The organism is Streptomyces sp. NPDC046985, from assembly GCF_040644415.1.
Classification (GTDB): domain Bacteria; phylum Actinomycetota; class Actinomycetes; order Streptomycetales; family Streptomycetaceae; genus Streptomyces.
On the sequence record NZ_JBEYWK010000030.1, the window covers coordinates 1 to 57,671 of the forward strand.

General features: G+C 72.1%; 42 protein-coding genes, 1 tRNA gene and 4 pseudogenes (1 of these 47 running past the window's edge). 34 read left to right on the top strand and 13 right to left on the bottom strand.

The window, feature by feature from the left end:
* From ABZ861_RS29200 to ABZ861_RS29210, 3 genes and pseudogenes are all read left to right on the top strand, one after another.
* Positions 1-156 (top strand): annotated as a pseudogene (locus ABZ861_RS29200) (4-hydroxy-3-methylbut-2-en-1-yl diphosphate synthase); the annotation flags it as partial.
* A 237-nt stretch (positions 157-393) separates the two neighbouring features.
* The gene (locus ABZ861_RS29205; RefSeq protein WP_361636391.1) at positions 394-528 is read left to right on the top strand and encodes a hypothetical protein; all 135 of its coding nucleotides are present in this window, start codon (positions 394-396) and stop codon (positions 526-528) included.
* The gene (locus ABZ861_RS29210) at positions 525-1,907 is read left to right on the top strand and encodes an aspartate aminotransferase family protein (RefSeq protein ID WP_361636273.1); all 1,383 of its coding nucleotides are present in this window, start codon (positions 525-527) and stop codon (positions 1,905-1,907) included. Before ABZ861_RS29205 ends, ABZ861_RS29210 begins: the two co-directional genes overlap by 4 nt.
* Positions 1,908-1,977: 70 nt before the next feature.
* On the opposite strand, the gene ABZ861_RS29215 is transcribed toward ABZ861_RS29210, so the two are convergent.
* Positions 1,978-2,775, bottom strand: a complete 798-nt coding sequence (locus ABZ861_RS29215; RefSeq protein WP_361636276.1) for a tyrosine-protein phosphatase — start codon at positions 2,773-2,775, stop codon at positions 1,978-1,980.
* Positions 2,776-3,117: 342 nt separating this feature from the next.
* On the opposite strand from ABZ861_RS29215, the gene ABZ861_RS29220 reads away from it, so the two are divergent.
* Positions 3,118-3,903 carry an SGNH/GDSL hydrolase family protein gene (locus tag ABZ861_RS29220; protein WP_361636384.1) on the top strand — a complete coding sequence of 262 codons (786 nt, stop codon included), beginning with the start codon at positions 3,118-3,120 and terminating at the stop codon, positions 3,901-3,903.
* A 280-nt stretch (positions 3,904-4,183) separates the two neighbouring features.
* Positions 4,184-5,422, top strand: a complete 1,239-nt coding sequence (locus tag ABZ861_RS29225; protein ID WP_361636279.1) for an MBL fold metallo-hydrolase — start codon at positions 4,184-4,186, stop codon at positions 5,420-5,422.
* Positions 5,423-5,493: 71 nt separating this feature from the next.
* Here the strand turns inward: ABZ861_RS29225 and ABZ861_RS29230 are convergent, their stop codons facing one another.
* The 4 genes from ABZ861_RS29230 to ABZ861_RS29245 form a co-directional block, all read right to left on the bottom strand.
* A complete protein-coding gene (locus tag ABZ861_RS29230; protein WP_361636386.1) occupies positions 5,494-7,026 on the bottom strand; it encodes an MFS transporter in 1,533 nt (510 codons plus the stop codon).
* A 187-nt stretch (positions 7,027-7,213) separates the two neighbouring features.
* On the bottom strand, positions 7,214-7,384 hold the full coding sequence (locus ABZ861_RS29235) for a hypothetical protein (protein WP_361636282.1): 171 nt from the start codon (positions 7,382-7,384) through the stop codon (positions 7,214-7,216).
* Positions 7,385-7,408: 24 nt separating this feature from the next.
* Positions 7,409-7,765 carry a PRC-barrel domain-containing protein gene (locus tag ABZ861_RS29240; protein ID WP_361636285.1) on the bottom strand — a complete coding sequence of 119 codons (357 nt, stop codon included), beginning with the start codon at positions 7,763-7,765 and terminating at the stop codon, positions 7,409-7,411.
* Positions 7,766-7,971: 206 nt separating this feature from the next.
* Positions 7,972-9,177 (bottom strand): chitinase, encoded by a 1,206-nt coding sequence (locus ABZ861_RS29245; RefSeq protein ID WP_361636288.1) that lies wholly within the window; start codon positions 9,175-9,177, stop codon positions 7,972-7,974.
* A gap of 505 nt (positions 9,178-9,682) precedes the next feature.
* On the opposite strand from ABZ861_RS29245, the pseudogene ABZ861_RS29250 reads away from it, so the two are divergent.
* The 14 genes and pseudogenes from ABZ861_RS29250 (at position 9,683) to ABZ861_RS29315 (ending at position 26,931) form a co-directional block, all read left to right on the top strand.
* Positions 9,683-12,091: pseudogene (locus ABZ861_RS29250) on the top strand (ATP-binding protein).
* 77 nt (positions 12,092-12,168) lie between these two features.
* Positions 12,169-12,603 (top strand): roadblock/LC7 domain-containing protein, encoded by a 435-nt coding sequence (locus ABZ861_RS29255; protein WP_361636291.1) that lies wholly within the window; start codon positions 12,169-12,171, stop codon positions 12,601-12,603.
* A complete protein-coding gene (locus ABZ861_RS29260; protein ID WP_361636294.1) occupies positions 12,600-12,977 on the top strand; it encodes a DUF742 domain-containing protein in 378 nt (125 codons plus the stop codon). Before ABZ861_RS29255 ends, ABZ861_RS29260 begins: the two co-directional genes overlap by 4 nt.
* The gene (locus tag ABZ861_RS29265; RefSeq protein WP_361636296.1) at positions 12,955-13,590 is read left to right on the top strand and encodes an ATP/GTP-binding protein; all 636 of its coding nucleotides are present in this window, start codon (positions 12,955-12,957) and stop codon (positions 13,588-13,590) included. Before ABZ861_RS29260 ends, ABZ861_RS29265 begins: the two co-directional genes overlap by 23 nt.
* Entirely contained in the window at positions 13,587-14,294 is a 708-nt protein-coding gene (locus ABZ861_RS29270) for a GAF domain-containing protein (RefSeq protein ID WP_361636298.1), read from the top strand. Before ABZ861_RS29265 ends, ABZ861_RS29270 begins: the two co-directional genes overlap by 4 nt.
* Positions 14,295-14,547: 253 nt before the next feature.
* Entirely contained in the window at positions 14,548-15,576 is a 1,029-nt protein-coding gene (tdh, locus tag ABZ861_RS29275) for an L-threonine 3-dehydrogenase (protein WP_361636301.1), read from the top strand.
* A 121-nt stretch (positions 15,577-15,697) separates the two neighbouring features.
* Entirely contained in the window at positions 15,698-16,897 is a 1,200-nt protein-coding gene (locus ABZ861_RS29280) for a glycine C-acetyltransferase (RefSeq protein WP_361636304.1), read from the top strand.
* Between the two features lie 80 nt (positions 16,898-16,977).
* Entirely contained in the window at positions 16,978-17,880 is a 903-nt protein-coding gene (locus ABZ861_RS29285; RefSeq protein ID WP_361636307.1) for a LysR family transcriptional regulator, read from the top strand.
* Between the two features lie 443 nt (positions 17,881-18,323).
* Entirely contained in the window at positions 18,324-19,691 is a 1,368-nt protein-coding gene (locus ABZ861_RS29290; protein ID WP_361636309.1) for a hypothetical protein, read from the top strand.
* Positions 19,692-19,861: 170 nt separating this feature from the next.
* Positions 19,862-20,926, top strand: coding sequence for a LacI family DNA-binding transcriptional regulator (locus ABZ861_RS29295; RefSeq protein WP_361636312.1), 1,065 nt, complete (start codon positions 19,862-19,864; stop codon positions 20,924-20,926).
* A 609-nt stretch (positions 20,927-21,535) separates the two neighbouring features.
* A complete protein-coding gene (locus ABZ861_RS29300; RefSeq protein WP_361636314.1) occupies positions 21,536-22,798 on the top strand; it encodes an RICIN domain-containing protein in 1,263 nt (420 codons plus the stop codon).
* On the top strand, positions 22,795-25,050 hold the full coding sequence (locus tag ABZ861_RS29305) for a CBM35 domain-containing protein (protein WP_361636317.1): 2,256 nt from the start codon (positions 22,795-22,797) through the stop codon (positions 25,048-25,050). Before ABZ861_RS29300 ends, ABZ861_RS29305 begins: the two co-directional genes overlap by 4 nt.
* A gap of 103 nt (positions 25,051-25,153) precedes the next feature.
* Positions 25,154-26,365 carry an RICIN domain-containing protein gene (locus ABZ861_RS29310; protein WP_361636320.1) on the top strand — a complete coding sequence of 404 codons (1,212 nt, stop codon included), beginning with the start codon at positions 25,154-25,156 and terminating at the stop codon, positions 26,363-26,365.
* Positions 26,366-26,571: 206 nt separating this feature from the next.
* Positions 26,572-26,931 (top strand): MmcQ/YjbR family DNA-binding protein, encoded by a 360-nt coding sequence (locus tag ABZ861_RS29315; RefSeq protein ID WP_361636323.1) that lies wholly within the window; start codon positions 26,572-26,574, stop codon positions 26,929-26,931.
* A gap of 28 nt (positions 26,932-26,959) precedes the next feature.
* Here ABZ861_RS29315 and ABZ861_RS29320 read toward each other — a convergent pair.
* Positions 26,960-27,190: pseudogene (locus tag ABZ861_RS29320) on the bottom strand (transketolase); the annotation flags it as partial.
* A pseudogene (locus ABZ861_RS29325) lies at positions 27,136-27,884 on the bottom strand (transketolase). The pseudogenes ABZ861_RS29320 and ABZ861_RS29325, both read right to left, overlap by 55 nt.
* 159 nt (positions 27,885-28,043) lie before the next feature.
* Here ABZ861_RS29325 and ABZ861_RS29330 point away from each other — a divergent pair.
* From ABZ861_RS29330 to ABZ861_RS29340, 3 genes are all read left to right on the top strand, one after another.
* Positions 28,044-28,117: transfer RNA gene (locus tag ABZ861_RS29330), tRNA-Pro, on the top strand.
* Positions 28,118-28,431: 314 nt separating this feature from the next.
* On the top strand, positions 28,432-33,099 hold the full coding sequence (locus ABZ861_RS29335) for a DUF6531 domain-containing protein (RefSeq protein WP_361636326.1): 4,668 nt from the start codon (positions 28,432-28,434) through the stop codon (positions 33,097-33,099).
* A complete protein-coding gene (locus ABZ861_RS29340; RefSeq protein ID WP_361636329.1) occupies positions 33,096-33,686 on the top strand; it encodes a hypothetical protein in 591 nt (196 codons plus the stop codon). The genes ABZ861_RS29335 and ABZ861_RS29340 overlap by 4 nt, the downstream gene beginning before the upstream one ends.
* A 295-nt stretch (positions 33,687-33,981) precedes the next feature.
* On the opposite strand, the gene ABZ861_RS29345 is transcribed toward ABZ861_RS29340, so the two are convergent.
* On the bottom strand, positions 33,982-34,758 hold the full coding sequence (locus ABZ861_RS29345; protein ID WP_361636388.1) for a bacterial transcriptional activator domain-containing protein: 777 nt from the start codon (positions 34,756-34,758) through the stop codon (positions 33,982-33,984).
* Positions 34,759-35,144: 386 nt separating this feature from the next.
* Here ABZ861_RS29345 and ABZ861_RS29350 point away from each other — a divergent pair, with 386 nt between their 5' ends.
* The 7 genes from ABZ861_RS29350 (at position 35,145) to ABZ861_RS29380 (ending at position 46,512) form a co-directional block, all read left to right on the top strand.
* A complete protein-coding gene (locus ABZ861_RS29350) occupies positions 35,145-35,423 on the top strand; it encodes a hypothetical protein (protein ID WP_361636331.1) in 279 nt (92 codons plus the stop codon).
* Entirely contained in the window at positions 35,420-36,727 is a 1,308-nt protein-coding gene (locus ABZ861_RS29355) for an Nramp family divalent metal transporter (protein ID WP_361636332.1), read from the top strand. The genes ABZ861_RS29350 and ABZ861_RS29355 overlap by 4 nt, the downstream gene beginning before the upstream one ends.
* Positions 36,728-36,880: 153 nt before the next feature.
* A complete protein-coding gene (locus tag ABZ861_RS29360) occupies positions 36,881-38,032 on the top strand; it encodes an oxalate decarboxylase family bicupin (protein WP_361636335.1) in 1,152 nt (383 codons plus the stop codon).
* A 209-nt stretch (positions 38,033-38,241) separates the two neighbouring features.
* The gene (locus ABZ861_RS29365; RefSeq protein WP_361636338.1) at positions 38,242-39,972 is read left to right on the top strand and encodes an N-6 DNA methylase; all 1,731 of its coding nucleotides are present in this window, start codon (positions 38,242-38,244) and stop codon (positions 39,970-39,972) included.
* Positions 39,969-41,999 (top strand): class I SAM-dependent DNA methyltransferase, encoded by a 2,031-nt coding sequence (locus ABZ861_RS29370; RefSeq protein ID WP_361636341.1) that lies wholly within the window; start codon positions 39,969-39,971, stop codon positions 41,997-41,999. The genes ABZ861_RS29365 and ABZ861_RS29370 overlap by 4 nt, the downstream gene beginning before the upstream one ends.
* The gene (locus ABZ861_RS29375) at positions 41,996-43,261 is read left to right on the top strand and encodes a restriction endonuclease subunit S (RefSeq protein WP_361636343.1); all 1,266 of its coding nucleotides are present in this window, start codon (positions 41,996-41,998) and stop codon (positions 43,259-43,261) included. The genes ABZ861_RS29370 and ABZ861_RS29375 overlap by 4 nt, the downstream gene beginning before the upstream one ends.
* A gap of 11 nt (positions 43,262-43,272) precedes the next feature.
* Positions 43,273-46,512, top strand: a complete 3,240-nt coding sequence (locus ABZ861_RS29380) for a DEAD/DEAH box helicase family protein (RefSeq protein ID WP_361636346.1) — start codon at positions 43,273-43,275, stop codon at positions 46,510-46,512.
* A 106-nt stretch (positions 46,513-46,618) separates the two neighbouring features.
* Here the strand turns inward: ABZ861_RS29380 and ABZ861_RS29385 are convergent, their stop codons facing one another.
* Positions 46,619-47,593, bottom strand: coding sequence for a Dyp-type peroxidase (locus ABZ861_RS29385; protein WP_361636348.1), 975 nt, complete (start codon positions 47,591-47,593; stop codon positions 46,619-46,621).
* 227 nt (positions 47,594-47,820) lie between these two features.
* On the opposite strand from ABZ861_RS29385, the gene ABZ861_RS29390 reads away from it, so the two are divergent.
* Entirely contained in the window at positions 47,821-50,478 is a 2,658-nt protein-coding gene (locus ABZ861_RS29390; protein WP_361636351.1) for an excinuclease ABC subunit UvrA, read from the top strand.
* A gap of 222 nt (positions 50,479-50,700) precedes the next feature.
* Here ABZ861_RS29390 and ABZ861_RS29395 read toward each other — a convergent pair whose 3' ends face one another.
* Positions 50,701-51,237 carry an NUDIX hydrolase family protein gene (locus ABZ861_RS29395; protein WP_361636354.1) on the bottom strand — a complete coding sequence of 179 codons (537 nt, stop codon included), beginning with the start codon at positions 51,235-51,237 and terminating at the stop codon, positions 50,701-50,703.
* Positions 51,238-51,540: 303 nt separating this feature from the next.
* The gene (locus ABZ861_RS29400) at positions 51,541-52,062 is read right to left on the bottom strand and encodes an endonuclease (protein ID WP_361636357.1); all 522 of its coding nucleotides are present in this window, start codon (positions 52,060-52,062) and stop codon (positions 51,541-51,543) included.
* A gap of 229 nt (positions 52,063-52,291) precedes the next feature.
* Between ABZ861_RS29400 and ABZ861_RS29405 the strand changes: the two genes are divergently transcribed.
* Positions 52,292-53,479, top strand: coding sequence for a thiolase family protein (locus ABZ861_RS29405; RefSeq protein ID WP_361636360.1), 1,188 nt, complete (start codon positions 52,292-52,294; stop codon positions 53,477-53,479).
* Positions 53,480-53,567: 88 nt separating this feature from the next.
* Here the strand turns inward: ABZ861_RS29405 and ABZ861_RS29410 are convergent, their stop codons facing one another.
* Complete coding sequence (locus ABZ861_RS29410) at positions 53,568-53,723, bottom strand: hypothetical protein (protein ID WP_361636363.1); 156 nt, start codon at positions 53,721-53,723, stop codon at positions 53,568-53,570.
* Positions 53,724-53,936: 213 nt separating this feature from the next.
* Between ABZ861_RS29410 and ABZ861_RS29415 the strand changes: the two genes are divergently transcribed.
* A complete protein-coding gene (locus ABZ861_RS29415; RefSeq protein WP_361636366.1) occupies positions 53,937-55,004 on the top strand; it encodes a serine/threonine-protein kinase in 1,068 nt (355 codons plus the stop codon).
* Positions 55,005-55,182: 178 nt separating this feature from the next.
* Here ABZ861_RS29415 and ABZ861_RS29420 read toward each other — a convergent pair whose 3' ends face one another.
* Positions 55,183-56,250: a galactosyldiacylglycerol synthase gene (locus ABZ861_RS29420; protein WP_361636369.1), complete on the bottom strand. Its 1,068-nt coding sequence runs from the start codon at positions 56,248-56,250 to the stop codon at positions 55,183-55,185.
* A gap of 293 nt (positions 56,251-56,543) precedes the next feature.
* Between ABZ861_RS29420 and ABZ861_RS29425 the strand changes: the two genes are divergently transcribed.
* Positions 56,544-57,398: an SDR family NAD(P)-dependent oxidoreductase gene (locus ABZ861_RS29425; protein ID WP_361636372.1), complete on the top strand. Its 855-nt coding sequence runs from the start codon at positions 56,544-56,546 to the stop codon at positions 57,396-57,398.
* A gap of 204 nt (positions 57,399-57,602) precedes the next feature.
* Positions 57,603-57,671: the 5' portion of a polysaccharide deacetylase family protein gene (locus tag ABZ861_RS29430; protein ID WP_361636375.1), read on the top strand. The gene runs 723 nt beyond the window's last position; only the first 69 of its 792 coding nucleotides appear in the window; the start codon lies at positions 57,603-57,605; its stop codon lies off the right edge, out of view.

The window sequence follows — 57,671 nt, forward strand, 5'->3', positions numbered from 1 at the left end:
GGCAAGGGGCAGATCTTCGTGAAGGGCGAGGTGATCAAGACGGTGCCCGAGTCGAAGATCGTGGAGACCCTGATCGAGGAGGCGATGAAGCTCGCGGAGAGGATGGAGGCCGAGGGCGTGGCCTCCGGCGAGCCGGAGGTCTCGGTCGCGGGCTGAACCCCCGCCCACGCCGCATCGCCCGCGCTTTGCCGCCCCCCTGCCCCGGCCGCCCCCCCTGCCCCCGCCGCACCGCTCCGCGGGCCTCCCCTCCCCGGGGCGGCCTGCGGCCCTCCGTGCTTCCCGGCCTCGCGGCCACGCCGAGGCGCCGCCGCCGTCCGAACGGGGCGAGTACAGTGCGGAGATCAGCGCAGACCCCGGCGTGAGGCCCCGTAGCGCGTCGACATAGACCACCTCTTGACACAGACCACCTCGCGGGTGCTCGCCCCGAGCGACCTGGACGCCGCGCTCGCCGTCCTCGACCGCGAGCCGGTCGCCGCGGCGGACGGCGCCGCCGCGCACGTGACGGCACTCAAGGAGGAGACCGGATGACCCCGGAGTTCGATCTCGGCGCCCTGCTGGCCGAGCGCGGCGCCGAGCGCTACGAGCTGCACGCCAGGTACCTGAACCACCAACTGCCGCGCATGCTGCACACGATCGGCTTCGACAAGGTCTACGAGCGGGCCGAGGGCGCGCACTTCTGGGACGCCGACGGCAACGACTACCTGGACATGCTCTCCGGGTTCGGCGTGATGGGCCTCGGGCGGCACCACCCGGTCGTCCGCAAGGCCCTGCACGACGTGCTGGACGCCCAGCTCGCCGACCTGACCCGCTTCGACTGCCAGCCGCTGCCCGGCCTGCTGGCGGAGCGGCTGCTGGCCCACAGCCCGCACCTGGACCGGGTGTTCTTCGGCAACAGCGGCACCGAGGCGGTGGAGACCGCGCTGAAGTTCGCCCGCCGGGCCACCGGCAGACCGCGCGTCCTGTACTGCGCGCACTCCTTCCACGGGCTGACCGCCGCCTCGCTCTCCGTGAACGGCGAGGACGGCTTCCGGGACGGCTTCGGCCCGCTGCTGCCCGACACCGCCGTGCCGCTCGGTGATCTCGACGCGCTGGAGAGGGAGTTGAAGAAGGGCGACGTGGCCGCCCTGATCGTCGAACCGATCCAGGGCAAGGGCGTGCACGAGGCGCCGCCCGGCTATCTGCGCGCCGCGCAGGAACTGCTGCGCCGGCACAAGGCGCTGCTCATCGCCGACGAGGTGCAGACCGGCCTCGGCCGCACCGGCGACTTCTACGCCTACCAGCACGAGGACGGCGTGGAACCGGACCTGGTGTGCGTGGCCAAGGCCCTGTCCGGCGGGTATGTGCCGGTCGGCGCGACCCTCGGCAAGGACTGGATCTTCAAGAAGGTCTACTCCTCCATCGACCGGGTGCTGGTCCACTCGGCGAGCTTCGGCGCCAACGCCCAGGCCATGGCGGCGGGCCTGGCCGTGCTGTCGGTGATGGAGAACGACCAGATCGTCGCCAACGCACGCGCCATGGGCGAGTCGCTGAAGTCCCGGCTGACCGCGCTGGTCGACCGCTACGAACTGCTGGCCGACGTCCGCGGCCGGGGCCTGATGCTCGGCATCGAGTTCGGCCGCCCCGCGTCGCTCAAGCTGCGCGGCCGCTGGACCATGCTCCAGGCGGCCCGCAAGGGCCTGTTCGCGCAGATGGTGGTCGTCCCCCTGCTCCAGCGCCACCGCATCCTCACCCAGGTCTCCGGCGACCGGCTGGAGGTCATCAAACTGATCCCGCCGCTGGTCGTCGGCGAGCAGGACGTGGACCGGTTCGTGGACGCCTTCACCGCGGTGATGGACGACGCCCACGGCGGCGGTCTGATGTGGGACTTCGGCAAGACCCTGGTGAAGCAGGCGGTCGCCAACCGCTGAGGGCGGACGGGGAGATGACGACCGTTCCAGTGCTGTGGCCCGCCGACCCGGGCCGTCGGACTGGGGCGGATCAGTCCAGCAGGCGGGCCCGCAGCCGCTCGCGGCGCTCCGGGCCGAACCGCAGTCCTCGTTCCAGATAGGCGTCGACGCCGCCCCACGTCTCCTCGATGGTCTCCAGGGCCGCCGCCAGATACTCGGCGCGGGCGTCGAAGAGGGGGCTGAGCAGTTCCATGACCTCGGGCGAGTAGGCCGAGGACGAGGCGCCGCTGCGGTGCACCTTGTAACGGCGGTGCTTGGCGTTGGACTTCAGGTAGTCCGCGAGGATCGCGTCCCGCTCCACGCCGAGGGCGAGCAGGGTCACGGCGATCGACAGACCGGCGCGGTCCTTCCCCGCGGCGCAGTGCATCAGGGCCGGGACGCTGTCCTCGGCGAGCGCGTGCAGCACCTGGGAGTGCTCGGCGGTGCGCTTCGTGACGATGGTGCGGTACGAGGCGATCATCCGGTCGGCGCCCTTGCCGCCGTCCAGGATCGACCGCAGTTGGTCGAGGTCGCCGTCGCGGACCATCTTCCAGAACTCCGCGCCGTCCGCCGGATCGCTCAGCGGGAGGTTCACGTTGCGCACGCCGGGCAGCTCGACGTCCGGCCCCTCCAGCTTCCGGTCCGCCGCGTTGCGGAAGTCGAAGACGGTGTGCAGGCCCAGCGAGGCGAGGAACGCCGCGTCCTCCTCGGTGGCGTGCGCCAGGTGCCCGCTGCGGAACAGCACCCCGTCCCGTACCCGCCGCCCGTCCACCGTCGGCAGCCCGCCCACGTCGCGGAAGTTGCGCACGGCGGCCAGCTCGGGTTCGGTGGACGGGACCTGCTGCGTCACGGGGGGCTCCTCCTGGCTCGTGCCCGCCTTCACGGTTCGTCGGCGGGCGCGGCTTCGACGATACGACATGGTCGCCGGGCCGGCCGCGACCGCCGATCCGCCCCCGCTCACCAGGCGACGCCGCCCGCCCGGGAGCGGCGGACACGGCGCCGCGCGGACGGCGAGCGCGGCCGCGCCCGCGGGGCCGATCTCGGGCGTGTCGCCGCGTATTCCCAGGTGGGAGCGGGAACCGACGTGGTCTATCTCACCGTCCGTCAACCCTTGCCTACGGTCGCGTAGGTCACATTCGAAGGTGAATCATGGGCCGACGTGGCAGACGATTCGAAGAGTGACAGCACATCAGTGATCGGGTCGTACGCGGCGGTGGGGGACAGCTTCACCGAGGGCGTCGGAGACCCCGGACCCGACGGCTCGTTCGTCGGCTGGGCCGATCGGTTCGCGGTCCTGCTCGCCGACCGGCGGCCCGTAGACGAGTTCCGGTACACCAACCTCGCGGTACGCGGGAAGCTGCTGGAGCAGATCATCGAGGACCAGGTTCCGAGGGCCGCCGAACTCGCCCCCGACCTCGTCTCGTTCTCCGCGGGCGGCAACGACATCCTCCGTCCCGGCACCGACCCGGACGACGTGGCCGAGCGGTTCGAGGAGGCGGTCGCCCGACTCACCGGGGCGGCCGGGGCGGTCCTGATCACCACCGGGTTCGACACCCGCGGCGTGCCCGTGCTCAAGCACCTGCGCGGCAAGATCGCCACCTATAACGGGCACGTGCGGGCCGTCGCCGACCGCTACGGCTGCGCGGTGCTCGACCTGTGGTCCCTGAAGACCATCCAGGACCGCCGGGCCTGGGACCACGACCGGCTGCACCTCTCGCCCGAGGGGCACACCCGTGTCGCGCTGCGCGCCGGGCAGGTCATGGGCTTCGACGTCCCGGCCGACCCGGAGCAGCCCTGGCCTCCGCTGCCGCCCCGGGGCGCCCTGGACACACGCCGCGACGACGTGCAGTGGGCGCGCGAGTACCTGGTCCCGTGGATCGGCCGCCGACTGCGCGGGGAGTCCTCCGGGGACCATGTGACGGCCAAGGGCGCGCTCTCCCCGGCCGACATCAAGACGTGGATCGCCTCGGTGGCCTGACGGGGCGGTCGCCGCCGGAGCGCGGTGGGCGCCGCGAGCAGGGCGCGCGGCAGCGGGAGACGGGGGCGCTTCCACGGAGGCGCCCCGTTCCGCTGCCCGGCGCCGCGGCTGCTCGGCGGCCTCTGCTTCTCTGCGTCCTCTGTGTCTTCGGCGTCCCCGGAGTCTTCGGCGCTTTCGGCGTAGCGGCGTAGCGGCGTCTCCCGGCAGGCGACAGCCGGCCGCCTGACTGTCGGCGCCGCCCTCCATAATGGAGATCTGACTGATTCCAGCAGGAGGTATCGTGGCCGGCTTCCGTTCTCTCAGCTCCGGGCTCCGCGCGTTGCAGCCCGCGGCCTTCGGCGCCGACCCCGACGGAGCGCGCCTGGAGCGCATCCGCCGCTCGCCCCACTTCAAGGACGGCGTCTTCCAGAATCCGGGAGGAACCGCGTCGACGCGGCCCTCCGCCTCGACGATAGACCTCGCCAAGCTGTACTTCGACAAGGACGCGCGTCCGCGCCGCTCCCCGCAGGGCGACATCCCGGTGCACGCCACCACATACGCCGACCTGGCCAAACCCCCGGCCACCGGTCTGCGCCTGACCTGGCTGGGCCACGCCAGTGTGCTCGCCGAGATCGACGGGCGCCGGGTGCTCTTCGACCCCGTCTGGGGCGAGCGCTGCTCCCCCTTCCCCTTCGCCGGTCCCCGGCGCCTGCACCCGGCGCCGCTGCCGCTGGAGGCCCTGGGCGAGGTCGACGTGGTCGTCATCTCGCACGACCACTACGACCACCTCGACATGCCCACGATCAAGGCGCTGGCGGGCACGGACACCGTCTTCGCGGCGCCGCTCGGCGTCGGCGCGCACCTGGAGCACTGGGGCGTCTCCGCGGACCGCCTGCGCGAGCTGGACTGGCACGAGGAGACCAGGGTCGCCGGGCTCACGCTCACCGCGACCCCGGCGCGTCACTTCTGCGGCCGCGGGCTGCGCAACGCCCAGCACACCCTGTGGGCCTCCTGGGTCGTGCGAAGCGAGGAACACCGCGTCTTCCACAGCGGCGACACCGGCTACTTCGACGGGTTCAAGGACATCGGCGCCGCTCACGGCCCGTTCGACGCCACGATGATCCAGATCGGCGCGTACTCGGCGTACTGGCCTGAAAACCACACGGACACGGAGCCGCTGCCGGGGGCCTGGCCGGACATCCACATGTCACCGGCGCAGGGCGTGCAGGCCCACCTCGACCTGCAAGGAGGCGTGCCGCACGGCGTGCTGCTGCCGATCCACTGGGGGACGTTCACTCTGGCGTTCCACGCCTGGGCGGAGCCGGGGGAGTGGACCCGGGACGCGGCGGAGGAGATCGGGCAGTCCGTCGCCTGCCCCCGGCCCGGCGAGCCCTTCGAGCCGGCCGGCCGGATCCCTACGGACCCCTGGTGGCGCGCCGTCTCCCACCCGATCGCCCACCCCTGGCGCCGCCCGCGGTCGGCGATGGCCGCGACCGCCGAGGACCGGAGCGACGACCTCGACTTCGCGGGCGACGTGTAGGCGGGGCGCCGGTTCCGTCAGCGCGCGCGGACGGGCGCCGGGCGGATCCGCTGCCCGGCGCCCGTCCGGACTCACGCCGCCTTCTGGCCCTGCGTGGTGTGCAGGAGCGCTTCGGTGGTGGAGATCAGCTCGCGCTGCTCCTCCTGCGAGCCGACCATCGGCTGGGAGCCGTGCAGCGGGACCTGGGCGCTCTCCGGCAGGAACTTCACGGTCACCAGACCGATGACGCCCGCCAGGATCAGGTAGTACGCGGGCATCAGGTCGTCGCCGGTGGCGTTCACGAGGGCGGCGGTGACCAGCGGGGTGGTGCCGCCGAAGGCGGCCACGGCGAAGTTGAACCCGATGCCCATCGCGGCGTACCGGATGGCGGTCGGGAAGAGCGCGGGCAGCGTGGCGGCGCTCGGCGCGGCGAAGCAGGCCAGCAGCGTGGACAGGATCAGCACGCCGAGGACCGGCGGCCAGGTGCCCTGCATCTTGATCAGCAGGAAGGCGGGGACGGCCAGGACGATCATCGCCGCCGCCGCGACGCCGTAGACCGGCCGTCGGCCGATCCGGTCGCTGAGGCGGCCGATGAAGGTGATGAGCAGCACGATCCACACCATGCCCACCAGTACCAGGACGTCGGCGGAGCCGCTGGAGCGGTGCAGGGTCTCCGTCTGGTACGTGGGCAGGTAGCCGGTCACCATGTAGTTGGTGACGTTGTAGAGCAGCACGAGGCCCATGCACAGGAGCAGAGCCGGCCAGTGCCCCTTGACGATGGTCTTGAACTCGCTGCCCGCCGACTTCTGCGCGAGGCTCTTCTCGTGCTCGTCCAGTTGCTGCTGGAAGGCCGGCGACTCCTCCAGCTTCATCCGCATGTACAGGCCGATCGCGCCCAGCGGACCGGCGACGAGGAACGGGATGCGCCAGCCCCACGCGAGCATCTGCGCGTCGGAGAGGCCGAAGTTCAGCAGGGTGACCAGGGCCGACCCCAGGGCGTAGCCGACGAAGGTGCCGAAGTCCAGCCAGCTCGACAGGAAGCCGCGGCGCCGGTCGGGGGAGTACTCGGCGACGAACGTGGTGGCGCCGCCGTACTCGCCGCCGGTGGAGAAGCCCTGGACCATGCGGGCGAGCAGCAGCAGGACGGGCGCGGCGATGCCGATGGTGGCGTAGCTGGGTATCAGGCCGATGGCGAACGTGCCGACGGCCATCATGATCATGGTGGTCGCGAGCACCTTCTGACGGCCCACGCGGTCGCCCAGCGGCCCGAACACCAGACCGCCCAGCGGGCGCACCACGAACGCGGCGGCGAAGGTGGCGAACGACGAGATCACCTGGGCGCCCGGCGAGGCGCCCGGGAAGAACACCTTGCCGAGGGTGGCGGCGAGGTAGCTGTAGACGCCGAAGTCGAACCACTCCATGCAGTTGCCGAGGGCGGAGGCGCCGACCGCCCGCCTGAGCAGCGGCGGCTCGACGACCTGGACGTCCTCCGGGCGCAGGGCGCGCTCGGTGCGACGCAGCCGGTGGGTCAGCTCCTCGCGCACCTGCCGCGGCAGAGCTGCGACGTTCGCCCCCCGCCGTCCCGCGCTCGAAGGACCGGCTTCGCCCTCTGGGGTCACATCCACTGCCACGCCACCTGCTTATTCGTTCGTTTTCATGCGTTCCCTACGATTCTCTTCTTCGTGGGGGAGGATCGGAATCCAGCACGTGACGAGCCTGATGCCCCGCTCAGGGAAATTCACTCCTGCAATTTTGTGAAGCGGGGCGGAGGCAAGGGCGGGAACGTGATCGGCGGGGCGGCGGTGCGCCGGGTCAGCGCACCCGGCGGTCGCGTACGACGCGGCGGACCCGCACGGCCCCGAGCACCAGGTCGATGGCCAGCACGACCACCCCGATGATCAGCAGGTAGAACAGACCGTGGACGGCGACCCCGATGAGCCCGAGGGCGATCGCCACGATGATCAGCAACAGGAACAGAGTCATCTGTCCTCCCGGCGGTGATCCGCCTCAGCGGCGGGCGAGCCGTCGCTCGCCCGCGGCGCCGGGGGTGTACGCCATCTCGTAGTGCGCGAAGACGGCCGGTTCGTCGGTGGCGGGCAGCACGCCGTCCGTGTCGATCGACGGCGCCTGCTTCACCGCCCTCTTGGTCTGGGCTACCTTCAGGTACCCGGGCCCGACGGTGGCGCCGACGAGCGGCACGAACACCAGTCGGCGCCGGGTGGGCAACCCCATGGTGACCGTGGCGAAGAAGGGCTCGTCGGTCATCGTGTCGACGTAGACGGACTCCAGGGTGCCGAGCTTGCTGCCGTCCGCATCGACGACGTCGCGTCCGCGCCATTCACGGATGTCGCCGGCCTCGAACATCACTGACCTCCTGGTGAAAGGGCTCCGGAACTCATCTCCCGTGTTCCCCGGATGACGCACTTCACCGTGCCGTGCGCGACCGCGCGCCGCGGCAGCGCGCCGCGACCGCCCCGGCGCCTGTCGGGGCGGCGAGGGAGACGACGCGAGCGGCCCGGCGCCCGCCCGAGGGGACGGGGGCCGGGCCGCTCGCGGGAGCGCGGCACCGGTCAGCAGCGGCCGAGGTCCTGCCAGACGCCCCACTCGCCGGTCGTGCCGGGCTGCTCGCCCGTCGTCCACCACTTGGCCTGCCAGGTGCGGCCCTTCCAGGAGACCTGCCGGCCGCCGGTGTAGACCGCCGCCTTGGACCAGGGGGCGGCCGGGCACGGGTGGCCGGCGCCCCTGGTGAACGGCGCGAACACGTGCGTGAAGTCCCAGGTGTTCTGCTGGAGACCGGAGCAGTGGTCCGCCGCCGCGCCGCCCGGACAGCCGCCGTTGTCCCGCTGGAGCGCCCAGAAGGACAGCGTGCCGATGCCCCGTGAGACGGCCCAGTCGTAGACCGCGGAGGCGTCGGCCAGGCTGAAGGTCTCGGCCGGACCGAAGTCGTCCACGCCGATCATCTCGGTGACGCCGATCATGTGCCACACCTGCGCGGCGGTCTTGCCGGGGTAGAGCTGGGCGAGCGTGTCGTGCAGGCCCTGGGCGGCGGTCTGGGTGTCCTTCGCCATGTCGTGGGCCTGGTTGTCGTAGTAGTCGAACGTCATGATGTTCACGACGTCGACCCGGGCGCCGTTGCTCACGGCGTTGCGCAGCAGGGCCAGGCCGGTGTCCCCGAGGCCGTGCGTGGTCGTCGGCAGCGTGTAGGAGAACCGCACCGTGCGCCCCTTGGCCGCCGCCCAGTCCTGGACCAGCTTGATGGCCTTGTTGCGCCGGTCGATGCCCGCGGTGTCGTTCAGCGCGTCGACCTCGACGTCCATGTCGAGCCGCGAGACGCCGTAGACGCTGACGACCTTCTCGTACGCGGCGGCGATCTGCCGGACGTCGGTGCAACTGTCCGCGATCTCGGTGCCGGTGCTGTCGGCCGCGTAGCCGCCGAAGGACGGGATGACGTCGCCGCCGTCGCGCTGGATCTTCTTGATGTCGCCGCCGAAGGAGGAGGCGGCGACCGGGGTGGCGGTGTTCCCGTTCCAGTACGGGGTGCAGGAGCCCTTGGACGCCGTCTGGAGGAACGCCATCGTCAGGTGTTCGGCGCCCGACTGGGCGGCCAGGGCGGCGGGGCTGTCGCCGGTCCAGGACTCGAAGTAGGGGGCGAAGACGTGGGCCGGCAGCGGCGCCGCCGCCTGGGCCGCGCCCGCGCCCGAGAGGGCGAGGCCCACGGCGGACGCGGTGGTGACGGCCGCGGTCAGCGCGGCGCGGAAGGAACGCAGGAGTCTCATGTCCGTCCGGTGTGAGGAGTCGGGTGGGGCAGTTCCCTTACGCAGGAGAGGTGTTGGCGTGTGGTGATGCGTATGGGATAGCGCCCGCACACCGGGTGGGTCAATGGTCTGAACCATAGGGGGACTAGACCAATAGGGGAGGCGGGGGGTGACCGTCGTCCTCTGCCTGGGCTGAGTCGGCGGAGCGGGGCTGGACCACCGGGACGGTCCCGTGGGCGCGGTCGGTCGCCCGTGCGCGGGGTGGCCGGCGGCGCTCACGCCGGGTCAACCCCGCGGGCGACCCGTCCTTATCGGTTCTGTGTGCGAGCCCTCATACCAGAGCGGGATGATCCCCGGGCGATTTCGCCGACTGCCGCCGAGCGGGACGCACCCGTGACTACCGTGAGTCGCCGTCGGGCCACTCAACGCCGCTTCCCGCGGTCCGGGCTGCCCGGCACAGCGATGGCGCACGCCCGCTCGCGCCCCGCGCGAGCCCACACGCCCGACGGACCAGTACGAGGATCAGATGTCTCACCTCCGCGCACCGGTCGCCCGCGCAGACCGCCGTGAGGGCGGTCGGCACGGGCGGCCGGTCGCCCGCACCGCCGCCCCCTCGCTGCCCGACTCCGGACTGCGGCCCCAGTTGATGCGCCTGGCGCTGCTGCCGCCGACCGCGGTCGCCCTCGGCGCCGGCGCCGCCGTGCTCTTCACGGTGCGCTCCACCGGCGCCCGCCCCAGCGTCGCCCTGTGGGCCGTGCTCGCCGGGGCGCTGGCGGTGACGGCCGCGGGCATCGCGGCCGCGGCCGTCGCCGCGGGGCGCGCGACCCGCTCCGTGCACGAACGCCTCGACGACCTGCGCCGCACCACCGCACGCCGCGGAGCCGACCTCGCCGCCCTCGTCGAGACGCTGCGCCAGGGCGGAGCGCCGCCGCGGCGCCAGCCGCCCGGCGAAGCGCCGGGGGACGCCGACGCGTTCGAACTGCTCGCCGCCGACCTGGCCCGCACCCACGACGGCGCGGTCGGCGCCGTGGTCCGGGCCGCCCGGCTCTCCAGCCGCACGGGCAGCGAACAGAAGCTCGAAGTCTTCGTCAATCTCGCCCGGCGGCTGCAATCCCTGGTGCACCGCGAGATCTCCCTCCTGGACGAGCTGGAGAACGAGATCGAGGACCCCGACCTGCTCAAGGGCCTCTTCCACCTCGACCACCTCGCCACCCGGATCCGCCGGCATGCCGAGAACCTGGCCGTCCTCGGCGGCGCCGTCTCCCGCCGCCAGTGGAGTCACCCCGTCCCCCTCACGGAGGTGCTCCGCTCCGCCATCGCCGAGGTCGAGCAGTACGCGCGGGTCAAGCTCGTCCCCCCGGTCGACGGCCGCCTGCGCGGCCACGCCGTCGCCGACGTCATCCACCTGCTCGCCGAACTCGTCGAGAACGCGACCCTGTTCTCCGCCCCGAACACCCAAGTGCTGCTGCGGACGGGCCTCGTCACCGCCGGGCTCGCCGTGGAGGTCGAGGACCGCGGTCTCGGCATGCCGGTCGGCGAGCAGGCCGCGATGAACTCCCTGCTCACCCACCCCGACCAGGTCAACGTCGCCAACCTGCTCGCGGACGGCCGGATCGGTCTGTACGTGGTCTCCCAACTCGCCCGGCGACACGGCATCACCGTCCGCCTCCAGAGCAACATCTACGGCGGAGTGCAGGCCGTCCTCGTCGTCCCGCAGGCGCTGCTCGGCATGGAGGCGGGCACGGAGGCGGCCACGGGGGCGACCGCGCAGGCGGGCCCGGCGCTCCTCCCGGCCGACCGCGGCGCCCTGGACGCACACGCGGCGGACGGCGCCGACCCCGGTGCCGGTGATCCGAGCGGGCCGCCGGCGATCAGCGCGCCGGCCGTCAGCCATCCGATGCCAGCGGGCACGAACCCCAGCGGTGTGCCCGTACCCACCGGTCCGGTCCTGCCCGATGAGTTCACGCCCACCGGTTCAGAGCGGCCCCGCGAGTTCGCGCCCACCGGCACGCACCGGGCGGCCAGCGGCGTGCCCGCGCACCGCGCGCCGGAGCCCGATGCGCCCGAGCATCGCCTGCCCGCGCACCGCGCGCCGGAGCCCAATGCGCCCGAGCATCGCCTGCCGGAGCACCGGATGCCCGAGCCTGAAGCGCGCGAGCGTCGTCTGCCAGCGCACCGCCTGCCCGAGCCTGCCGCGCCCGTGCACCACATGCTTGAGCACGACGAGCCCGTGCACCACATGCTTGAGCACGACCAGCCCGTGCACCACATGCCTGAGCACGACGAGCCCGCGCACCGCCTGCCTGAGCACGACGCGCCCGCCGCCGCCCCCGAGCCGCCGTCCGCCTTGGCGGCCCTGTCGGCCTCCTACACCCCGACTGCCCTTCCTTCGCCGCCGCCCTCTCCGTCCGACGCGCCCGAGCAGCCGTTCACCCCGTCAGGGCCGCCCACCGCGGCGGGCGGGACCGTCGCCGGGCAGTCGGCGGCGGACGTAGGCGGCCCCGCCCCGCTGCCCCGGCGCAGCGACCGCCGGGAGCGGGCGAATCCGGCCGACGCCCTGCCGGGCATCAGCCCCGAGGACCGGGCCGCCGTCGCCGCGCACGCCGGCGTCGTCCCCGCGCCGCGCGTCGCCACGGCGCCCGACGGCCAGAGCAGGCCGCGGCTCCCCCGGCGGCAGGCGCAGCAGCACCTCGTGCCCCAACTGCGCGACGGGCCTGCGCCCCGCCAGGACGGCGCGGACGTCGCCGGGCACGACCCCGGACTGATGGCCGCCTTCCGGCGCGGCGCCGGGCTCGCCGAGACCCAGCAGCGCCGGGAACCGCACCTGCCGGACGCCGATCCGCCGCCGGAGTCTCCGGAAAGTACGCCCTCGCCCCTGCCCGCACCGGCGCCCGGCGCCGCCGTCCCACGGCATCGGAGCGCCCCGCCCGGATGACCGCCGCCGCAGCCGTACCCAGCGCCCCCGCGGATCCCCGTACCGCGAGGACTAGTACCCCAAGGAGTCGATCCACCATGGCGAGCGATGCGCCGACCGGCCGTGCTTCCGACCTCGACTGGCTGATGGGCGGCCTCGTGCAGCGCGTGCCGCACACCACCAGCGCGGTCCTGCTGTCCTGCGACGGACTGGTCAGGTCCGTCCACGGACTGGACCCCGACAGCGCCGACCACATGGCCGCACTGGCCTCCGGGCTGTACTCCCTCGGCCGCAGCGCCGGGATCCGCTTCGGCGACGGCGGCGACGTACGGCAGGTGGTCGTCGAACTCGACTCGACGCTGCTGTTCGTCACGACCGCGGGCTCCGGCACCTGCCTGGCCGTGCTGGCCGGGCGCGAGGCCGACGCGGCGGTGCTGGGCTACGAGATGGCGATGCTGGTCAAGAGCGTCCGCCCCTACCTCGCGACCGCACCCCGGCAGCACGCCTCCGCCCCGCGGGCGCCGCGGTCTTGAACGCGGCGGCGACCGGCGACGGACCCTGGCTGGACGACGCGGCCGGACGGCTGGTGCGCCCCTTCACGATCAGCGGCGGCCGCACCCGGCCGAGCATCGCGCTGGACCTGCTGTCGCAGGTCATGGCGACCGGGGCGGCGCCGCTGGGATATCTCGGCCCCGAGCACGGCCAGGCGCTCCGGCTGTGCCTCGCCCCGGTCTCGGTGGCCGAGGTCGCCGCGCAGCTCAGGCTGCCGGCGGCGGTGGCGAAGGTGCTGCTGTCCGACCTCGTCGACGTCGGGGCGCTGACCGCCAGACCCCCCGTGCACTACGACCGCCCCACCGACCGGGCTCTTCTGGAGGCAGTGCTCGATGGACTACGACGACATCTCTGACCACGGCGCCCGGCGCCGCCCCGGCGACGCCGACCCGTTCCCCACCGCGCTGAAGGTGCTGGTGGCCGGCGGATTCGGGGTGGGCAAGACGACCCTCGTCGGGGCCGTCAGCGAGATCGCGCCGCTCAGCACCGAGGAGTTGCTCACCGCGGCCGGCGAGGCCGCCGACCGTCTCGACGGCGTGGAGAACAAGGTCGAGACGACGGTGGCGATGGACTTCGGGCGCATCACCCTGGATGCGCAGCACGTGCTGTACCTGTTCGGCACGCCCGGACAGGAGCGGTTCTGGTTCATGTGGGACGAGCTGTCGGCGGGCGCCCTGGGCGCGGTGATCCTCGCCGACACCCGCCGCCTGGAGGAGTGCTTCGCCGCCGTCGACTTCTTCGAGCAGCGCGGTCTGGCCTTCATCGTCGCCGTCAACGAGTTCGACGGCGCCCACCGCTACCGCGCCGACGAGGTGCGCGCCGCCCTCGACCTCGACGACGCCGTCCCCGTGGTGCGCTGCGACGCCCGGATCTCCAGCTCGGGCATCCAGACCCTGCTGACCCTCGTACGGCACCTCATCGCCCACGCCCCCGTGGCCGCCGCCCCCGGCGCCGGAGCCCGGCCATGAGCTACGACCCGCCGCGTCCGGCCGGTCGCCTGCTGCTCACCCCGGAGGACAGGGAGGCGCCCGCCCGTCTCGCGCGGCTGCGCCGACTGGGCCTGGGGGAGCGGCCCGAGCCCGTCCTCGACGCGTTCGCCGACCGGCTCGCCGCGCGCACCCAGGCGCCGTACGCGATGGTCAACCTCCCTGACGGGAAGGGGCAGTTCTTCGCCGGACTGCACCGCCCCGAACGGGACGTCCTGAACGTGGACAGCGCCAGGCCGCCCGGTCCCGGCAGACCCGCCGGACCACCCGGATCGTCCCGACCCGCCGGACCCTCCCGTCCCGGAGAGGGCTCCGGGGCCGCCGCGCCCGCGGGGGCCGCCGGGTTGGCGGGGTCCGCCGACCCAGACGGGGTCTGGCGGGAAGTGGGCCGGCGTCTGGCGCGCGACCACGGCTTCTGCCCCCATGTGATGGCCCGGCGCAAGGCGCTGGCGCTTGAGGACGTGGGCGACTACCCGCGGTTCGCGGGCAACCCGGTGGTCGACGAGTTCGGCATCCGCTCCTACCTCGGCGCCCCGCTCATCGACGGCGCCGGGACAGTGCTGGGCACGGTGTGCGTCGTCGACGTCGCGCCGCGCCCGTGGGGCAGGCCGGGCCTGGACGCCATCAAGGCGGCGGCGGCCGAACTCGTCGGCTTGATCGAGGGGTGGGCGCCGCCGGCGGCTTAGCGGTGGGCGGGCGACGCGCGGGGACCGGCGGCCCAAAGGCGGCATCCGGCAGCCGAGCGGTGAGGTCGATGCGGGCGCGGCGCCAGGGACGCGCGGTGTGAAGCAAAGCTGCGGCCGCGCTTAAGAAATCCTCGATGGACCCACGCGCCGTCGTAGGGCAGATTGCTGAGCGATCCCACCGTGTTTCCCGGGCTGGGGCCCTCCGGCGCGCCCGAAGGCCGGACCCGGGGCCTGATCCACAGGAGCCGTACCGTTGAAGGCGCTGGTCAAGCAGAAGGCGGAGCCCGGACTGTGGCTCGCGGACGTGCCCGAGCCCGCCGTCGGGCCCGGTGACGTACTGATCAAGGTCCTGCGGACCGGCATCTGCGGCACGGACCTGCACATCCGCTCCTGGGACGGCTGGGCGCGGCAGGCGATCAGCACCCCGCTCGTGATCGGGCACGAATTCGTCGGCGAGGTGGTCGAGACCGGCCGGGACGTCACCGACATCGCGATCGGCGACCGGGTCAGCGGCGAAGGACACCTGGTGTGCGGCAAGTGCCGCAACTGCCAGGCCGGCCGCCGCCACCTGTGCCGGGCCACGATCGGCCTGGGCGTGGGCCGCGACGGCGCCTTCGCCGAGTACGTCGCCCTGCCCGCCGCGAACGTCTGGGTGCACCGGGTCCCCGTCGACCTCGACGTGGCCGCGATCTTCGACCCGTTCGGCAACGCCGTGCACACCGCGCTGTCCTTCCCGCTGGTCGGCGAGGACGTCCTGATCACCGGCGCCGGGCCGATCGGCCTGATGGCCGCCGCCGTCGCCCGGCACGCCGGCGCCCGCAACGTCGTCATCACCGACGTGAGCGAGGAGCGCCTGGAACTGGCCCGCAAGATCGGCGTGAGCCTCGCGCTGAACGTCTCCGAGGCCGCGATCGTGGACGGTCAGCGCGCGCTCGGCCTGCGCGAGGGCTTCGACATCGGCCTGGAGATGTCCGGCCGCCCCGAGGCGATGCGCGACATGATCGCCAACATGACGCACGGCGGCCGGATCGCGATGCTGGGCCTGCCCGCGGAGGAGTTCCCGGTCGACTGGGCGCGGATCGTCACCTCGATGATCACCGTCAAGGGCATCTACGGCCGCGAGATGTTCGAGACCTGGTACGCCATGTCGGTGCTGCTCGAAGGCGGCCTGGACCTCGCCCCGGTGATCACCGGCCGCTACCGCTACGACGACTTCGAGGCGGCCTTCGCCGACGCCGCGAGCGGCCGCAGCGGCAAGATCATCCTGGACTGGACGGCGTAACCGCGCACGCCGTGCGCACGACGTGCACCCCGTACACCGTGCGCACGGCGCACCGCCTAGCCCGCACCACCGCTCGACCGGCGCACCCGCCGCCGCCGGAAGCATGCTGAGGAGCCTTCCCATGTTCGACTCCGTGCGCGACGACCTGCGCGCCACCCTCGACGAGATCCGCGCCGCCGGGCTGCACAAGCCCGAACGCGTCATCGGCAGCCCGCAGTCCGCGACCGTCGAGGTCACCGCGGGCGGCCGACCCGGCGAGGTGCTCAACTTCTGCGCCAACAACTACCTCGGCCTGGCCGACCACCCCGAGGTCGTCGCCGCCGCCCACCAGGCGCTGGACCGCTGGGGCTACGGCATGGCCTCCGTGCGCTTCATCTGCGGCACCCAGGAGGTGCACAAGGAGCTGGAGGCCCGGCTGTCGGCGTTCCTCGGCCAGGAGGACACGATCCTGTTCTCCTCCTGCTTCGACGCCAACGGCGGTGTCTTCGAGACGCTGCTCGGCGCCGAGGACGCGGTCGTCTCCGACGCCTTGAACCACGCCTCCATCATCGACGGCATCCGCCTGTCCAAGGCCCGCCGCTTCCGCTACGCCAACCGCGACATGGCGGACCTGGAGCAGCGGCTGAAGGAGGCGCGCGAGGGCGGGGCCCGCCGCACGCTGATCGTCACCGACGGCGTGTTCTCGATGGACGGCTACGTCGCCCCGCTGCGCGAGATCTGCGACCTCGCCGACCGCTACGGCGCCATGGTCATGGTCGACGACTCGCACGCCGTCGGCTTCGTCGGCGCCCACGGCCGGGGCACCCCCGAGCTGCACGGCGTGATGGACCGCGTGGACATCATCACCGGCACCCTCGGCAAGGCCCTCGGCGGCGCCTCCGGCGGTTACGTCGCCGCCCGCGCCGAGATCGTCGCCCTGCTGCGCCAGCGCTCCCGGCCCTACCTGTTCTCCAACACGCTCGCCCCGGTGATCGCGGCTGCCTCCCTGAAGGTCCTCGACCTGCTGGAGTCGGCGGACGACCTACGGGTGCGGCTGGCCGAGAACACCGCGCTGTTCCGCGGCCGGATGACCGAGCACGGCTTCGACGTGCTCCCCGGGGACCACGCCATCGCTCCGGTGATGATCGGCGACGCGGGGAAGGCCGGGCGGATGGCCGAGCTGCTGCTGGAGCGGGGCGTGTACGTGATCGGCTTCTCGTACCCGGTCGTGCCGCAGGGCCAGGCCCGCATCCGCGTCCAGCTCTCCGCCGCGCACTCCGCCGAGGACGTCCACCGCGCCGTGGACGCCTTCGTCGCGGCCCGCGCGGAGCTGGAGGGCTGAAACGGCGCCCGTCCTGAGCGCGGGGGCGCCGGGCGGCGGGCTGGTCTCGCACGTCCGGCACTCCTGAGATAATCGATCTCGTGATCGAAGCGCGACGGCTGCACATCCTCCGGGCGGTGGCCGAACACCGGACGGTGACGGCCGCCGCCGCCGCGCTGTACCTGACCCCGTCCGCGGTGTCGCAGCAGCTCACGGCGCTGGAGCAGGAGACCGGCCACCGGCTGGTGGAGCGCGGCGCCAAGGGCGTGCGGCTGACCGCCGCCGGGGAGATCCTGCTCCGTCACACCCACGCCGTCCTCGCCCAGCTCGAACGGGCGGAGGCCGAGCTGGCGGCGTACGGCTCGGGCGCGGCCGGGACGGTCACCGTCGCCTCGTTCGCCACCGGCATCGCCGAGGTGGTGGCGCCCGCGGTGTCCCGGCTGGCCGCGACGGCGCCCGGCATCCGCATCCGGGTCCAGGACGCCGAGGGCGACGCGAGCCTGCCCATGGTGCTGGACCGGCTGGTGGACGCGGCGGTCGCCGTGGAGTACCGCGGGGCGCCGCCCGCGGACGACCCGCGTCTGACCCACGTCCCGCTGTACGCCGAGCCGTTCGACGCGGTGGTCCCGGTCGCCCACCGGACGGCCGAGGACGCCGAGGTGCCGCTCGCCGAGCTGGCCAAGGACCCGTGGATCAGCCCGTACCCGGGCAACCCCTGCCACGACGTGGCGGTTCTGGCCTGCGAGAACGCCGGCTTCCAGCCGCGCATCGAGCACTCCTCCGACGACTTCCGGGCGGTCGTGGCCCTCGCCTCGGCCGGCGCCGGCGTGGCGCTCGTGCCGCGCTCCGCGCTGCGCGGCATGGACCTCGCGGGCGTGGCCGTGCGCCCTGTCGACGGGGTGGCGCCCACCCGCCGGGTCTTCGCGGCGGTCCGCCGGGGAGCGGAGGGCCACCCCCTGATCCGCCCGGTCCTCACCGCGCTCTGCGAGGCGGCGCGGTCCTGAGCGACCGGCCGGAGACACAGCCCTCTCACGGGTGAGCGCTGGGGAAACCGGCCGTCTCCTCTCTGGCGCCTTCCGGCCGCGACCGTCTTTCTCAGCGCCCGTTTCTGTCATCAGCAGCGCCCGTTCTGTCACCGACGGCACCCCTTCCGTCACCAGCAGCGCCTGCTCCGTCACCGGCCGCCGGGACGGTCGCCGCGCCGCGGCCGCCTGAGCGCGTCGTCGGCGCCCTGTGAAGGGACGGGGCGGTGAGGTTTCGGTTGCACCTGGTCTGCCTGCGCACTCTTGCGAAACTTACGCGATCGATTGACGCGGGATGTGCGGGCGCCGACGATGCCGGGCGACCCCTCGGCCGACCGCGCCGGACGGCTTCCCCCGTGCTCGGCCGCCGCGCTCCGGGTGAGCCAGCCGCTCACCTCCCCCTCGTCGCCCCCCAGGAGCAGGACATGCCCCCCACCTCCACCCCCTCGCCTCCCGCCTCCGGCAGAGCGTCGGCGGTCGCGGCAGTCGCCACGCTGCTGTGTCTGCTCGCCGCGCTGACCGCGTTCGCACCGGCGGCCCACGCCAACGCCCCGGCCGCTCACGCCCACGCTCCGACCGCCCACGCCCACGCCCCGGCGGCCCACGCCAACGCTCAGGCCGCCCACGCCGACGCCGCGGCCGGCCGGGCCCTGCTCGTCGGGCAGAGCAACACCGGCGCCTTCAACGACCTCACCGCGTCGACCGGCGCCGATCCGCAGGGCGGCTCGATCTACTACAGCGTGCGCGACGGCGACTTCTCCGGAGCGTGCGGGAGCCGCTGCGAGACCGACTACGCCTCGTTCCTGGCCGCGCGCGGCAAGCAGATCGAGGTCGGCGTGAGCTGGAAGGACGACCCGCCCGGCTGGGACGGCGACAACGCCGACAAGCAGGCCGCCGCGCAGCGGGCCACCGCGGCGATCGCCGCGGGGACCTACGACGCCCAGTTCAACGCGCTGTCCTCCTTCATCGCGGCCCACCCCTCCTCTGCCTTCCTGGTGCGCGTCGACTACGAGGTCAGCTCCGCGTTCTTCTGCGCCGGCGGAACCGACTGCTCGACGTACAAGAACGCCTTCCGGCACGTGGCGCAGCTCGTGCGCGGGCGCAGCGGGGCGGGCAGCCGGGCGCAGTTCGTGTACCACCCGGTGAGGGGCGAGTTCGACAAGCTCTACCCCGGTGACGACGTGACCGACTGGGTGGGCGTCAGCGTCTTCAACCAGGACCTGTGCCAGCCGTACCGGCAGAACGGCGTCACCTACTGGAACGGCGCCGAGGACACCTCCGCGCGCACCTGCTCCGGGTACTACGACGACTACGTCAACGGCAACGTCAACGCGATCCCGCACGGCTACCCGGTCGACCTCAACATCCTGCGGATGATGTGGTGGGCCCAGGCGCACCGCAAGCCGATGCTCGTGGCGGAGTCCGGGATCCAGCGCATGTCGGACGGCCTGGCCGGCGACGGCACCCAGTCCGACGCGGACGCCAGGACGTTCATGCAGCGGCTGCGCACCCTGGTCACCTACCGCGGCCCGCTGCCCAACGGGCAGATCGACGGCGGCCAGACCCGTTTCGTCGGCACCGGCTACGACCTGTCGCAGGTGATCCGCGCGGTGACGTACATCAACGTGGACTGGCGCTACGGCTTCGACGGGCAGACGTCGCCCAGCGCGCCCATCGCGCTGCCGCCCAGCAGCGGCTGGTACGTCAACTCGCTGATCAGCCGCTATCCAGGGGCCCGTTCCGAGTTCTGCGGCATGCTCGGCTCGGCGGGGTTCGCCACCGCCTGCCACTGATCCGCGGTCGCCGACCGCGGCGGGCGGTCGGGAGCCGGGCGGCCGGGGCGGGCGGGCGCGCCCGCCCCGGCGCGCCGTCCTCCCAACCGTCCACACCGTCCCGACCGCCCGCACCCTCCCCACCGCCCGCACCCTCCGGGCCCCGGCCCGGCCGGAGCACGGAGAAGCCTATGCATCCGCAGGACAGACCCCAGGTCACCCTTCGTGTCATCGCCGACGAGGCCGGTGTGTCGCTGGCGACCGTGTCGAAGGTCATGAACGGCCGCCCCGGGGTCTCGCCGTCCACCCGTCGGCGGGTGGCGCAAGTGGTGGAGCGTCACCGGGACTCCCGTCGTCCGTCGCACCGGCGACCGGGCCTGCTCGTGGACGTCCTGCTGAACGAGGTGGACAGCCTGTGGGCCGCGCAGATCATCGCCGGCGTGGACCAGGTGTTCCAGTCCAGCGCGACCACCCTGGCGCTGTCCGCGCTGCACGGGAACTCCGCCTACGCGGCCACCTGGCTCGACCGGCTGGAGACCCGGCCCTGCGACGGCGTGGTCCTGGCCGTGTGCGAACTCAGCCCCCGCCAGCACCTGCGTCTGGCCTCCCGGGGGCTGCCGGTCGTCGCGCTCGACCCGGTGGGCGGCGTGGAGATCGGCGTTCCGACCGTGGGCGCCACGAACTGGGCGGGCGCCGTCGCCGCCACCGAGCATCTGATCGCCCAGGGACATCGCAGGATCGCGCATCTCGCCGGTCCGACGACCATCGCCTCCAGCCAGGCGCGCGCCGCCGCGTTCCGCACCGTCATGGCGCATGCCGGACTCCCGGTGCCCCCCGGGTGGCTGCGCTTCGGCGCCTTCGACGACGCCTCGGGACACCGCGAGACGCTGGCGCTCCTCGACGAGAGCGCGGCCGCCGGACTGCCCCGGCCCAGTGCGGTGTTCGCGGCCAGCGACCGGCAGGCCATGGGCGTCTACGCGGCGCTGCACTCCCGCGGGCTGCGCGTCCCGCACGACATCAGCGTCGTCGGCTTCGACGACCTGCCGCTGACCCCGCTGTCCCAGCCGCCGCTCACCACGGTGCGTCAGCCGGTGCGGGAGATGGCCGCCCTCGCGGCCCGCACCCTCCTGCGCCTGATCGACGGCGAGGCGATCGAACCGCCCCGCGTCGAACTCGCCACCCGTCTCGTCGTGCGCGGCAGCACCGCCGCCCCGGCGCCGACGCGACCGACGCGGGCGGGCGCTTCGGCGAGATGATCGACGCGAGCGAACGCGTCGGCGAGGTGACCGGGCCGCCGGGAGAGCCGCCTTCGTCGGCGCCGACGCCCGGATACGGCCTGCTCGTCTGAGCGCCTTACCGGCGACGCGATCGCCGCCCCTCGCCTCGGTGCGCGCCTTTTCCGTCCCTCGCCTGCGGAGAATCCGCGAGCGATTTCCTCCCGCCCATGAGGCGGCGTCGCCCTTTCGCGCGGCGCTCAGCGACGAAATCACCCGGAAACATTCCGGCTTCCAGATGCCGAGGAGTCGCGGGCTCTCCTGGCCGGTACGCCTTCTTTCGCGGTCGCTGCCAGGACGGACCGAGCGGATGTCGGTTTTGCGTGTGGGAGCTTCCAATTCTTCAAAGCCGTGCACAGCCTTGACGGTGTCCGCGGGCGCGTGGGTCCATACCTGCGGTGATGTCGCTCCGAGGTCACCGGACGGCTCGTCCGCAATTCGCTCGCCTCTGGTGAATGCGCGGCTGCCACAGACGAATGGGCCGCACGCGGTTCTCCCTCGGCACGGCGTGATGACGGACGGTTCTCTCTCCCGCTGTGGGCCGCTCGGCCGTATACGCCGACGCGGCCGACGAACGGGTCAGGAGGTTGGATGCGTTACGTACTGGGCAAGGTGGCGTTCGCGGTCGCCCTCGCGGTCGTGGCCGTGCTGGGAACCGTCCTGCCGGGAGGGGCGCCGACCGCACGGGCGGAGGCGGCGGGCAAGCCCTTGGCGACGTTCAAGGTGCTGTTCCTGATCTACCCCCATGTGCGGGTTCCCGGTCAGCCGGCCGCCGACTTCGACGACCGCATGCTGTCCGCCGCGCAGACAGCGGCGTCGAGCACCTGGCCGCAGGAGGTGGCGGACTACACCGCCGGACAGGTGCGCGCGGTGCCCACCGTCGTCGTGGTGCCGCACACGCTGACCAGCAACGAGCGGTATCGCCGCGGCAACGACCCGTCGGTGTGGACGAACGTGTGGCCCGAGGACGTGCCCCAGGACGTCGACGCCTATGTGAAGCCCGCCGGCCGCTATGACTCGGTGATCGTCTGGGACGCGACCGCCGACTACCACAACACCACCGCCGGCGGCGGCGCCCGCACCACGGACGCCCAGGTCACCTGGTCCACGCAGGGCAACCCGGGCAGCCCGGACGGCTACGGCCGGGGCAGCGACATGCTCGCCGGAACCAAGCACGAATGGCTGCACGGCCTCGCCCAGTACTACTTCGACGAGAAGGGGCTGCGCTCGCGAGCCCCGCAGTGCGCCGACGACCCGAGCCACGTGGACGGCGTGCACTGCGGAGAGGCGTACGGCTACACCCGCACCCAGGGCGGCTACGACAACTGGAACCTCTGGTACAAGGACTTCCTCAACGGCGCGATCAGCGGCGGCTCGCTCGGCCTCGGCCCGGCCGCCTGGGCCAAGGGCGTGCCGCGCGCCCGCTTCGGCGGCCCCCTGGACGGCTCCGACGCCGCGCACGCGATCGTCGGGCAGGGCAGCGGCAAGTGCCTGGACGTCTCCGGCGGCGGCGCCGCCAACGGTACCCCGGTGATCACCTGGGGGTGCCACGGCGGGACCAACCAGCAGTGGGTCGTGAGCGGGGACGGCACGATCCGCAACCCGGTCTCCGGGCGCTGCCTCGAAGTCCAGGGAGGCGCGGCGGCGACGGCCAACGGCACGAAGGCGGGCCTGTGGGACTGCTGGGGCGGCGCCAACCAGAAGTGGACGGTGAACGCCGACGGCAGCATCCGCAACCCGAACTCCGGCAGGTGCCTGGAGGTCGCGGGCGGCCCCGATGAGAACAACGACGGCCAGCCGATCCAGATCTGGGACTGCTGGGGCGGCGCCAACCAGAAATGGAGCCTGCGGTGACGGCCCTCAGACGGGCCCGCCGCCGCGGGAGCGGGCGGATGCGCGGGGCGGCCGCGGCGGCGGGCCTGGCGCTGGCCCTGGCATGGCTGCCGGCGCCGTCCCTGGCCACACCGGCGGCCCCGGCGGCCGCCGCCGCGGCGGAAGTGATCACGGTGGACACCGGCCAGCAGAGCGGGCCGATGAAGAAGCCCGGTCTGGGCTCGCTGTTCGGCGTCAGCTCCCAGCCCGACACCCCGGCCGCCTTGGCGGACCAGAGTGAGAACCTCCTCGCCCAGCACGCCAGCCGCGACGGCGACACCTCCTACCCCACCTCGACCGAGTCCGTCGCGGGCGGACTGGCCGGCACCGGAGTGCGGATGATCGCGCGCTACAACGACCTGATGGGAGGCTGGCCTTACGTCTGGAAGGGCCTGGACGACTGGCTCGGCAAGGTCGACAGCGCCACCCGTTCGATACAGCACTACCGCTCCCAGGTCTACGCGGTCGCGCCGTTCAACGAGCCGGACGACAAGCTGGGCACGTCGCCGAGCAGCCCGTTCATGACCGACTCCCAGGTCCAGGGCGCCACCTACGACGCCAAGGTCGACTGGCTGTGGACCCAGACCGTCCGGCGGATCCGGGCGATCGATCCCACGATCCGGGTCATGGGGCCGAACTACGAGCACTACAACCCCTGGGAGGCCGCCGACCGGCAGCCTCGGATGCAGGCGTTCCTCGTCAACGCCATGAACACCGGGACCGTCCCGGACGTCATCGGATGGCACAGCCTCGGCCCCAGCCCCGGTGACGTACCGGCCTGCCTGACCAGCTACTACCGCCCGCTGGAGAAGCAACTCGGCCTGCCGGGCGCGCCGAAGCCGGTCGTCGTCGAGGAATACGGCCCCGGCAGCGGCGACTTCGAGGGCGTCCCCGGCACGATGGTGAAGCACTGGGCCGAGTTCGCCCGCTACGGAGTCGACGCCGCCGCCATGGGCACCTACACCAACGTCGGGCTCCTCGGGAACACCCTGCGCCGCGCGGCGAGCGGACAGCTCCAGCCGAACGCCGGCTGGCACTTCATGAACTGGTACCGGCAGATGCAGGGCGCCCAACTCGCCGTGAGCCGCTGGGACACCCGCCACTACCAGGCAGCCGACGGAGTCGCCTCCTGGGACTCCGCGAGCCGCTCCGCGACCCTTCTGGTGGGCGGCGAGAACACCGACCTCGACGTGCGGATGCTGGGACTGGCCGCCCGCGGACTGGGCAGCCAGGTCCGCGTCCGCGTGGACGACGCCCACTGGACCTCCGACCCGAACGCCGCGGACCGCACGGTGGAGCGGGCTGGGGACCCGCAGAGCGGCGGCTACACCGTCCTCGACAAGACGATGACGCTGGACGGTTCGGGGAACCTGACCGTGCCGCTGCGCAGGATGCAGCAGTACGACGGCTACCGCGTGACCGTCTCGCCCGCCGCCGCACCGGCCGCGTACCCCACCAAGTACGAGGCGGAGCAGGCCCACTGGACCGACGCCGTCCCGCACACCGGCTCCGACACGGCCCTCGCCTCCGGCGACGGCTACGTCGGCGGCATCGACCACCCGGACAGCTCGCTCGCGTTCGCCGTCCGCGTCCCCGCCGCCGGCATCTACACCATGGCCGTGCGGTACGCCAACGGCACGACGAGCAGCGCCGCTCACACGGTCACCGTCGACGGCCTAAGCGAGCAGCCGGTGACGTATCCGCCCACCGGCGGATGGCTCGACACCGAACCGGACGTCGTCTACACGCGACTCAGCCTGAACGCCGGCGCCCACACCGTCACCCTGGGCAAGGGCGCCGGCTACGCCGAGGTCGACTACATCGACGTCCGCCCCGACACCCACCGCTACGAGGCCGAGTACGCCGCGGTGACGGACGCGAAGATCAGCGCGTTCAAGTGGAACGGCTTCCCTGACTACGTCGGCCGGATCGACCAGCCCGACAGCGGCGTGGACTTCGCCGTGCAGGCGCCCGCCGCGGGGACCTACCGGTTCACCGTCGGCTACGCGAACGGCACCGCGAGCGCCGCCGCGCACCAGGTCCTGGTCAACGGCAGCCCGCAGGCCACCATGGCCTACCAGCCCACCGGCTCCTGGTTCGACACCAGCGCCCAGGACCGCGACGAAGCGCGGAGTTCGGTCCAGGTCACCCTCAACGAGGGCGTCAACCACATCAGTCTGCGGAAGGCCGACGGCTACGCCGAACTGGACTGGGGCCTGCTCACTCCCACGTAACGCCCCCCAAGACGCCCCCCGGCGCCGGTCCCGGTCCGCGCAGCGTTTTCCGGCCCGGGACCGGGTTCTCGTCCCGCTCACCTTCGACGAAGAGGTCGCACTCATGTCCCCCATCGCACTGCCACCCGTACGCCGGGCGCTCGCCGCGCTGACCGTGCTCCTGCTCGGCGCGGCCCTCGCCCTCCTCCACCCGGGAACCGCCCGCGCCGACACCCAGATCTGCGACCAGTTCGGCAGCACGTCCATCGCCGGCGGCCGTTACATCGTCCAGAACAACGAATGGGGCGACACCAGCCCGCAGTGCCTCACCGTCACCGGCACCGGCTTCAACGTGAGCACGGCCAACCACAACGTGCCGACCAACGGCGCCCCGGCCGCCTACCCGTCGGTCTACGCCGGGTGCCACTACGGCAACTGCTCCTCCGGCAGCGGACTGCCCCTCCAGGTCAGCGCCTTCGGCAACCCCGAGAGCACCGTCGCCTACCACACCTCCGGCGGCGCGTGGGACGCCGCGTACGACATCTGGTTAGACACCAGCCCCAGCCCCGCGGGCCAGAACAACGGCGCGGAACTGATGATCTGGGGCAGCCACGCCGGCGCCCCGCAGCCGGCCGGATCCAAGGTCGGCACCGCCTCCATCGAGGGCGCGACCTGGGACGTATGGGAGGGCCGGCTGTCCAACGGGGGCATCTCCTGGAACGTCGTCTCCTACGTCCGCCAGCAGACCGTCAACGGCCTCGACGTCCACATCAAGGACTTCACCAACGACTCCGCGTCCCGCGGCTACCTGAACTCGGCCTGGTACATGACCAGCGTGCAGTTCGGCTTCGAGCCCTGGACCGGGGGAGCGGGCCTCGGTGTGGACAACTTCAGCTTCACGACCAACGGCTCCGGTGGCGGCGGGGGTGGCGGCGGCTCCACCGGGAAGACCCTCGTCGGCCAGGGCAGCAACCGCTGCCTCGACGTGAACGCCGCGGGCACCGCCGACGGAACCGTCGTCCAGCTCTGGGACTGCAACGGCAGCGTCGCCCAGGTGTGGCAGCGGACCGGCAACACCTTCGTCAACCCCCACTCGGGCAAGTGCCTCGACGTGTCCGGCGGCCGCACCGCCAACGGAACCGTCGTCCAGCTCTGGAGCTGCCTGAACAACGCGGCCCAGCAGTGGACGGTCAACTCCAACGGCACGATCGTCAACCCGAACTCCGGCAAGTGCCTCGACGCCGCGGGCCAGGGCACCGCCAACGGCACCCGCATCCAGATCTGGGACTGCTACGCCGGGGGCACCCAGCCCAACCAGGTGTGGTCCATGCGCTGACACGCCGCCGCCCTGCCCGCCCTCTCGCGGCTCACGGCGGTGAGCCGCCAGAGGGCGGGACGACGGTTCGAGGACTCCGGGCGCGACACGGACGCGCCCGGAGTCCCGGCCTTCGCACGCCCGCAGTCCGGGCGCAGGGTTCGTGGTTCACGGCGCAGGTGAGACGAGCGGGACGACTGTCAGTGGGCGCCGCTAGCGTGCGGGGCATGCCGGATGCCGACGACGTACGCCGTATCGCCCTGTCCCTGCCGGACACGGCCGAGAAGACCGCCTGGAGCATGCCCACCTTCCGGGTCGCGGGGAAGATGTTCGCCACGCTGCCCGAGGACGAGACGTCCGTCGCGGTGCGCTGCCCCAAGGAGGAGCGGGACGAACTGGTCCTCGCCGAGCCGGGGAAGTTCTGGATCGCCGGCCACGAGGCCCAGTTCGCCTGGATCCGGGTGCGTCTGGCCGCGCTGGAGGACGAGGGCGAACTGCGGGACGTCCTCGCCGACTCCTGGCGCCAGGCCGCCCCGCCCGGACTGCTGGAGGCCCACCCGGAGGTGGGACCGCCCGCCGCGGACTGACGTCTCCCCGGGCGGCTGCCCGGTCCGTTCAGCCCTCCCCGTCTCCCGGCGCGTGCCCGAGGAATCCGGAGATCCGCTCCCGCAGCGACCGGGCGTCCAGGCCGTACGCGGCGGTGTGCTCCTCGGCGCTCCCGTACCGCCGCAGCTCAGCGCGGCCCACGCCGAGGCCCAGCACTCGGTGGGGCACGTCGCACAGCACGTCGTTCACTGCGGCCGTCGACGTGCCCACGAGATACGGCTCGACGAGGACGACCTCGGCTCGACCTGGGCCACCACCGCGTGCGGCCGTCCCGGATGCGGCGCGGTGAACGCCGCGTACAGTGCTTCGTGGTCGCGGCCGTCGACGGTCAGCGTCGACCAGCCCGCCGCCTCGAAGCGGGCCGCGATTCCGCCGGGGCGGGCGTAAGGGCCGAGGCGTTGTCTATGACGACGGTGTGCAGCCGGTCCAGCCCCGCGGGCCCGGCGAACGCGAGCGCCTCGTGGTTGCTGTCCTCGTCCAGCTCGGCGTCCCCGGTCAACGCCCACACGCGGGGGTCGTGCAGGCCCTGGGCGCGCAGCCCCAGCGCGACGCCCACGGCGATCGGCAGCCCGTGCCCGAGGGAACCGCTGCCGATCTCCACGCCCGGCACGAGGGTGCGATCGGGATGGCGCCCGAGCGGGGAGTCGTAGCCGCCGAAGTCCGGCAGCCAGTCGACCGGCACGAAGCCCTTCGCCGCCAGCACGGCGTAGAACGCCATCGGGCCGTGCCCCTTGGACAGCAGGAAGCGGTCCCGCTCCGGATCGTCCGGTCGCTCCGGGCGGACCCGCAGGACCCGGTCGTAGAGCACCCAGAGCACGTCCAGGGTGGACGTGGCGGCCCGGTCCGTGCTTCTCGTCGCCCGTCATGAGCCCCATCAGGCGCGGGTCAGGTCGGCGTACCCGTGGGGGCGCCCCAGCGCGTCGGTGATCGTCATACGATCTATCGCGCAACCTCAACCGAACGTGAGGTCAAGGGCAGGACGCGGATCGTGGCGGGACCGCGCCCGCGCGAAAGCGGTGCGCGACCACCGACCCGAGTGCGGTATGGTTTCCCTGCACGTCCGGCAGGGGGAAACCCCAGGTCAGACGGGCATCGGGACGTGGCGCAGCTTGGTAGCGCACTTGACTGGGGGTCAAGGGGTCGCAGGTTCAAATCCTGTCGTCCCGACTCGACGGAGTCGTAGATCAGGGCCGGTTCGGAGACATCCGAACCGGCCCTTGATCATTCTCGGGGACCAGCCGGGGACAGGGGGGCCAGTCGGGGACCGTCGTCCTCGGCGACTGCCGCTCCGGCAAGCGTGCCCAGAATGCCGTGCTCGCGGCGGACAACTGTCGTGATCGCACCCGCATGTCGCGGTCCAGTGGATCTCACCGCTTCGCCTCAGACCCCCCATGTCACCTCGGGAACTGGCGTACACGTGTTCGCGTCCTTGCTCACGACGTGCTGAGTGAACCGCGGCCGCTGATGGAGGTTCGACGGGGATGGGTTACACGATTCCGGGCTGGCTGGACGAGGTCCTGGACTTCATCGGGATCAACTTCCCGAACGTCGACGAGGACGATTACCGCGAAATGGCCGACGCCATGCGGGACTTCGCCGACCAGTTCCAGGGTCATGGAGCCGAGGCGCATCTGGCGTTCGCCCGGATCCTGTCCTCCTCCCAGGGCTGGGCAGTCGACGCGATGGAGAAGCACTGGAACCAGGTCAAGGTCAGTCATCTGGAGAAACTCCCGGAGCTAGCCCGGCTGTTCGCGGACGCGTGTGACGCTCTGGCCGAGATCGTCTTCTGGATGAAGACCAAAGCCGAGGCCGAACTGGCCCTGATGGCCGGGTCGGTGGGCCTCTCGCTCGGGCTCGCCTGGGTGACCGGTGGCCTGTCGGCGGTGCTCGGCGCGGCCGAGGTCACCGCGATGCGGCAGGCGGTCAAGCGGATCATCGACGAGGCGGTGGACCGCATCGTCGACGAGGTGATCGCCAAGGTCACCGAGCCGGTCAACGCCAAGCTGGAGTCGATGGTCGAGGACATGGTCCTCGACCTGGCCGAGGGCGCCTTCTCGCCGCCGCCCGCAGGCGGCAGTGGCGGCGGGCACGGGAGCGGTGGGCAGGAGGGCGGAAAGCACGGCGGGATGCGGCTCGCCTCAGCCGGTGACTCCGGCTCGTCCGGCGGTGGTGCGAAGACCAGGATCGACCACTTCGAGTTCGAGGACGGGGCGGACAAGGTCTCGCGCCACGGTGCAGACATGCACACCGGCGCGTCCGCACCCATGGGCCGGGTCAAGGAGGCGTTCGGCCGCAGCAAGGGCCGCGACCCGTTCACGAAGGTCTTCGACAGCGTGCTGCACGGTGCGATAAAGGGCTCGGAGAAGGTCCTGAAGAAGATCACCCAGCACATCACGGAGACCGTCCCCGACCGGGTCAAGGCCGCTTCGCGGCTGCACAAGCACAACGACCGCGGCGTCCGTGACCAGGTCAACGGCATCGGCGTAGGCAAGCACGGCGCCAGCGCCGGCGGCCACGGACGGCCCGGCTCCGGCGGCAGGCGCGGCCCCGCCGACGGGCCGGGGCAGCCCCAGGAGAAACTGTCCCAGCGTGCGCGCTCACTGCTGAGCAAGTTCACCTGCGGCGACCCGATCGACATGGCCACCGGCCAGATGATCCTCGCCCAGACCGACGTCGACCTGCCCGGCGTTCTCCCCCTGACGCTGCGCCGCACCCACCTGACAGGCTACGCCCACGGCATCGCCTTCGGCCCGTCCTGGGCCTGCACCTTGGACGAGCGCCTGGAAGCGGATCAGGAGGCAGGCGGCGTGTGGTGGCGGCGCGAGGACGGCTCCAGCCTCTACTACCCGCGCACCCCGGACATCGTCGGCGACCGCGTCGACCCGGCCGCGGGCGAGCGGCTGCCGCTGACGTACGTGTCCCAGGGCGCCTCCTACGCACTGGTCGTGCAGGACCCGTACGCGGGCCTTACCCGACACTTCGAGCCCTCCGGGACCCGTGCGGGCGTGTGGTGGCTGACGACGGTCGAGGACCGCAACCACAACCACGTCACCGTGGAGCGCGCCAAGGACGACAGGCTGCTGGAAGTCGCCCACTCCGGCGCGTACCGCCTCACGATCACCACCGCCCCGGACAGCCACCGGGTCACCGGCCTGCACGCCGTCACCGCGGACGGACCGCTCCGGCTGCGCGGCTACGGGTACGACGGAAGCGGCGACCTCACCGAGGTCGTCAACGCGGTCGACGCGTCCACCCGCTTCGACTACGACGCCACGCATCGCGTCACCGGCTGGCGCGACTCCAATGACACGGTGTTCGCCTACGTCTACGACGAGTCGGGCAGGGTCGTCGCGACGCACGGCACCGACGGAATCCTGAACTCCCGTATCGGCTACGGCGGTCCGGACGAAGACGGCGCCACCACCGCCACCTACACCGACTCCCTCGGCCATGCGAGCACGTATCGCGCCAACCGCCACGGCCAGATCGTCGCGATCACCGACCCACTCGGACACACCACGCACCAGCAGTGGGACCCGCGTGATCACCTGCTCAGCCGGACGGATCCCTCGGGGCACGTCACCCGCTGGGAGTGGAGCGGCGAGGGCGACCTCACCGAGGTCGTCGACGCCGACGGCGCCGTCACCCGTTTCTCCTACAACGCCCTGCACCTGCCGGTGGCGGTGACGAACCCGGACGGCGCCGTCGTCCGCCAGGACTTCGACCGGCGCGGCAACCGCGTCGCCGTCCACACCCCCGACGGCGCGACGACTGCGTTCACCCACCACACCACCGGCGCCACCGCCGAAGTCACCGATCCCCGCGGCACGACACTGTCCGTCGACGCGAACGCGGCCGGTCTCCCGATCGCGGCCACCGACGCCCGCGGCGCCACCACGAACTGCACCCGTGACGCCTTCGGCCGCCCGCTCACCGTCACCGATCCGCTGGGCGGCGTCACGACCCTGGACATGGACGCGGAGGGCCGCCTGGTCGCCCTCACCGCCCCGGACGGCAGCCGCGAGTCGTGGACCTACGACGGCGAGGGCAACTGCACCCGCCACACCGACCCGCTCGGTGGCACGACCACTCTGACCTACGGTCCCTTCGACCTCCTGGCCGCCCGCACCGCCCCCGACGGCGCCACCCACACCTTCGCCCACGACACCGAGCGCCGCCTCACCCGCGTCACCGACCCCCAGGGCGCGACCTGGTCGTACACCTTCGACGCACGCGGGGAGGCGGTGGCCGAGACCGACTACGACGGCCGCCGCACCGCCTTCGCGCACGACCCGACCGGCTTCCTCGTCTCCAGCACCACCGCGGCCGGCGATGTGTTCACCTTCGTCCGCGACGCCGTCGGCCGCCTCACGGCCAAGGAGGTCTCGGGCGAGCGCACCAGCTACACGTACGACGCCGCCGGCCGGCTGACCGGAGTGACCTCGGCCGACTCCGTCCTCACCCGCTCCTACGACGCGCTCGGCCGGCTGCTCGCCGAGACCGTCGACGGGCACGCCACGCACTACCGCTACGACGCCGCCGGACAGCGTGTCGCCCGCACCACCCCGAGCGGCGCGCGGACCACCTCCGACTGGGACGCGCTCGGCAACCGCACCCGCCTCTCCCTGGACGCACGGCACACCCTCGCCTTCGCCCACGACCTGCTCGGCCAGGAGACCGAACGCGTCATCGGGGGAGAGGCGTCGCTCTCCTCCGTCCACGACCGCCTCGGTCGGCTCACCCGCCAGTCCCTCAGCGTCCCGGCGCGTCCCGGCGCCGACCGGCGCCTCCTGCGCGACCGCCGTTACACCTACCGCCCCGACGGTCACCTGAGCGAACTCGCGGAGCAGGTGACCGGCCGCACCCTCGCCTACACCCTGGACCCGGTCGGCCGCCCGCTCGCCGCCACCGCCAGCCGCGGCGGCTGGCACGAGCAGTACACATACGACAGCGCGGGCAACCAGACCAGCGCTCACTGGCCGGACCGCCCGGCCGGCCCCGACGCCCGCGGACGGCGCACCTACTCAGGAACCCGCCTCCTGCGCGCGGGCGACACCGCCTATCGTTACGACGAGGCCGGACGCCTCGCGTCCCGCACCCGAAAACGCCTGTCCCGCAGGCCCGAGACCTGGCGCTACACCTGGAACGCCGAGAACAGGCTGACCTCCTGCACCTCCCCCGACGGCCGGACCTGGCACTACCGGTACGACCCCCTCGGCCGCCGTACCGCCAAGTACCGGCTGGCGGACGACGGTTCCACGCGGCTCGACGAGATCCGCTTCTCCTGGGACGGCGCCCGCCTCGCCGAGGAGACCCACCCCGCGACCGGCGTCACCGTCACCTGGGAACACGACGGCCACCGCCCCATCGCGCAGTACGAGCGCAAGCATCTGTCGGACACCGAGGTCGACTCCCGCTTCTTCGCCATCGTCACCGACCTGATCGGCACGCCCACCGAACTCGTCACCGAGGACGGCGACATCGCCTGGCACACCCGCACCACCACATGGGGCGCCACCGCGCCGAACGCCGACGCCCTCGCCGACACACCGCTGCGCTTCCCCGGCCAGTACCACGACGCCGAGACCGGCGGCCTGCATTACAACTACTTCCGCCACTACGACCCCGAGACCGCCCGTTACGTCTCACCCGACCCTCTCGGCCTGGAACCGGCCCCCAACCCCTGCGCCTACGTCCTCAACCCGACGACCTGGTTCGACCTGCTGGGTCTGCTCACCTGCAAGCAGAACGCCAAGATCCTGCGCGGCAACATGGAGGCGAACGGCGTCACCTTCAAGCCCGGTCAGGCCGCCGCGCACCTCGTCCCCTCCGGGGGCGCGCAGGGCCACTGGGCGCCGGGCGCCCGCGCGCGTCAACTTCTCCAGCAGTACGGGGTCGACGTCAACGACGCGTCCAACGGCATCCCGCTCGACCATCCGACTCCGCACAACTACACCCACCGGGCCAAGTTCCTGCAACGTCTCGACCTGCACCTACAGACCCACGAGCAACTGCTGGCAGCCAGTGGCGCGAAGCCGGCCGCTATCGCGAACTCCCTGAAGTCCGAGCTCCGTAAGATCGGAGCGGACGTGCTCCAGGAACTGAAGACCGGATCTCCCAGCCCCACCGCGCATTGGACCGCACCATGACCTCAGAGACCGGCCGGACGGCCGGCGTCTTCCGCATCACGCCGTCCTTCGGCGACCACTACAAAGGTCTCCTCGTGGACGCCCTTCCGCTCATTCGCTGGGAGATGGACGGCAGCGCTCATCCGCTCCCCGGGGAACTGAACGCCGACTGGCATGGGAACCCCGGCGGAAGGGTGTCGGACTACCCCAGCGGGCACGCCGTGGTCCCGGTGCTCAGCCGAAGGCTGGCCGAGGAGACCTTCGAGCGCTTCCACGCCTTCGGCCACTACATTCCCGTACACGTGTCCGACGCCCGGGACGGCGACTACCGCGCGTACGTCCCGAGCGTCGTCGCCGACTGTCTGGACAGGAAGGCGTCGTCACCGCCGACCGAGGTCGGCGAGATCGAGCACGCCGAGTTCATCCCGGAGGAACTGCCCCACGACGCACCTTGTTTCCGCCTGACGGACAACAGGACGTACGTCTACTGGAACGGATGGGCAGCACGACTGATCCAGTCCCTCGCCGGTCCGGAGAACGTCGAACTCCGACTGGTGTGGTCCAGCGACCCCAACGCCGAAGCCCACCCGCGCCCGATGGGCTTCTAGGCCGTGCATCGGACACAGGGTCCAGCACCCGCAGGCGGGTCGACGTCACTCGCCTGGGGCTTCAGCGCTCTCGTTCCATTGCTCAAGCCACCTGCGAACCTGTTCGCTCACCTCGTCCAGTCCTGCGGCTACCGCGTACTCGACGGGGGCTTGCTGGGGGTTGTCGGCGACCAGCAGGCGTGCCCGTAGAGCCGGTGGCTGCTCTGGCTCCCACCACACGCGAATGATGAGAACTCCGGTGTGAGGACGATGAACGGCCATGACTCCAGCGTCGCGGACTTCCGACACCCGAACGTCACGGCCGCGTGTGCCGGCCTTCGACCGCGTCGGCCATCCGGCGGCACAGTGGGGGCGAGGGCTCCAGTCCCAGTTCGGCGCGGAGAAGCCGCCGCAACTCCCTGAAATGCCGGATGGCTTCGCCGGTGTTGCCCTCCGCGAGATAGGTCTCGATGACCTGCCGGTGGGCGCTTTCCCGCAGCGGCTCTCCGGCGACCGCCCGCAGTCCCGCGTCCAGCGCCTGACCGAAGTTGCCGGCGGATCGATGGAGGCGGGCGAGCGATTCCAGAGCGTGAAGGCGCATCTGGTGCAGCCGCTCCCGCTCGATGATGACCCACTCGTCCCACGCCTCCGGCAGGAGGTCGCTGCTCAGGGCTTCGTCCGCGAGCGTGATGTCCGGATGCGGCGCCTCGTGCGGGTCGCGGTGCGTCGGCCGCTCGGACCAGGCGATCGTCCGCTGGAGGACGTCCTCCGTGGCCGTCAGATCCGTTTCGACGTCCTGTGACAGGTGAAGCGTGCTGGCCGTGGCGACTACCAAGGGCCGATTCAGCTTGGGCAACCGCCACAGAGTCGAGCGCAGACAGCCCGCCGCCCGCATGCCAGGGGCATCCGGCCACAGTCTCTCGGCGGCGTATTCGCGGGTGAGCGCGCGGCGACTCAGCGCGAGAAGGCTCAACAGCCGCTGGCCCGCCGGGGCGATCAGCACGGACCGTCCTTCGTAATGCAGGTCGAAACTGCCCATGAGCGTCAAATGCGGTAGATCGCGCGCATTGAATTCGTCGGAGCTTCTGTGCATCTCGTTCACGACTCCTCGGACCGCGAGGAAGCCGTCACCGACGAAAGGGAAATCTCTGGCGTGAAATCTCCGACGGTCGTTGTATGGCGACCGTGCATTTCACGTGGAAAACCGCTGTGCGCCGTCAGCCACAGGCTCCCGGGTCCTCGCCTTTTCGTGATGCGGCGCCGTACGAGTGCCGCACCTCCCCATTGGAACACCGCGAGGCTGTCGGCACATCTGGGCACGCACGTCTCTGCCTGGGCCGTGCGCGCAACGCGAGTACCCCACGTCACGTCGGCGTGTCAGCGACCGTGACGCCTGGGTGACGGCGCGGTGACCTGGCCTCTCCAGACTTTTGTGGTGACTCGGCATCGGGGACCAGAAAAGAGACGAGAGGAGACCCTGTGTTCACGCACCGCTCCCCATCCCCACCATCTTCCTCCTGGCATGCGTACTCTCTTTCGCGCGCCGGATTCGGCCGGTTCGGGACCGCCAGAATTCCTGCTCTGCTCTACGACGTCTTGCTCCTGTTCCTCGTCATTCTGACCCTGATGCATCACGTGCTCGGCCTGGGATTCCTGCTGGCCGCCTTTCTTGTGTGGCGGTCCATCGGACGGTCCTTCGCGCGCAGCCGGCTGACGGCTTCCGCTTCCAGCGGCCCTCGCTGTGAGCAGCGCCGATGAGCGCGCCGACGGTCGCACAGCCGAAGCGCCCCGCCGCCCCGGACGAAGCCTCACTCGTCCTCGGAGAGTTCCGCGACATACGGTCCCGTGGCAGATGGCGGTTCCGGCTCGCTCTGCTCGGTCCCGCCTTCGTCGTGGCCGTCGCGTACGTCGATCCGGGCAATGTGGCGACCAACGTCGAGGCGGGCGCGCGCACTGGCTACATGCTCGTCTGGGTGGTCGTGCTCGCTGACATCATGGCCCTGCTCGTGCAGTACCTGTCGGCGAAGCTCGGACTGGCCACGGGGAAGAACCTTCCCGAACAGTGCCGTGAACTCGCGCCGCGGTGGCTGAGTCGGCTGCTGTGGGCGCAGGCGGAGCTGGTCGCCATGGCCACGGACCTGGCGGAGTTCGCCGGGGCCGCGCTCGGGCTGAGCTTGCTGTTCGCCATGCCGATCCCTCTCGCCGCAGTGGTGACGGCGCTGGTGTCCTTCGCTGTCCTGGCCTGTCAGCAGAAGGGCTGCCGCCCCTTCGAAGTCGCCGTGGCCGCCTTGCTGCTCCTCGTCATGGGCGGGTTCGCCTACGATCTGCTGGCCGTCGGCCATCAGTCCGCGGCAGACGCCGCGGCGGGCATGACGCCTCGCCTTAACGGTGAGACCACGGGACTGCTCGCGGCGGCCATCGTCGGCGCCACGGTCATGCCGCACGCGGTCTACCTCCATTCCGCGCTCACACAACGCAGGGTGCGGACGAGCGATCCGCGCGATCAGCGTTTCCTGCTGCGTTTCCTACGGATCGACTGCGCGCTGGGATTCACCCTCGCGGGCGCCGTCAACCTCGGAATGCTCTGTCTGTCGGCAGCGCTCTTCCGTGGTAGGGAATGGGGGAATCTGGACGCCGTCACCGCCGCGCACGCCGATCTGGGCAGGACCGTCGGCGGTGGCGCGGCGCTCGCCTTCGCGGTGGCGCTGCTCGCGTCCGGCCTCTCCTCATCGAGTGTGGGCACGTGCGCGGGACAAGTGGTGATGCAGGGGTTCCTGCGACGGCGGATCCCTCTTTTCGCACGGCGGCTGCTGACCATGGCCCCTGCGCTGCTCGTCCTGTCCATGGGGCTTCCCGTCACCTCCACCCTGGTGTTCAGCCAGGTCGTCCTCGCCTTCGGCATCCCCTTCGTCCTGCTCCCGGTCGTCGTCCTCACACGGCGACGGGACCTCATGGGCCCCCTGGTCAACCGGACCGCCACCACGGCCGCCGGCGCCCTCGTGTGCGCCCTGGTGATCTGCCTGAACGCCTACCTCATCGTGACCATGGTGGAAGGCGGCTGACAGCCCAGGACTTGGCATCGACCCACACCGGCCGGCCTCAAGGAAGGGGCCGCGCGAGAAGGAGACCGAAGTGGTGATGGCGGGGTGACGCCGACGGCGCAGAATGCATAGCAAGTCCTACGAGCCCACCCATCCTTCAAGCGAGGAGGCGGCATGACCGTCTATTCCACAGGCAGGATTCCGCAGCCCATTGCGGACGGTAAGGGCGGCACCGATCCGGGTCCCCGCAACATCGCGGTGGATCTCCAGAATCCGGATCTGCTCGTCCCTCCGGAAACCGACTCAGGCACCGTGCCGAACCTGAAGTTCTCCTTCTCGCAGGCCCATATGCGGCTGGAAGAGGGCGGCTGGGCCCGCGAGGTGACGCAACGTGAGCTGCCGATCGCGACCGAACTGGCCGGCGTCAACATGAGGCTCAATCCGGGGTCCTACCGGGAGTTGCACTGGCACAAGCAGTCCGAGTGGGCCTACGTACTGGACGGGAAATGCCGGATCAGCGCCGTCGACCAGGAGGGGCGCAACTTCCTGGAGGACGTCTGCGCCGGTGACCTGTGGTTCTTCCCGCAGGGCGTCCCGCACCACATCCAGGCGCTGGAGGAGGGCGTTGAGTTCCTTCTGGTCTTCAACGACGGCCAGTTCTCGGAGAACAACACCTTCCTGATCAGTGACTGGTTCGCGCACACGCCGCGCTCCGTCCTGGCCAAGAACTTCGGGGTCTCGGAAGAGGAGTTCGCCTCGATTCCCACCTCCGAGCTGTACATATTCAACGGCACTGTGCCGCCGGAGCTGGAGTCCGACCGCGTGCTGAGCCCGAGCGGCGACGTGCCCCGCAGCTTCAAGCACCGTCTGGACACGCAGGCCGCGGTGCGCACCAGCGGCGGCAGCGCCCGCATCGTGGACTCGTCCAACTTCACGGCCTCGACCACCACTTCGGCTGCCCTCGTGGAGATCGATCCGGGCGCCGTCCGCGAGCTGCACTGGCACCCCAACGACGACGAGTGGCAGTACTACATCTCCGGCGAGGCCCGGATGGGTGTCTTCCTGGACTCCGGCCGCAACCGGACGTTCAACTTCCAGGCCGGTGACGTCGGGTACGTGCCCTTCGCCACGGGCCACTACATCGAGAACACCGGCGACGCACCGGTACGGATGCTCGAGATGTTCCGCACGCCTCGCTTCGAGGACGTCAGCCTCGCCCAGTGGATGGCGCTGACCCCGCCAGAAGTAGTGCGCCAGCATCTGCATCTCACCGACGCTGCCATGAATGCGCTGAGGGTGGAGAAGCAGCCCGTCTTCCGGCCGTGAGCCTCCGCCGAACTGGTTGCACAGCCGAGCGGTTGGAGTGACACCGGAGTGAAGCCTCTGGTGGAGGGGTCCTCGACCAAGAGAACCGTCTCCACCAGAGGCTCCGCATGTGTGAGACCCGATTATTGCGTTAGCGCCGTCAACGGGATGTAACTTGGACTGACCGTGTCGCTGGTGTACGGTCGCCCCATGACCGCAGAAGTCGCCCCATGACCGCAGAAGACGAGGCGCCGGGCGCCGCGGTGACCGCTGCGGAGATCGCGCGCATGGCGGGCGTGACGCGCGCCGCGGTGTCCAACTGGCGTAGGCGCCGTCCGGACTTCCCCGCGCCCGTCGGCGGCACCTCGGCCAGCCCCCTGTTCTCGCTCACCGAGGCACGGAAGTGGCTCGACGGGCAGCGTGACGGGCGGGAGGTCGGCGAGGAGGTCCGGCTCTGGCAGGCGCTGCGCGGCGCCTACGGCGAGGACATGGTCAGGGCGCTGGCCGCCGTCGGGGACCATCTCCGGGGCGACGAGGAAGGGCTGACCGACCAGGCCGCCCGCGCGGCGGTGGCCGGGCTGCTCGTCGACCGGAAGCCCACCGAGGTGATGGACGCTCTGGTCGCCCGGCTGCTGGAGTCCACCGCGCGCGCCGCGTTGGACGGCGCCTCGACGTCGCGGCTGGCTCGCGCCGTCCGGGAGTTCGCCGGTGAGACCTCTGGCGCCGTCTTCGACCCGGCGTGCGGCATGGGTTCGCTCCTCGTCGCGGTGGGCGGTGCTGCGGTCGGGCGCAGGCTGGGGCAGGACACGCACGGGGACGCGGCGCGCGTGGCCCGGGTGCGCGCGGCCCTGGCCGCTGCCGGGCCGGCGGCGCCGGTTCAGGTCGTGGCGGGCGACGCGCTGCGCGCCGACGCCTTCCCGGATCTCCGCGCGGACCTGGTCGTGTGCGAGCCGCCGACCGCCGTGGCCGACTGGGGCCGCGAGGAGTTGCTCGTCGATCCGCGCTGGGAGGCGGGCGTGCCCTCGCGCGGGGAGAGCGAACTCGCCTGGCTTCAGCACTGCTACCACCACACGGCGCCCGGCGGGCGGGCCGTGGTGGTCCTGCCCGCGTCGGTCGCCCACCGTCGCTCCGGGCGCAGAATCCGGGCGGAGTTGCTGCGTCGCGGCTGCGTCGCCGCGGTGGTGGCCCTGCCGCCGGGCCTTGCCGCCAGTCACGCGCTTCCGCTGCACCTGTGGCTGCTCAGCCGCCCCTCGGGCCCTGGGCGGGCGGCGGGGACCGTACGCATGGTGGACCTCAGCGCCAACAGCCCGGACGGACCGTGGGAACCCCAGTCGCACCAGGAAGCGCGGGTGCCGCTGATCGACCTGCTGGACGACGAGGTGGACCTCACGCCCGGCCGCCACGTACGCGAGCCGGAACCCGACTACGCGGTGGAGTACGCCAAACTGCGTGCGGATCTCGACACGCGCCTGAGCCGCCTGCGGGCGCTGCTTCCCGAACTGCCCCCGCGTGGCCGGGCCGACGGCTTGGACGACGGCGTCCCGGTCGCGGTGAGCGATCTGCTGGCCGCCGGCCTGGTCAGCCTGGACGGCGACGAACTCACCTCCGTCAGCGACCAGTTGGACCCCGACTACGTACGCGGATTCGCCGGCAGTGCGGCGAACGCCCGTCGTGGCACGTCTTCTTCGGGTACGTTCCGAGCCGACGTGCGGGCGGCGCGGCTGCCCCGCATGGATGTGGAGCGACAGCACCGCTACGGCGACGCCTTCCGCTCGTTGGGGGCCTTCGAGCGCGAACTCGCCGAACTCGCCAGGACGGGCGAACGGGCTGCGCGGCTCGCCCGCGACGGCCTCACCGGCGGCGCGCTCGATCCGCCGACCCGTGACGGCGGCGACGCCGAGCACCGAGGCAGGACGGCCGACGGAGACGCCGCAGTAGGGCGAGAGGACAGGACGCTTTGAGCACGAACCAGGAACTGGCCGACTTCATCTGGTCGGTGGCCGATCTGCTGCGCGGTGACTACAAGCGGTCGGAGTACGGAAAGGTCATCCTGCCGCTGACGGTGCTGCGCAGGCTGGACTGCGTCATGGCCCCGACCCGCCAGGCGGTGTGGGACCGGGCGGCCTCCTACACGGGGGAGAACAAGGACGGACTGCTGCTGGCGGCCTCCCAGCTCAAGTTCTACAACCTGTCCGAGCAGACCTTCGACACCGTCAGCAGCGACGCGGCCAACGTGGCGAAGAACCTCAAGGACTACATCCGGGGGTTCTCCTCGGAGGCCACCGAGATCATCAACCGCTACGAGTTCCACCTCCAGATCGACCGTCTGGACAACGCCGACCTGCTCTACCAGGTGGTGCGGAAGTTCGCCGGGCTGGATCTGAGCTTCGCCGCCGTGGACAACCACGCCATGGGCTACGTCTTCGAGGAGCTGATCCGGAAGTTCGCGGACGCCTCCAACGAGACGGCCGGTGAGCACTTCACGCCGCGCGAGGTCATCGAGCTGATGGTCGAGCTGCTGCTCGCCCCGGACGACGACCGGCTGACCAAGAAGGGCCAGGTCGTCAAGATCCTCGACCCGGCCTGCGGCACCGGCGGCATGCTCTCGGCGGCCGAGGAGCACATCCGCAGGCTGAACCCGGGCGTGCGCGTCAATCTGTTCGGACAGGAGCTGAACGCCGAGTCGTACGCGATCTGCCGCTCCGACATGCTGCTGAAGGGCCATGCCGCCAGGAACATCCGCTTCGGCAACTCCTTCAGCCAGGACGGCCACGACGGCGAGACCTTCGACTACATGCTCGCCAACCCGCCCTTCGGCGTGGAGTGGAAGAAGGTCGAGAAGGCCGTCCGCCACGAGCACGAGGACCGGGGATACGACGGCCGCTTCGGCGCCGGCCTGCCCCGGATCAACGACGGCTCGCTGCTCTTCCTACAGCACATGATGAGCAAGATGCAGCCGCTCAGGAAGGACGCGGCGGGCGACGAGGTCGGCGGCGCCCGCCTGGCCGTCGTCTTCAACGGCTCCCCGCTGTTCACCGGCGGCGCCGGGTCGGGCGAGTCGGAGATCCGCCGGTGGATCATCGAGCACGACTGCCTGGAGGCGATCGTCGCCCTCCCGGACCAGCTCTACTACAACACGGGCATCTCCACGTACTTCTGGATCGTCACCAACCGCAAGCCCGCTGATCGCAAGGGCCGCGTGATCCTGCTCGACGCCCGCGACCAGTGGACCAAGATGCGCAAGTCCCTCGGTGAGAAGCGCAAGGAGATCACGCGGGCGCAGATCGGCGCCATCTGCGCGGCCTACCGCGATGCGCTGAGCGTCGTCGGCGACGAGACCCATCCAGAGCACGGGCGGGTGAAGGTCTTCGCCAACCGGGACTTCGGCTACCAGCGCATCACCGTGGACCGGCCGCTCAGGCTCCGCTTCGAGCTGACCGAGGACGGCCTCGCCCAGCTCGGCGCGTCGGCCGCCGTGAAGAAGGCGGCCGGAGGCGAGGCGGCGGTCGAACTGCTGCTGGCCGCGCTCAAGCCGCTGCTCGGTTCGCGGTGGTCGTCCAAGGCCGAGGCGTGGGACGCCCTGCGCACGGCGACGGCGGCCGGCGGCGTGCTGTGGCCCTCCGCAGCGCCCTTCCAGAAGGCCCTGCGCGATGCCGTGGGCGTGACCGACCCGAAGGGCGAGGTCCAGCTCGTCAAGGGCGCACCCGAGCCGGACCCCGATCTGCGCGACAACGAGAACGTCCCGCTCGGCGAGGACATCGACGAGTACTTCGCCCGAGAGGTGCTGCCGCACACCCCGGACGCCTGGATCGCGCACACCCGCAATCCCAAGACGAAGGGGACGGAACGGTACAAGGTAGGGTACGAGATTCCTCTCACTCGTCACTTCTACGTCTATACGCCGCCGAGACCGCTGGCGGAGATCGACGCGGAACTGAAGTCGCTGGAGTCGGAGATCCAGGAACTGCTGGGGGAGGTGGCGGGGTGACTTCCTCTCGCCTCAAGGACATCGCCCGCATCAACTCCCGGACCCTTTCCGAGAGGACTGACGCGGACTATCGCTTTCGGTACATCGACATCGGCTCGGTCGACGAGTGGGGCAAGGTAAGCATCCCGAAGGAAGAGACGGAGTTCGCGCACGCGCCCTCGCGGGCCAGGCGTCTCGCTCCGGCGGGATCCGTGGTCGTTTCGACGGTCCGGACGTACCTGAAAGCCATCGCCGCAGTGCCGCAGAGCGACGATCCGTTGGTCTTCTCCACAGGATTCGCGGTGCTGGAGGCGACGGACAAGGTCGATCAACGCTATCTGGCCTATTACTGCCGGTCGCAGCCGTTCATCGAAGCCGTCGTCTCCCGCTCCGTCGGTGTGAGTTATCCGGCCATCAGCCCGAGTGACATCGGAAACCTTCCGGTGGTGCTGCCCCCGATGGAGGAACAGCGCCGCATCGCCGCGTTCCTCGATGCCGAGACCGCTCGTATCGACAGGTTGAGAACCCTTCGACAGCGACAGAGGGAGCTTCTGGTCTCCTACCGGGATCAGAGGATCCGGCATGCGATCACCGGGAGTGCCGGTGCTGTCGACGACGGAAAGCGGGTGCCGTGGCTGGGCCCGATTCCGTCAGGGTGGCCGGTGGTCAACGTCAACCGTGTCGGGACCTTCCATATGGGCACCACGTTTCCGCACGAGTTCCAGGGCGCCGACAGCGGAGACTTCCCCTTCGTCAAGGTCGCGGACTTCTCGGCGGCCGACGATCTGGGGCGCGTCGAAAGCGCCGCCAACTGGGTCACCAAGGAAACTGCTTCCACGCTGGGCGCCCGCATCATTCCACGGGAATCGGTCCTGTACGCCCGGGTCGGCGCCGCACTGCTGCTGAACCAGCGACGCATCGCGACGCGCGACTGCATCATCGACGACAATGTGCGCGCGATTCACTTCTCCTCCGGTGCGTCGCGTTTCTGGCTGCACCTGCTTTCCCTGCTTGACCTCGGACACATCTCCAATCCCGGACCCGTTCCTTCGGTGAGTGAGACACAGATGGCTTCGGTCCGGGTTCCGGTGCCCGGCGACGAAGAGCAAAGACGCATCGCGGACGACGTCGATGAGATCGTTCTCCGTGTGAAGCGCCTCCAGCGTTGTCTTGACCAGCAGCTCGCGCTCCTCGCCGAGCGTCGGCAGGCGCTGATCACCGCCGCCGTCACCGGCCTGCTCGACGTCACCACCGCCCGCCCGGCGCACGATCGCGGCCTCTGAGGGGGATGCAGATGAACGACGTCCGCGTGTACACCGAGAAGGCGTTCGAGGACGCCGTCGAGGCGGCGCTGCTGCGCGGCGGCTGGCGGCGCGGGCTGTCGCACACCTACGAGCACGCTCTCGGCATCGACCCCTCCGAGCTGGCCGAGTTCCTCGAAGCGTCGCAGAACGACGCGTGGCTGGCGCTCCAGGCCGCCTACGGCGAGGACGAGGAGCGAGCCCTCGCCCGGTTCGCGAAGCGCGTGGCGCGGGAGATCGACTCGCGCGGACTGCTGGACGTGTTGCGCCGGGGCGTGAACGACCGGAACATCAAGATTCAGCTCGCGTACTTCCGTCCCGCGCACACCCTCGCCGCGGACGCCTTGGCCGAGTACGACGCCAACCGACTCGTCTTCGTGCGCCAGTTCCACTACTCCGCCGCGCGCCCGGCCGACACCCTCGACATCGCGTTCTTCCTCAACGGACTCCCCATCGCCTCGGTGGAGCTGAAGAACGGACTGACGCGGCAGACCGTCGAGGACGCCAAGCGGCAGTACCGCCGCGACCGCGACCCGAAGGAGCTGTTCTTCGCCAAACGCAGCCTGGTCCACTTCGCGGTCGATCCGACGCTGGCGTTCCTGACGACCCGCCTGGCCGGAGACGCCACCCGCTTCCTCCCCTTCAACACCGGCTCCGGCGGCCCCGGCCGGATCGGCGGCGCGGGCAACGTCCCCGCCCCGACTGACGGGAGGTACCCCACCTCCTACCTCTTCGACGAAGTGTGGGCCCGGGACGACTGGTTGGAGCTGTTGCAGCGGTTCCTGCACGTGGAGGACGCCGCCGCGAAGGCCGGCCGGGCGCCGTCCCACAAGCCGGGCAGCGCGCACACCCAGCCGTTGATCTTCCCCCGGTTCCATCAGTGGGACGCGGTGCGCAAGCTCGTCGCGCACGCCGCCCGCCACGGGGCGGGGGAGAACTACCTGATCCAGCACTCCGCCGGCTCGGGCAAGTCCCACACCATCGCCTGGCTCGCGCACCACCTGTCCAGCCTGCACACCTCCCACGACCCCGGGCAGCTCGCGCCCGCCGCGCTCGCCTCCGGTCTGGGGGCGAACAAGCTGGTCTTCGACAAGGTCGTCGTCATCACCGACCGGCGAGTGCTGGACAAGCAACTCCAGGACACCGTCCACCAGTTCGACCACAAGGCCGGCGTGGTCGTGCGGATCGACGAGAACTCCCAGCAGCTCGCGGACGCGCTGACCGGGCCGACGGCGCAGATCGTGATCACCACGGTGCAGAAGTTCCCCTTCGTCCTGGACAAGGTCGCGGGGCTGGGCGGCCGGCGCTACGCGGTGATCATCGACGAGGCGCACTCCTCGCAGGGCGGGGAGAGCGCGGCGGCGCTGAAGAAGGCGCTGGGACGTCTCGGCTCGGACGCGGTGAACCCCGTGAACTCCGTAGAGGGGGACGGCGATCCGCTGACGGCCGCGGCCCTGGCGCGGGGCCAGCAGCCGAACCTGTCCTTCTTCGCGTTCACGGCCACCCCCAAGGCGAAGACGATCGACCTCTTCGGCACCCCTCACGCCCATCCCGGGTCGGGGGAGCAGGAGAAGGGGCCGTTCCACGTCTACTCGATGCGGCAGGCCGTCGAAGAGGGCTTCATCCTGGACGTGCTCGGCAACTACATCACCTACGCCACCTACTTCAAGCTCCAGGAGGCCGCCGCCGACGAGGCGGAGCAGCAGGTGGACCCGCGCAAGGCCCGCTCCAAGCTGGTGCGGGCCGCGCTGATGTCGGAGGCGTCGATGGCGTCCCGCGCGAAGATCATCGTCGACCACTTCCGCGCGCACTCCAGCCCGCGCCTCGGCGGCCGGGCCAAGGCGATGGTCGTCACCTCCGGCCGCGACCACGCCGTACGGCTCTACCAGGCCATGCGGGCCTACATCGACGAGCGGGGCTTCACCGACTGCGGCGCCCTGGTCGCGTTCTCCGGCGCGCTGACCCTCGACGGCATCGAGTACACCGAGGCCAAGCTCAACGGCTTCCCCGAACGCGAGCTTCCGGCGCGTTTCGGCTACACCCGCGCGGACGACCCGAACCCGCCCTCCGTGCCCAAGCCCGAGCACCGCATCCTCGTCGTCGCCGAGAAGTACCAGACCGGTTTCGACCAGCCGCTGCTGACCACCATGTACGTGGACAAGATCCTCGTGAAGCTGGCCGCGGTGCAGACCCTTTCCCGGCTCAACCGCACCCACCGGCTCAAGACCGCCGAGGACCTGTTCATCCTCGACTTCGCCAACCGGCCCGAGGACGTCGAGCACGCCTTCCAGCAGTACTACGAGGCGTCGGTCACCGAACCCACCGACCCCAACCTGCTGTTCGACCGGGAACGCGAGGTGATGGCCTATCAGCTCTTGGCGGAAGCCGAGATGGACGCCTTCGTCACCGCGTACTTCGCGGCCTTCCAGGGCGGTACGGCCGCCGACACCGCCGTCATGACGGCCCACGCCCGCCTTTACGGCCACTTGCAGCCCGCACTGGACCGGTTCAACGCCCTCAACGCCGCCGAACCGGACACCGCCGCCGAGTTCCGCCGCGCTCTGGACGCCTACACCAGGGCGTACGGCTGGCTCTCCCACGTCATCGGATTCGAGAACCTCGAACTGGAACGGCTCTACCAGTACGGACGCTTCCTGCTGCGCCGCCTGCCCGCCCCCGCCCGCAGCGCCGGCGCCGACATAGGGACGGCCGCACCGACTCACCTGCGCATCGCCCAGACGGGCGCCCCGGAGCTGCGCCTGGAGGCAGCGGGCGCGCAGGTACTGCCTGGCCTGGCGCCCGAGGCGGCCGGAGCTGTGGCCGAGGCCGAGGAGACGTCGCTGGCCGAGGTGATCCGGTCCGTCAACCACGAGTACGGGACTGGGCTCTCCACCGCCGACCAGATCCTGCTCGGTCAACTCGTGGTGGCGGTCAGCGAGGACCCCGAACTCCGGTCTATCGCCCTGCACCAGGACCAGGACGTCTTCGGCGGGGAACTGGAGAAGGACCTCGACCGCCTCGTCATCGGCCAGGCGGCCTCCAACGACGCCCTGATGGTCCGGTACTTCGACGACTCCGACGTCAACCGCCTGTTCAAGCAGGTCGCGACCCAGCAGGCGTACCAGCTCATCCGCCGCCCGGTCCGACGCGAGGCCGAGCGCCTGGCCGCCGAGCAGCGGGCCGCCGAACTCAAGTCGTCGGGAAGCCGGAGGGCGCAACCGCCGACCGCGTAGCCGGTGCTCTGCGGCACGGCAGGCAAGAGGCCGGTCTGACGCCCGGGGAACGCGGCGGCTGTTCCCCGCCTCCGCAGCCGTCCGGGCCGCCCGGTCCCGGGCGCGCTCAGTCCTCCAGATCCGTGAGGAACTGGCGGGCCGGGGCGAAGAACGTCACGCCGGTGACGGCCCGGGAGAAGTCGAGGATGCGGTCGTGCAGCGGGGGCGGGTCCCCGACGAACATCCGCTCCAGCATCTTCTCGGTGACCCACAGATGCCGCGAGTAGCCGATGAAGTACGTGCCGTACTCGCCTCGCCCCGGCGTCGCGAACGGCATGTTGTCGCGCAGGATGTCGTGCTCGCCCTCGGCGTCCTCGATGGTGCACAGCGTCTTGTGCGACTTCTGGCCCTCGGCGGCGTCCGGCAGTTCGACGTTGTCGAACTTGGTGCGCCCCATGATGGCCTCCTGCGTCTCGGTGGTCTGGGCGCGCCAGTCCGCGAGGTCGTGCAGGTACTTCTGGATCACGACGTAGCTGCCGCCGGCGTAGGCCGGGTCCTCTTCGCCGACGACGGTGGACTCGGGCAGGTGGAGGCCGTTGGGGTTGGCCGTGCCGTCGGCGAACTCCAGCAGGTCGCGCCCGTCGAAGTAACGGAAGCCGGCCGTGTCGTCCACCGCGGTCACGCAGTCACCGAACGCGTCGAGCAGGATCTTCTCGAACTCCACGACCAGATCCGCCGACCCGGCCCTGATGTGGTAAAGCAGATCGCCGGGGGTGGCGACCGCGGTGTGCCGGGCGCCGCGGATCTCCTGGAACGGCCTCAGCTCCTTGGGGAGCGGCTTCCCGGTCAGCGGCGCCCAGGCGTGGTGCGAGATGCCGACGTTGCAGGTGAAGGTGCCGCTGCCGTCGCGGACGAGGAGGTCCTTGATCAGGTCGCCGGTGCTGGCGACCACGGACCGGGCGGTCGACATCGCCTCCTCGCCGCCGCCGATGACCAGCACCAGGAAGGCGGCCGCCATGGTCAGCGGCGCGTCGATGTACTGCGGCTCGGTGTCGGCCGCGCGCTGCTCCGCGGCGGCCGACTGTGCGGCAGCGTGGTCCATGACCCCTCCCGGTCGGCGCCGGACGTGTACCCGTGGGCTGCCGCCTAGGCGGTAACCCGGCCCCACCAGCATCTTGCACCGCAGCACTGTCCGCCACCTCCACCGTCCGTCGCCGGTACAGCCACCTCCACCGCCCCTCGCCGGTCCAGCCACCTCCACCGCCCCTCGCCGGTCCAGCGGCGACCCCGCCGACGGCGCGTGTCCGGCGGCCGGGTTACGTTGCGGGCATGGCACCACTCGCACCACCGGCGTCTTCGCGCGGCGGATCCTCGGACGCCGGTCACGACGGACTGATCCGGGTCCGGGGCGCCGCGGAGCACAACCTGCGGCACGTCGACGTGGACGTGCCGCGCGACCAGGTCGTCGCCTTCACCGGGGTGTCGGGGTCCGGCAAGTCCTCGCTGGCCTTCGCGACCATCTACGCCGAGGCGCAGCAGCGCTACCTGGAGTCCGTCGCGCCCTACGCCCGGCGGCTGATCGACCAGGGGGCGGCGCCCCGGGTCGGTGAGATCACCGGGCTGCCGCCAGCCGTGGCGCTGCGGCAGCAGCACAGCGGCGGCAGCACGCGCTCGACGGTGGGCACGGTCAGCCGGGTCTCGAACGTCCTGCGCATGCTGTACTCCCGCGCCGGCACGTACCCGGCCGGCCGGACGCCCCGGGATCTCGCCGGGACGTTCCCCCGGGACGCCGCGCCGCTGGACTCGGACAGCTTCTCGCCGAACACGGCGGTCGGCGCCTGCCCGACCTGCTCCGGCTTGGGCCGCCTGCACACCGTCGACGACGCCAAGCTCGTCGGCGACGACTCCCTGAGCATCCGGGAGGGCGCCGTCGCCGCGTGGCCGGGGGCCTGGCAGGGCAAGAACTACCGCGACATCCTCGCCACGCTGGGCATCGACGTGGACGCCCCGCTGCGCGCGCTGCCCGCGGCCGAGCGCGAGTGGCTGCTGACCACCGACGAGCAGCCCACCGTCACGGTCCACCCCGTCCGCGAGCCGCACCGCGTCGCACGCTCCTACCAAGGCACCTACATGAGCCCCCGCACATGGGTGACGCACACCTTCGCCACCTCCAAGGCGGCGCACCTGCGGGCGAAGGCCGCCTCCTTCATGACCGAGCAGACCTGCCCGACCTGCCGCGGCAGGCGGCTCAACCCGCGGGCGCTGGAGGTGACCGTCGCCGGGCAGGACATCTCGGTCGCCGCGTCGATGCCCCTGACGCAGCTCGCGGACTTCCTGCGGGCGGCGCGCGACCACCCCGACACCGCGGCGCTGCCCGCCGAGCGGCGGCAGGCCGCGAACGCGCTGATCTCCGGCCTCCTCGACCAGCTCGGCACGCTCGTCGACCTGGGCCTCGGCTACCTCGCGACGGGACGGGCGACCTCGACCCTCTCCAGCGGCGAACTCCAGCGGCTGCACCTGGCCACCCAGCTCCGCAGCGGCCTGTTCGGCGTGCTGTACGTCCTGGACGAGCCCTCGGCCGGTCTGCACGCCGCCGACACGGAGCTTCTGCTCGCCGCCCTGCGACGGCTGCGCGGCGCCGGGAACAGCGTCTTCGTGGTGGAGCACAACGCGCAGGTCCTCCGATCGGCCGACTGGATCGTCGACATGGGACCGGGCGCCGGCCGGCACGGCGGACAGATCCTGTACGACGGCCCCGCCGACCGGCTGCGCACCGCGCCGGACTCGGTGACCGCGCGGTACCTGAGCCCGGCCGCACCCGCCGCCCCCGGCCCCGACCAGCCCCGGCGGCCGCGGGGGTGGCTGCGCCTGTACGGCGTCACCGGCCACAACCTCCGTGACCTGGACGCGCGCTTCCCCCTCGGCACGCTGACCGCGGTCACCGGCGTCTCCGGGTCGGGGAAGTCGACGCTGGTACGGCGTGCCCTGGCCGACACGGTCCGCGACCGTCTGCACGCCGACGGGGCCGAGCAGGACCAGGCCCGCGACCCGGCGCCGGTGCGGGACGCCGACGAGGAGCGAGACGGGACGCCTGTCGGGGACCTCGCCGAGGACCGGGTGACGGTGCGCTCCAGCACTGGACTCGACGACGTCGACCGCCTGGTGGTCGTGGACCAGAAACCCATCGGCCGCACCCCGCGCTCGAACCTCGCCACCTACACCGGCCTGTTCGACAGCGTCCGCAAGCTGTTCGCCGCCCAGCCGACCGCGCGGGAACTCGGTTACACCGCCAGCCGTTTCTCCTTCAATGTGGCGCAGGGCCGCTGCCCGCACTGCCTGGGCGACGGAGTCGTGAGCGTCGAGCTGCTGTTCCTGCCCACCGAGACCGCCCCCTGCCCGGTCTGCGACGGCGCCCGCTACAACCCCGGCACGCTCACGGTGCGCTACCGCGGCAAGACCATCGCCGACGTGCTCGCGATGAGCGTGGAGGAAGCCCACGACTTCCTGCGCGACGTGCAGCCCGCCGAGCGCGTCCTCAAGCTGCTGGCGGACATCGGACTCGGTTACCTGACGCTGGGGCAGAGCGCCACCACCCTGTCCGGCGGCGAGGCCCAGCGCATCAAGCTGGTGAGCGAACTGCACCGCGCGCCGCGCGGCCACACCCTCTACCTGCTCGACGAGCCCACCAGCGGGCTGCATCCCGCCGACGTCGACCTCCTCGTCGGACAGCTCCAGCGCCTGGTGGACGCGGGGAACACCGTCGTCGTGGTCGAACACGACCTGCGCACCGTCGCCGCCGCGGACTGGGTCGTCGACCTCGGTCCGGGCGCCGGCGACGAGGGCGGCCGTGTCGTCGCCGAGGGCCGCCCGCACGACGTCGCCCACGAGGGCGGCGCCCCGACCGCCGATCACCTGCGCCGCCATCTGGCGACGCGGACGCGGCGGCGGCCGACCGGCGGGGAAGACGGCGGGGAAGGGAGCGTGTAAGGCGGCGTTGACATCGCTTAGGGGCTCTGTCTATTTGTCGCTATTCGTCGGCATTCTCGATGATGGTGGCCAGCGTGAAAGTGGCCGTGGTCGCGAGGCGGCAGGACGACCGCAAGCGCGGCCGCCAGGGCGACTGCCGACTCCTGACACGGAACCCCGAGAACCGCGCCACCGGGTGGGCGCCACGCATCACGTGGCGCCCACCCGGGTTGGTGACCGGGCTCAGTACACGTAACCCACGTGCGCCAGCGCCTGCTTGAGCAACACCCCGTGCCCGCCCGGCATCTCGCTCTGGAGCGCCGGGGACGCCGCCTCCTGCGGACTGAACCAGACCAGGTCCAGGGCGTCCTGGCGCGGCCGGCAGTCGCCGGCGACCGGGACGATGTACGCCAGCGACACCGCGTGCTGGCGCGAGTCGTGGTACGGCGTGATGCCGGCCGTCGGAAAGTACTCGGCGACGGTGAACGGTTGCAGGGACGCGGGCACGCGGGGCAGCGCCACCGGGCCGAGGTCCTTCTCCAGATGGCGCAGCAGGGCGTCCCGCACGCGCTCGTGGTGCAGCACCCGGCCGGAGACCAGGGTGCGGCTGACCGTTCCGTCCGGTCCGATGCGCAGCAGCAGGCCGATGCTGGTCACTTCGCCGCTGTCGTCTACGCGCACGGGCACGGCTTCGACGTAGAGGATCGGCATGCGCGCGCGGGCCGCCTCCAGCTCGTCCGTGGTGAGCCAACCGGGCGTGGTCTCGGTCATGTCAGACATTGTTTGATCATACTTTCAGTGGTTCCTGATGGCATCGAAGCCGCACGAGGTGCGCACGCGCGTGTGGCGGCCCGCACCGGTGTGCGCACCCGCGCACCGCCGTTCCGCCGGACGGCCCGCGGCCGCGACTCCGGCCCGCGTCCGCGCCCGCCGCCCGTCTCGTGGGTCGATTCGGCCGAACGGGCCGCCGCCCTGGCCTGGGGGAGCGGGCTAGGGGCCCGGGGGAGCGGGCTAGGGGCCCGGCGGACGCCCGACGAGTGCCGGACCGGCATGACGTCGGCCCGGACCGCGCCCCCGGGTGGCTCAGTCCACGTCGTCGGCCACGTCCTTGTCCAGCGCGGCGCGCACCAGCGCCGCCGCCAGCACCGCCGGGTCGGTGTCACCGGCCAGCTCGACCAGCCGGTCGGGGTCCTCGGGCAGGCCCAGGCGGCGCGTTCCGGACAGCGCCTTGGCGTCCGGGTACGGGGCCGCTTTGGGCCGCACGCGCTGCGCCTCGCGCAGGAAGACGTCCGCCCCGGCCGGTCCCAGGCCCGGCGCCTCCTGGAGCAGGTCGCGCAGCGCGGCGACGTCGCCGTCGGCCTCCCGGCGCAGACGGCGCAGGTCGCCGCCCCAGCGCTCGGCGACCAGCTCGGCGCCGTCGCCCAGTCGGGTCGCCGTGCGCTCGTCGTAGCGGCGGTATCCGCCGCGGCCCAGCGCGTCGACCCGTTCCTGCCACTCGGCCTCCATCATGCGGCGCGGGTCCCGCAGCCCCGCAGCCGCCGGCTCGCGGGCCGCGGCGACGGCGACCGAGCCGCGGATCCGGGCGCTGAGCAGAACCGCGAGCACACCGCCGGGCGCCCGTCAGCCGCCCAGAACCCGGTTGTGTGCGGGGCCGGTCGTGCGCGGGTCCGCTCCCGGCCCGGTGCCGGTTCCGCCGCGGGGCGCCCTTCCGGCGGCGCCGACGAGGAGCGCACGGCGCTGGCGGGAGAGCTTCCCACTGGGCCGGGCCGCGGTCTATAGTCCTAAACTAGCGGTGCTAATTAATGGCCCGAGCGGCCGTGTGAGGAGTCCTGTCGTGCGCCCCGTCCACTTCGCGGCCGCCCGCCGCACCCCGATCGGCAAGCTGCGCGGAGCCCTGTCCGGAGTGCGTCCCGACGACCTGGCCGCGACCGTGATCCGTGCCCTCGTCGCCGACGCGCCCGCGCTCGACCCGGCCCGCATCGACGACGTCTACTGGGGCGCCGCCAACCAGGCGGGCGAGGACAACCGGAACGTCGCCCGGATGGCCGCCCTGCTCGCCGGACTCCCCGACACCGTGCCCGGCGCCACGGTCAACCGGCTGTGCGCCTCCGGGCTGGAGGCCGTCACCGCCGCCGCCCGCACCATCGCCGCCGGTGAGGCCGACGTCGTGCTCGCCGGGGGATCGGAGTCGATGAGCCGCGCCCCCTTCGTGTTGCCCCGCCCGGACGAGGCGCTGCCGCACCGCATAGAGACGTACGACACCCGGCTCGGCTGGCGCCTGGTCAACCCGGCGATGAAGGAGCTGCACGGTCTGCTGTCCATGGGGGAGACCGCCGAGGAGGTCGCCGCCCGCTGCGGCATCGCCCGCGAACGCCAGGACGAGTTCGCCCTGCGCAGCCATCGGCTGGCCGCACGGGCTCGCGAGGACGGCCACTTCGCCAGCGAACTCCTGCCCGTCGAGCTGCCGGACGGCACGGTCGTCGACGCCGACGAGTGCGTCCGCGAGGACACCTCCTACGACCGGCTGTCCCGGCTCAAGCCGGTCTTCCGCCAGGGCGGCACGGTCACCGCGGGCAACGCCTCCCCGATGAACGACGGCGCCGCCGGCCTCCTGCTGGTCAGCGAGGACGCCCTGAACGACCTCGGCCTGGAGTCCCTGGGCCGCTACGCCGCGGGGGCCAGCGCGGGCGTCCACCCCGACGTCATGGGCCTCGGGCCCGTCCCCGCCACCCGCAAGGCGCTGGGCCGCCTGGGCTGGGACGTCAGGGACGTCGAGGAGGCCGAGTTCAACGAGGCGTTCGCGGCGCAGGCCCTCGCCTGCATGGACCAGCTCGGCATCGACGAGGACCTGGTCAACCCGAGCGGCGGCGCCATCGCCCTCGGTCATCCGCTCGGCTGCTCCGGCGCCCGCATCCTCACCACGCTGCTGCACCGCATGCGCCGCACCGGCGCGTCCCGCGGCCTCGCCACGATGTGCGTGGGCGTGGGACAGGGCAGCGCCGTGCTGGTCGAGCGGGGCTGAGGAAGACAGCCTCCGGCTAGCCGGCTAGTGCTGTGGCCGGAAAGGTCCGCCGGGCGTCGCGAGCCGGTGAACCTGTCCGGTCACAGCATTAGGAGGCCGCGCGGGCCAGGGCGGCGCGCAGACGGTCGTAGCGCTGGACGTGCGCCCAATCGTTGGTGCGGCGGCGTCTGCTTACGACACAGCCCCAGAGGCTCGCCATCATCCCGGTCGCCATCGGGATGAGCAGCCACGTCAGTGGGTCCAAGGTCGTCCTCCCTGCCCTGAGCGGATCCGTGGGTAAGGTGACCATGGCATAAATCTTCAGTTGTCCATATTTGCGCTCGGAGCGATTCTCGGCTTTTCACTCGTAGGGGTGTGGAAACGGCGCCGGTCGTCGGCGGGTCAAGTGATCGTTAGGATGGGCCGGTTGCGGGGGGCGGCTTACGCGGATTCTTCGGGGACAAAGGACGGTCTACGGGTGCTGGTGGCGGATCGGTACCGGCTGGACGCGGTCATCGGGCGGGGCGGCATGGGCGAGGTCTGGCGCGCCCACGACGAGGTGCTCGGGCGGCCGGTCGCGGTCAAACTGCTGTTGAACGACACGGCGGACGCCTCCGCCGAGGCGCGGTTCCGGCTGGAGGCGCAGACCTCGGCCCGGCTGCACCACCCGCACGTGGTGGGCACGCTCGACTTCGGGGCCCGGGACGGGCGCTGCTTCCTCGTCATGGAACTGATCGACGGCGACAGCCTCGCCGGGGAACTCGCCTCCGGAGGGCCGCTCGCGCCGGAACGGCTGGCCCAGGTGGCGCAGCAGGCGGCCGAGGGCCTGGCCGCCGCGCACGCGCAGGGCATCGTGCACCGGGACATCAAGCCCGGCAACCTGCTCAGCGACCGCGCCGGCGTCATACGGATAGGCGACTTCGGCATCGCGCGGTTCGTCGACGACCCGTCGGCCGGGCTCACCACGACCGGCCAAATCGTCGGCACCGGACTGTACTTGGCGCCCGAGCGCGCCATCGGCACCCCGGCGAGCGCGGCCTCCGACCTGTACTCGCTGGGCTGCGTGCTCTACCAACTGGCCGTCGGCCGACCGCCGTTCGAGTCGCAGACGGCGACCATGCTGCTCTACCAGCACGTCGACGCCGTACCGGTGCCGCCGCACCAGCGGGGCGCCGCGCTGCCGCCCGCCTTCGAGGCGTACCTGCTGAGCATGCTCGCCAAGCGCCCCGAGGAGCGGCCCACGGCCCGGCAGGCGGCGGACTGGTTCCGCAGCGGCGCCTGGCGCGGCGCCCCGGCGCCGCTGCCGCCCGAGCAGCGCGGCGCCCGCCCCGCGCTCCACCCGGCCTCCGACGCCCTCCCGGCCCCCCGGCCCCGGCACGGCGCCGCGAGCACGGCGGCGCCGGTCCTCGACAGCGGCTGGAACACCACTGTCCACCGCGTCCCGCCCCGCCGCACCGGCCTGCGCGGCGACTCCCGACTGATCGTCCTCGTGGGCGGCGCCGTGCTGTTCGTGACGGCGCTGCTCCTCGGCATGGCGCTGTTCTAGGGCTGCGGCCGGAGTGGTTCTGGGGCTGCGGCCGGAAGGCGTGCCGGGCGTCGCGAGCCGGTGAACCTCCACGGCCACAGCGTTAGCCAGGGCGATGGCCCGACCCGGCCCTCCGTCGGACGGCCGGGGTCCCCCGACCGGTCGTCGGCGCCCCGCCCTCAGCGTCGGCGCCCCGCCCTCAGCCTCGGCGTTCCGCGCACAGCTCCGTGATCGCCTCCAGCGCGGCGTCGCCGCGGAAGAGCGCGCGCCCGGCGGTGATCCGGTGCTCCCGCTCGGGGCCCGGCCTGGTGAGCCGGGCCAGGGACAGCAGCAGTGCGGCCTCGTCCCGCGCCTGGTCGGACACGCCCAGGGACGCCATCCGGCGCACGCCCTCCGCCCCGTGTCCGGGCAGCGGCCGGTACCCGACGACCGGCAGTCCGGCGGCCAGGGCCTGGACGGCGGTCTGGCCCGCCGCGTTGTCCACCAGCGCGTCGCACGCGTGCAGCAGCCCCGGCATGTCGTCCACCCAGTCAGGGACGAGGATCCCGGGCACGCGCGACAGGGAGCGCCGCAGCCGCTCGTTGCGCCCGCACAGGACGACGGGCATATAGCCGCGGGCGGCGAGCAGCCGGGCCGTACTCTCCAGCCGCGCCCCCGCTCCCCACGCGCCCGCCGACACCAGGACGGCGGGCCGTTCGAGCTCGTGCCGCTCGAACCGGCGCCGCCACCGGGTCGCCGTAGGGCCCCCGGAGAGGAAGGCGGGATCCGTCATCGGCCCGACGACCCGCGCCGGGCGGCCCAGACCCCGGCGCACCTCGCGGGCCGTCTCGTCGGTCAGGCACAGGTGCAGATCGTTGCCCGGGTGCAGCCACTGCCGGTGCACGGCGAAGTCGACGACGACCACCGCGCTCGGCACGCGCAACACGCCCCGCTCGCGCAGACGGCCGGTGAGCTGCGCCGCCAGATGGAAGACGGGCACGACCGCGTCGGCCCGCGTCTCGCGCACCAGCTCCATCAGGCGGCCGGCCGCCAGTCGCGCGAGCGGGGCGCCGCTCGGTCGCGGCTGGGGGCCGGGCCGCAGGAACAGGTCGTAGATGCCCGCGTAGACCCACGGGCAGTGCCGGACGGCCCCTTGGTAGAAGCCGCGCAGCCCGGCCCCCAGGCCGTACGGCAGCAGCGCCAGCACGTCGACGACGTACGCCTGCTGCCCGGCGGCGCGGGCGCGCCGGGCCAGTTCGGCGGCCACCGTGTCGTGGCCCGAGCCCATGCTCGCGCTGACGACGAGCAGCCGACCGGCGCCCGACGGCAGGCGGGGACCCGGGCCGGCGGTGGGCGCGCGGCCGGTCAGAGGCCCCCGAGCGGCGGACAAAGGTGGCGGATCGGGCGATTCGGACGACACTGGAAGTGAATAACCCTCACTCACCGCAGCCAAACGACCGGGCGCGCCGCGTCCGCCCCCCATGGGCCCGGCCGCCGGACCAATGCCCCCGGCGTGGCCCGTCCCGGACCGCCGGGACCGCACCGCCGGTCCCGGTTCCCGACGACCCAGAGGTGCACCCGATGTCCTCAGCCCCTTCCCGCGTCCGGTCCGGCTCCGGGGCTCCCGCCGGCGCGGTCGAGGCTCAGGCGGCGGACGGCGCCGGGCGTCCACGCGGCGCCGGGCCGCCGCCGGGCGGGGGCGCGCTGGTGACCGGCGCCTCGTCCGGGATCGGCGCGGCCGTGGCCCGGCGGCTCGCCGCCGAGGGCGGCTGGCGCCTGGTGCTCAACGGACGGGACCGCACGCGCCTGGAAGAGGTCGCGCGCGGCACCTCGGCCGTCGCCTATCCGGCCGATCTCTGCGGACCCGGCGCCGAGCGGCGGCTCGCCGAGTTCGCGCTGAACAGCGTCGGTCCCGTCGATCTGCTGGTGGCGGGCGCGGGCGTCGGCTGGGCCGGACCGTTCGCCACGATGCCGCACCCCGCCATCGACGAGGTGTTCGACGTCAACGTGCTGGCCACCGTGCACCTGGTGCGGTGGCTGCTGCCCCACATGGTGGCGCGCGGAACCGGGCGGGTGGTCATCGTCGGCTCGCTGGCCGGGACGGTCGGCGTACGGGAGGAGGCCGCGTACTCCGCCGCCAAGGCCGCGCTGGGCGCCTTTGCCGAGGCCGTGCGCTACGAACTGCGCGGCACGGGCGTCGGCATCACCCACGTGGTCCCCGGCGTGGTGGACACGCCCTTCTTCGACCGGCGCGGGGTGCCCTACCGGCGTTCACGGCCCCGGCCCGTCCCCGCGAGCCGGGTCGCCGACGCCATCTGGGAGGCGGTCGCGCACGGCCGCGACGAGGTGTACGTGCCCGGCTGGACCCGGCTGCCCGGCCGGGTGCGCGGCGCCGCACCCGGCCTGTACCGGCGCCTGGCCGCGCGGTTCGGATGAGAGGCCCGCACGGTGCGGGGACAGGGACGCGCCGTCCCTCACCCGCACCGCACAAGGGGGGCGTAGGCACCGGTGCGCGCGTATCCCGGCAGGTGGCGACGGAGACGTGAGGACGTGAGGAGGCCGAAAGTGGGATCGACATCCCGGGCGGGAGACGCAGGGGCACGGGCGGGAGCGGGGGCAGGCGGCGGCGTCCTACGCTCCGTGGCAGCGGCTTTCGCGCCTGTGGCCGTCGCCGCCGCGGCGCACGTCGTACCGGCCGCCACCTGGCTG

Coding starts and splice junctions, on each gene's coding strand:
- ABZ861_RS29290 (WP_361636309.1), top strand. CDS start 18,324: ATGCCCCCCACCTCCACCCCCTCGCCTCCCGCCTCCGGCAGAGCGTCG.
- ABZ861_RS29395 (WP_361636354.1), bottom strand. CDS start 51,237: ATGTCTGACATGACCGAGACCACGCCCGGTTGGCTCACCACGGACGAG.
- ABZ861_RS29240 (WP_361636285.1), bottom strand. CDS start 7,765: ATGTTCGAGGCCGGCGACATCCGTGAATGGCGCGGACGCGACGTCGTC.
- ABZ861_RS29235 (WP_361636282.1), bottom strand. CDS start 7,384: ATGACTCTGTTCCTGTTGCTGATCATCGTGGCGATCGCCCTCGGGCTC.
- ABZ861_RS29380 (WP_361636346.1), top strand. CDS start 43,273: ATGAACGACGTCCGCGTGTACACCGAGAAGGCGTTCGAGGACGCCGTC.
- ABZ861_RS29255 (WP_361636291.1), top strand. CDS start 12,169: ATGGCGAGCGATGCGCCGACCGGCCGTGCTTCCGACCTCGACTGGCTG.
- ABZ861_RS29360 (WP_361636335.1), top strand. CDS start 36,881: ATGACCGTCTATTCCACAGGCAGGATTCCGCAGCCCATTGCGGACGGT.
- ABZ861_RS29390 (WP_361636351.1), top strand. CDS start 47,821: ATGGCACCACTCGCACCACCGGCGTCTTCGCGCGGCGGATCCTCGGAC.
- ABZ861_RS29245 (WP_361636288.1), bottom strand. CDS start 9,177: ATGAGACTCCTGCGTTCCTTCCGCGCCGCGCTGACCGCGGCCGTCACC.
- ABZ861_RS29315 (WP_361636323.1), top strand. CDS start 26,572: ATGCCGGATGCCGACGACGTACGCCGTATCGCCCTGTCCCTGCCGGAC.
- ABZ861_RS29425 (WP_361636372.1), top strand. CDS start 56,544: ATGTCCTCAGCCCCTTCCCGCGTCCGGTCCGGCTCCGGGGCTCCCGCC.
- ABZ861_RS29300 (WP_361636314.1), top strand. CDS start 21,536: ATGCGTTACGTACTGGGCAAGGTGGCGTTCGCGGTCGCCCTCGCGGTC.
- ABZ861_RS29265 (WP_361636296.1), top strand. CDS start 12,955: ATGGACTACGACGACATCTCTGACCACGGCGCCCGGCGCCGCCCCGGC.
- ABZ861_RS29280 (WP_361636304.1), top strand. CDS start 15,698: ATGTTCGACTCCGTGCGCGACGACCTGCGCGCCACCCTCGACGAGATC.
- ABZ861_RS29345 (WP_361636388.1), bottom strand. CDS start 34,758: ATGCACAGAAGCTCCGACGAATTCAATGCGCGCGATCTACCGCATTTG.
- ABZ861_RS29340 (WP_361636329.1), top strand. CDS start 33,096: ATGACCTCAGAGACCGGCCGGACGGCCGGCGTCTTCCGCATCACGCCG.
- ABZ861_RS29420 (WP_361636369.1), bottom strand. CDS start 56,250: ATGGGCTCGGGCCACGACACGGTGGCCGCCGAACTGGCCCGGCGCGCC.
- ABZ861_RS29355 (WP_361636332.1), top strand. CDS start 35,420: ATGAGCGCGCCGACGGTCGCACAGCCGAAGCGCCCCGCCGCCCCGGAC.
- ABZ861_RS29335 (WP_361636326.1), top strand. CDS start 28,432: ATGGGTTACACGATTCCGGGCTGGCTGGACGAGGTCCTGGACTTCATC.
- ABZ861_RS29365 (WP_361636338.1), top strand. CDS start 38,242: ATGACCGCAGAAGACGAGGCGCCGGGCGCCGCGGTGACCGCTGCGGAG.
- ABZ861_RS29385 (WP_361636348.1), bottom strand. CDS start 47,593: ATGGACCACGCTGCCGCACAGTCGGCCGCCGCGGAGCAGCGCGCGGCC.
- ABZ861_RS29310 (WP_361636320.1), top strand. CDS start 25,154: ATGTCCCCCATCGCACTGCCACCCGTACGCCGGGCGCTCGCCGCGCTG.
- ABZ861_RS29295 (WP_361636312.1), top strand. CDS start 19,862: ATGCATCCGCAGGACAGACCCCAGGTCACCCTTCGTGTCATCGCCGAC.
- ABZ861_RS29270 (WP_361636298.1), top strand. CDS start 13,587: ATGAGCTACGACCCGCCGCGTCCGGCCGGTCGCCTGCTGCTCACCCCG.
- ABZ861_RS29210 (WP_361636273.1), top strand. CDS start 525: ATGACCCCGGAGTTCGATCTCGGCGCCCTGCTGGCCGAGCGCGGCGCC.